This window comes from Parashewanella sp. 2210YD4-3, assembly GCF_056591735.1.
In genome coordinates this window covers 1-57,671 of sequence record NZ_JBWQOG010000015.1, presented here as the reverse complement: position 1 = coordinate 57,671, position 57,671 = coordinate 1, and the positions used below count along the sequence as shown (strand labels likewise).

Below are 57,671 nucleotides of genomic sequence, written 5' to 3'. Positions count from 1 at the left end.
GTCAAACACAGTGCTGGGAAGTTGATTTACCCATGAAGATAGTTCTATCCGTTCGCTGCAGGGTTTCTGCTTATACAATGCCTGAAAATGAGCAGCGTTTTCCCTGACATTTGGATGGTTGATAATCCATTCGAATTGTTTGCATGTTTTATAGGCTGTGGATCGTTCAGCGTTTTCATCCCAGTTCGATAAACCCCCAGTAGGCATATCATCCTGAGGACTAGATTCAGCCCGAATACTTTCAATAAATACTGCAAAGTGTTTATGATTTGAATCTGATATACTCGCTGATTTGATACGAAACGTAACTCCAGAAAATTCAATAGCAGCATGTGTTTTTCTAATACCTTTGAAAATAATACTGGAATAATACCTACGCTCTAAAAACGCATTTTCGTGCTTTATAGGGAAATACGATGCCTGTACTGCCATGACTAAATAAATTATTGTATTTGATGGCTATTTTAGCAGTCAATATCGGCATATCTAATTAAAGATGCTACATAACAGGTTGATGATTGCTCTTCTAAATACCAAAAAAAGCCCGCAGCAATGCAGGCTTTTTAACACAAAGCAGAGAGTGCTACTTGAGTACGTCAGCTAATTGAGAACTCACATCTGATACTGATTGTGTACCATCAAACTTGTGGTATTCAGTTTTAGTTGTTTCAGCAACTTTGGTGTAGTAGTCAACCAAAGGCTTAGTTTGATCATGATAAATGGTCAAACGCTTACGAACAGTTGCTTCTTCGTCATCAGGACGGATTGCAAGCTCTTCGCCAGTGACGTCATCTTTACCTTCTTGCTTCGGCGGATTATAAACTACGTGATAAACACGGCCCGAGCCTGGATGAACACGACGGCCACTCATACGCTTAACGATTTCTTCATCAGGCACATCAATTTCAATCACATAATCAACATCAATACCATTTTCTTTCATAGCATCTGCTTGTGGAATAGTACGCGGGAAACCATCAAGCAAGAAACCTTTTGCACAGTCATCTTGAGCAATACGTTCTTTTACTAAACCAATGATTAAATCATCAGAAACCAGCTGACCAGCATCCATCACTTTTTTTGCTTCTAAGCCGAGCTCTGTTCCAGCTTTAATCGCAGCACGTAGCATATCCCCTGTAGAAATCTGAGGGATACCATATTTTTCCATGATGAATTGAGCTTGTGTTCCCTTACCAGCACCTGGAGCGCCTAATAGAATAATGCGCATTGCAAGAATCCTCTTTCGCATTTATACCTGAAATGCAGGTATTTATTCAAAAATGAAGCCGCGATCTTCGCACATCTGACTTCATATGAGAAGAGCTTCGATTTATTCGTTTTATTTTAATCACGAAGTTGTCGTACACGAGTGTATACAAACATTTTCATGAGGATTAACTTGGTAAATATACCTTGCCCAAACAGTTAAAATAATGAACAAACATTAATTAATTACAGTGAGTTAATTATGATACTTTTCTGTCATAAGGCTTTATCACTCGGGTCCAACACTCATGGTCGCCACCGCCGTATTTCTTCCCAATCACAACCAAACATTTTCAGATCAAGAGTTAACCACAAAGAATATATCTAAGGTTGCTAAACAATCCTTAACATCAGTTTCTCAAAAATTTAGTGACACTTCATATACAGTAACGCACAAGCAATCTGGAAAGTTCGTGCTATGCATGCAGGATTTTCATTATGGAGACAGCAAAGTTTCATACGTACCAGAGAGGCGCTGTAAGCCATCTATGCAGCAAAGATTTAAACTCTTTGTCATTCGATATGCACCTTTTCCTGCCGTAAGAATGTTTTTTAATTCCCACGATAGAGATCCTCTGATAGCTGCCAGAGTTCACATGAGAGAACTTGAACACAGACTGAATGCAGATAGACAAAAAGTAATGAATGCTTGTTTAAGAGGTGATCGAGACTGTGTTTCTCGCTTGATTTCTCAAGGGGTGAATTTAAACTTTACTACCGCAAATGGTTGTTCACCTCTTTCTTGCGCCTTAAGCAGTCGTATGTTTACCCTTGCCGACAACTTAATGAAACATGGGGCATGTCTTACTACGTCTGAACAACAATTATCCCTAGGAAGAAAGCTGTTTGAAGCAGAGGATGGCAACAATTCAAATATAATCCAACTTTACATCGATACTGGTGCAAATATTAATGTAAAAAATGACAAAGGAAACACTCCTATTGGAATTGCAGCATCTAAAGGACGCTCACAAATCGTAAAAGTCTTGCTTGAAAATGGCGCTTATACTCATGGGAAAGATGATCGTGGAATGACACCATTGCATCATGCTGCCTCCAATGGTCGTGTAGAGGTCGTTAAACAATTAATTGCAGCTAAAGTAAAAATGAACGTTCAAGATAATGACGGTAATACACCACTCCATATTGCCGTGAAAAATGGATACTCAGAAATTGTTACTGAGCTACTAAAAGCCGAAGCAGGTACTGACATCCAAAACGATCAAGGCGCAACGCCACTAATGGTTTCTGCAAGATACGGCTACTCTCATATCACGGGACAACTATTGATCGCCGGTGCTAACCCTAATATTCAAAATAATGAAGGCTGGACTCCTATAAAGCGTGCAGCAAGAAATGGCTATTCAGGTATCGTCAAACGACTGCTAGATCATAAAGCAAATCCTGATATTGAAGATAAAGAACAACACACACCATTGCACAATGCTGCTCGAGAGGGACACACCGATATTGTTACGATGTTACTGGAAGCTAAAGCTAACCCTAACTGTAAAAATAATAATGATTGGACACCTTTAAAATTGGCTGCTAAATATGGAAATCTAGAGATGGTTGAACAACTAATAGCCAATGGTGCAAACCCGAACATCAAAAATAACAAAGGGGGAACGCCATTACACAATGCAACTTGTGACGGCCATACAGATACTACTGCACTGTTACTAGACGCTAAAGCAAACCCTAATCATAAAGATGATGAAGGCTGGACACCATTACACAACGCTGCGACTCAAGGCTACACAGATATTGCCATTATGCTGCTTAAGGCTGAAGCGAACCCTAATTGTAAAGATAGCAAAGGCTGGACTCCTTTAAAACGTGCTGCAAACAAAGGGCATTCAGAGATTGTCAAGCAACTGTTAGCCAATGGTGCAAACCCTAACATCGAAGATAACGAGAATTGGACACCATTACACAACGCTGCATATTGGGGACACCCCGATATTGTCGATACGCTGCTGAAAGCTAAAGCTAAACCGAATTATAAAAACGGTAAAGGGCAAACGCCGTTAGCACTTGCACGAGAACGTGGACACGCAAAAATTGTGAAATTATTGCAGCCTCATAGCTAGAGAATACATCAAGGAAACAAGCTCCAGCTAATTTCCTTGAATAGTGCTTTAATACCAATTACAGGGATTAAATGCTCAACTCAGAGCTGTGTATGCGGTTAAAGTGCAATCTTCGAAACGACAGTAGTCGTATGTCGGTAATCGAAATTGATGTAGGAATAGTCATTACCGACATACAAAACTGTCGTTATTTCATTGCTACGTCAAATCAATTTTGAGCAGGAATTTAACCGCATACAAGCTCCCAAAGGGCAAGGCTAAAGGTATTAATACAAAAGCGTGTACAGTTGGCGGCGATATTGGTTACCCAGTGCGTTACCTTGACCAATCGCGGTTAGAATTTCCATAAACACATGCTTAACATCACCATTTTGAGCCGACATGTCTTTCTTGAGCACTGCAAACAGTAAATCCAGTGCTTCTTCATTACGATTTACTTGATGTAATGCCTTGGCTAAATTCATCAAAACAACCAAATCAGAAGGGTTAGACTCAAAAGCCTGTTGAAGCTCTCTGATCTCAGGCGTGTCTGCGGCATCTTTGGCTAAATCTAATTTCGCCATTAGGCTTTGATAGTAACTGTCTTGATCGGCTAAACCGATACTGCCCAGCAAAGTTTCAGCTTGAGCAACTTCACCCACAAGCAATGAGGCATCAGCAAAAGCCAAAGTCACTTCAGCAACTTGCGAATCTTGATAAGCAACTTTTAACAATTCTACCGCTTGAGTCAGTTCATCAGTACTACGAGATTCATTTGCCAGAATCTGCTTAGCTTGAGCCAAGTTCAATTGCCACTGGGCTGGTAAATGCTTTTCGAGTACTCCAAGAATTTCTGGGCGAGACTTAACACCAGCAAAACCATCGATTGGCTGACCTTTGCTTAACAGCAAGGTTGTTGGTAATGATTGAATTTGAAAGTACTGCGCAATCTCAACCTGAGTATCGCAATCCACTGTAGCCAAAATAAAACGGCTGCTATTCTCAGTAGCAATGGTTTGCATTTCTTGTTGAAACCCTAAGGTTTCTTGTTGCTGTTGTGAGGTAAATACCATCACAACCAAATGCTCTTTAGAAGCATCGACAACTTGTTGAATGTTTTCTTTAGTTAGGGCAATGATATTTGACATAGGGCTTCCATATAAACACTGCGAAATTTCTAAGACTGTAAAAAATAAGGCGGGAAGAACCCGCCTTATTTATTCGCAAACTATTTTAAGCTAGCAACCAACATCTGGTTCATCAATTTAATGAAGTGAGATGGATCGGCAAGGCTGCCTTTTTCTGAAAGCTGCGCTTGTTGCAGTAGTAAGTTAGCCCAATCAGCAAACGCTTGTTCGTCTTGCTCTTGATCCAAACGCTCCATTAATGGGTGTTGCGGATTGATCTCAAATAGTGGCTTAACTGCTGGCACTTCTTGACCAGCCGCTTCCATTAATTTGATCATTTGTGAGGACATTTCACCTTCACCTGTAACGACACAAGCTGGAGTATCTGTTAAACGACTCGTTACTTTTACATCGCTCACTTTATCAGCAAGCACGTCTTTAACACGCTTAACTAGAGCTTCAGAGTCAGCCGCCAGTTTTTCAGCCGCTTCTTTTTCTTCTTTATCTTCTAAGTCACCAAGCTCTAGATCACCTTGAGTTACAGAGTGTAGCTTCTTCTCTTTAAACTCATTTAAGTGATTTACTAACCACTCATCAATGCGATCGTGCATTAAGATAACTTCAATGCCCTTCTTGCGAAGTAGCTCAAGATGCGGGCTGTGAGCCGCAGCTTCGTAGCTATCAGCAACGATGTAGTAAATCTTATCTTGACCTTCCTTCATGCGATCGATGTACTGCTCAAGCGATGTTGTCGGTGCTGAAGACTCTTCGTTGGTTGACGAGAAACGCAATAAACCAGCAATGCGCTCTTTGTTAGCAAAATCTTCAGCTGGACCTTCTTTCAACACTTGACCAAATTCAGCGTAGAATTGTTGATACTTATCAGCGTCACTTTTCGCCAGCTTTTCTAGCATACCCAATACACGCTTAGTGATACCACTACGCATAGATTGAGTAACTTTGTTGTCTTGTAAGATTTCACGAGATACGTTCAAAGGTAGATCGTTTGAGTCAATCAAGCCTTTAACGAAACGCAGGTAAGATGGCATGAATGACTCTGCATCATCCATAATAAACACACGTTGTACGAACAGTTTTAGACCTTGCTTAGCATCGCGGTTCCATAAATCCCAAGGCGCTTTTGATGGAATATAAAGCAAGCTAGTGTATTCATGTTTACCTTCTACACGATTGTGCGCCCATAAAAGCGAATCGCTGTAATCATGTGAAACGTGTTTATAAAACTCTTGGTATTCTTCATCGGTAATATCTGATTTGTTACGAGTCCAAAGCGCAGTGGCTTTGTTCATACCTTTCCACTCGCCTGCTGTTGCAGCAATCTTTTCACCATCAGGGCCTTCAGATTCAGGCTGCCCTTCCTCCCACATTTCAACAGGGATTGAAATATGATCCGAATACTTAGTAATGATAGATTTCAAACGAAAATCATCAGCAAATTCAGTTTCTTCATCACGTAGGAAAAGAGTGATTTTGGTGCCGCGGCTTTCTTTAGAGATGCTCTCTACAGAAAACTCACCTTCACCTTCAGATTCCCACTTAACACCTTCATTGGCACCATGACCAGCAGCACGCGTTTCAACGGTTACTTTTTTTGCAACAATGAACGCCGAGTAAAAACCAACACCAAATTGACCGATAAGTTGTGAATCTTTGGCTGAATCGCCAGATAAGTTTGAGAAGAATTCAGCAGTACCCGACTTAGCAATTGTACCTAGGTGCTCAATCACACCATCACGAGTCATACCAATGCCGTTATCTTCAATGGTAACCGTACCTGCTTCTTTATTTGCACTAACACGAACACGTAGTTCGCCGTCACCTTCGTATAACGCATCGTCAGTTAAAGCGTTATAGCGTAATTTATCTGCTGCATCTGCTGCATTTGAAACGAGCTCACGTAAAAAGATTTCTTTGTTGGAATACAAAGAATGGATCATCAATTGGAGTAACTGCTTAACTTCGGTTTGAAAACCATGAGTTTCTTGCTGTGCCATGAATAAAACCTTTATTAACTATTAATGGCGACTAATGTCGCGTAAAACACTTCAATAATAAATAAATGGGGCATGGATTTTCGATTTCAAGGGAAAAATACAAAAACCACAGATATTTCTTAAAATATGGAATCATACTTCACGGAAACAGCAATAAAAATTTAGCAATACATAGATATATCAATACATTAAAAAAAAGTAACTTGATAAAAATTTACTATGGTTGAGAATAATAACTATGAGCTGGCTTCAGTGAGGTTCTAGTAATGAGCGTGAGTGGCAGTAAAAATTATGTTCCTCTTTTAACTTTTCAAAAAGAGCTCGCAACTCAAGATAAACCATGGAAACAACAAAAATGGGTTGGTTCAGTCAATAGTGCTTGCTCATCAACCTTCACAGTTCTCTATGCTGTTGAGTTCTATGGCAGTACAAATAGTCAATTTAAAGCCTTTGCTGTACAGCCTCCACACAATCTCAAATACACTCTAAAAGATGGTCAATACTCGTTATTGGATTACAAATTAAACTGCTTCAAGTTATCTAGCTGCAGCGAAGAAGTTATTAGTGAGCAAGATGCAAAGCAAGTCATAGAAAAATTCATGCTCGAAAATTCGAATTTACTCTTTACAAGCTTTTCATCTGGCCAATAGAAAATAACATTGCTATTACCATCTTCTATATAGATGCATTCTTTATAATTGCTTTCTTCCTGTAAACGACAAAGCCAGCGTCGTGCTGTCGACATATTCAAGCTCACCACCAACTGGAACACCATGAGCAATTCGGCTCACTTTTACTTCATATCTTGCAGCTATGTCACCAATAAAATGAGCTGTAGCATCACCTTCTACCGTTGGGTTGGTTGCCAAAATCAGCTCTTGAACATCACCTAAAGCTAAATGTTGCTCTAGTAAATCTAACCCTAATTCATCAGGCCCGACACCATCAAGTGGCGATAAATGCCCAAGCAACACAAAGTAACGACCCGAAAAATGCCCGCCTGATTCTACCGCTAACACATCTGCAGGTGTTTCTACCACACAAATGGTTTCTGAGTTACCACGTTTGTTACTTGCACAAATGGAACATTTTTCTTCTTCCGTAAATGTACGACAAGACTGACAATGCCCTACTTCACGCATCGCTTTTGCCAAAGTATCGGCCAAATGCGCACCAGATGAACGTTCACGTTCTAATAGTTGGAAAGCCATACGCTGTGCCGACTTAGGTCCGACACCCGGCAAACATCGTAAAGACTGGATTAATTCATCAACAAGGGGGCTAAATTTCATTGGCTTACCTAAATTACAGTACCCCATACCTAGGGCTTTTATCATGAAATTCTAACATTAAATTTCAATCATAATGGTTCATTTTTAAAATGTTTAACCATTAGAATACCCTTACGTCCTTAAAATACATCCTTATCATGGCTAATGTATCTATATATACCAAGACAAATGACACACAAACCCAAGCCAGTTTGGTTGAGGAACATACCTTGGGATATGCTTGTTTTAAACATAAATATCGAGTAACCATAACAGAAACTGAAGGCATAACACTTGTAGAGCGGTTCAGGTTTTTACAACAAAATGAAACTGCGTCCCCTGCAAACTTTCTTGATTCTCAAACTTCCGCGAAAAGGTTCTTTCTAACATATTTAACAACAATGTCTTCAACTGAAGTACGATTAAATACATTCTTACAAATACCAGTCGTTCGAAGAAGAGAAGCATTGAACAGTTTTCAATCTCAATTTACTGATGAGTTAGTGCCACAACTTGTTGATAAAATGTTAGGACAGCAGCAGTTAGAAGAGTTTAAAGAACTCCTTCCTTTGTTGAATCAGCAGCAACTACTCAATTGCTGGACAAGAGGAAATACTGAAGAAGTTCAAGAGCTCATATTAGGCGCTCTAGCACAAATAGCAATTAACAAAGACTACATTGTTAGTGGTAATGGAGGGAGGGTAATATTTGTTGATTGTTCTGATGAACCAATGTCAACAAACATACATTCTCTGGAGCTTAAAAGGTTGTTAGCTGTTCGCCTTTATAACGAAAATCAAGCCGGTATAGCCCGCACTCTTTTTATAGATCATGATGAAATGTACCTTTCAGAGCTCCCTCCTGAAGTCCTATATATACTAATAAATGTACAAAAACCTAGCGACTATTATCGTTTCTTCAATTCACTTAATGGCCAAGACAGACCTAAAATGATTTCAAAGCTAACCGCGAAAAATCAAACTTGGTTAATACAAGATATTTGCGAAAGCCAACAGCCTGATGAAAATAAAGAGCTGTTCGACCTACTCCTACAAAACTGCAGCTTTACGTCATTGCTTGAAAGAATAAGCCGTTTTGAATTATTAAGCATAGTCAGACTATTATCAGCGATTAACAGCCAAGAACAACGTGCAAAACTTATTATTGCTCTCGATTCTAGGTTACCTGTATTTTTGGAGTTAAAATCATCAGGCAAACTGCTCACAGAGTTTAAAGAGCATATACAAAACAACGAGCAATTAGCTGATCAATGGCAAAGCTTATGTTCAAGATATCCAACTTTGAAAACGGTATAGTTAAAACTCCTACTTTCATAAATAGCTCAATCAAGAACTACCTAAATGACTATTTAAATATTCCCGAGCCTGATCTCTCCCCATATATTTACCTAGAGTGCGGACAGGTACAGTCGTCAAATCAACCACAATTAAACCATCTAAAGCAAAATTAAATGCAGGGTCAACGTTAAAGCAAACCAACTTTCCATTCATGCCTAAATATTGCCTCAACAACACAGGCAGCCCTAAACCTTGTTCAAGGCGACTCAATACTTTTGACAAAAGTGGCAATTTAGAGATTGAACTTAACATATCTGAACGCCAAAACTCTTGACCACTCGTTTCAAGCGGCGTTGTTGGTTTAACCAACTTAGCTTTTTCATCATCATAATAACTAACAGACATGACAGAAGCGATAAGCTGCCTTGCAACAGGACTATAGTCGTTGCTAATGCTTACAGGGCCAAACAAATGCGTGTATTTGGGGTTTTGCTCCACAAAACTCGCAATGCCTTTCCACAATAGGAGTAACGAATGCATGTTACGCTGATACTGTTTTGCCACCACTGAACGCCCTAATTCAATTGATTGACCTAAACTTTCGATAAACGCTTCACCGTATTGGAATAAACTCGCAGAATAAAGAGCGTCGATTCCTCCTTTAGCGATAAGCTGATCAACCAAACCTAACCGATAACAGCCAACCAAATCTCGATTGCCTTTATGCCAAACAAAAAGCTGATGATAGTGCTGATCAAATCGATCTATATCGCAACTTAAACCACTCCCTTCACCTACTTCCCTAAAGCTTTCTTCACGTATGCGGCCAATTTCATGCATCATGTTTGGGATCTCAAGTGAAGGTGCACAATAGACCTCGAATTCCCCTTGAGATAACAGTTTGTAATGTTTAATTGTTAATAGCTCATTTTCTAACTTATCAACTGATACCGGTGTAATAATCTGCTCTGTATCATTCCCTTGAGGTACTGAGGATTGCTTATTTGCCACGCTTCCCATCAAATAAGTATTTAAACGAAAGTATTGAGTTATATCTTCTTCTTTATCGAAGTCTTTGATTTCGCTATAAACAATTGGGTTACCAATTGAAACAGAAATAGTCTCGCCAGACTTGTTAAGCAGTTCTCGTCCAAGCAGTGCCGTTCTAAGCAACGGGTGAATCCTCCCTATTTGATAAAACAGTTTGCTATTCAAACCATTGATATAAATAGGAACCGTTGTTGCCTCTGCGTGTTTAACAAATTTAGCGACTGACTTACTCCATTCTTTATCTGTAATTTTATTTTCACTTTCTTGCCACGAAGACACTTCCCCTGCAGGAAAGAGAATCAACACTCCACCACCCTTTAAATGTTGGTTTGCCTCTTTTATGGCTCTGCGGTTGGTGTGCCTTGCTTGCTCTCCACTGAAAACATTTACACCTATGAATAATTCATCCAGCTCCGGAATACGCTTAAGCAATTCATTAGCGAGAACTTTGACATCTTTTCGTACTTTAGAAATTAACGAAGCAAGAATAATTCCTTCTATTCCACCAAACGGATGATTAGCAACAATTAAAACCGAACCTTCATTAGGAATATTATCAAGCGAGCCATGCTCTACTGTATATTGAGTCCCAATTCTTGCTAATGCTTCATGCATAAACTCAAAGCTGTCTTTTTGTAGAGCAACTTGTTTATACAATGACTCCAGTGTTGAAAGGCCTGTCGCCCACTCAACAACCGATTCAGCGATCCCAAAGGGCGTTCTTCTTGGAAGCCTAAACGGACTATCGAACATAGTAAGTTCCTTTTGTTATTTTTAATATTTTCAATAAATTAAACAACAAAAAATAAAGACTTTTATAGGTACTTTAAAATCAAATAATTGGGTTGGATTAGGTAAATAGAATACCTAGTGATTTTAGACCACAGATACACACAACTTTCTTAGATTAGCTATGTGTCCGTGGCCTAATACCAATTGCAGTAATTAAATGCTCAACTCAGAGCTATGTATGCGCACAAAGTACAAACCAAATTGGTGAAGACATAGTTGTTCTACGTTAAGACAATTTTGTGCAGTAATTTTTGCGCATACAAGCTCCCGAAGGGCAAGGCTAAAGGCTTCCATTACTGTGTTGCATGTTCTCGAATTAACCCGTTAGTACTTCGAACATGCGCCTTGTACTGAAAGCCTTTAGCTCTTGCTGAGTGAGAGATTAATTACTGTAATTGGTATAATATATAGAGTTTTAATGCTATGAATGCAAAAAATTATTGGTGAAAGTGCCTTCCGTTTTAATATCTCGTACAAACAGAAACACGCTACAACACCATACAATACAAGCCATGCCAAATAGTAGTCCACCATCACTGCCAATAACTTCTCCCATGCTATTAAACTCTGGCATCACCACGCCTAACGGTGTAAACAAATGGAAGAAAATGGCTCCAGTCATAATACCAACGCCCATCGCCGCCCCCACACCATGTAAACGAGTGAAAAGCAAAATAGAAGCAACCAATTCAGCAAAACCAATTAAATATCCGCCATAAACGCCGAACCAATCAAAGCCCGACCACTTAGCTAAAGTTCCGAAAATATGTTCAGTTTCGTAAGAACCTGTAAATTTAAAAAACAGAGATTGAATAAACACAAATGCGATAAACGCAGATGGTATATGTTTCAATGGAGTAAACTTCATAAGATGAATCCTTATTTGTTTATAAGTTTTGGCCAATTTTTATCTGCTTCAGCAATGTGACCAGCACGATCTTTATCCCACTTGCGCTTTATTTCCGCGTCATAATTAAGATAAAGTTTGCCATTAACAATAGCCCACTGCTTAGGATCTCCTGAAGCAAAGTCATTATGAACTGCAACTGCCCACGCACAATAACCACCGTATTGTGGTGCATAGGCTTGTGGGGTTGCTTTAAATTTTTCTAGGTTAGCCTTTGAAGAAAAATACCAGTTAGCACCTTTGTATTTGGTTTGCCACTTGCTGTTTCCTTTCACTGGCTTACCTTCAGTAAAATAAGCAACGGTGTCGTAACCACTCACTGCTTTGTTACTGAAAATTCCGGTATAAATTTCATCAGCGGCAAAAGTAGAACTGCTGAACAATATGATGATCAGGGCAAATAACTTTTTCATTTGAAAACTCCTGGTTCGACAAAGTCGTTTTTAAGACAACTTAGGCTGGTACTAAGATCTACATTGCGATGATTATCGATAGATTGATAAATCATCTCTTGCTTAGTAGAAGATGCAACAACCTGAGTGAAACTTACTGTACTCGCATCATTTCTTGCCATCAATGGCGAAAGGTGCGGGTTAATTTCGTCATAATTGTGATGAAATAATCGTCCAACTTCATGTCTCGGCTTAGTGGTTACCAATTCATTAAACAGCTTAAGTCGATATTTACTTGCTTCCTCAAAATGCTTAGCCGCAGAGACAATTGGCGCAAACGCGCTAGATTGGGTCAACTTAAAACCATCCCACCGCCAAAGTACGGCCTCATCAGCAGTATGCTTAGTATCAAAAGCAACCACGGTAAATGGTGAAAAAAAGCTCAAGTCCATTTCAGATAAACGGCTACCTGCTCTCTGACTAGAGCTACTGCTTGCTAAATGTTTTATTATTAGGCCTCTACTTCTCAAATCGCCGGAAGGCTCTTTACCTTGATAAAAGTTTAGTAAACAGACGGTAACACCGTATTCGTTAGTTGAAATCCAACTCCCACCACCAACAGGGTCAATGGGCATTAAACAATTAACACCATCAATCATCACGCTTTGAGGTTCGAGTGCTGGCAAGCGAGAACGTTGCTCATCTCGGTTAAAGAACACTTCATAGGTATTATTGCTGTGGTAGACCCAAGATAACGTGCACATAAGCTATTGAGCCCTCTGATATGTGGCCGTGGTAGGTGCAACTCCAAAATTACTATCAGAGTCAACACCGCATAAAGATGCGGCAACTTTAGCCATAGCAAAATGATGTGTCGCATGAAGCGCAGCAAAAGTTAGCTCTCGAACAAAGCTAGAAGATACTTCCTCAACATGGGTTTGCGATAACATGACCTCAGTTTCAACACTGACTTTTTGAATTAAATCGTCATCTGTTAACTGAAATACCCATTCTGTGAGTTCAGTAATTTCCTGTTTCGCAACGTCTAAACTTCGCTCTACTAAGTGTCCACGCCGACGAACGTTGTAATTAATCTTTACAGGATCACGTTTAATTGCATGGAATAAATCCAGCCAATGGCGAAAGTGCTCTCCAATCGAACTACTGAAATGGGGTTGAGGGATAAAGACATAGTCTTCCTGAGTTAGCGACCCTAAAAATTCACGCCCTTGATTCAGCGTTTCAATACACCCTATAACAGCTTGAGAAGGGCTTGTCTGATCATTTGAAGCTAAGCGTATCCTTACGTCTTTCATCATTTTCGTCCTAAATAAAGCAATCAGTCAGTCATTGGATAGAGATGCGTTAACAGCTTTTCTTCCCTCCAAGCTTGAAGTAATGTTGTAAGGTTCGGCGTTTTATGACCTTGCTTTTTATATTTCGAACCAATCTGATAAAGTAATCGATATTGCTTTAAAAGCGTCCTAAAAATATCACTCAAAGCAGTGTCACTATCCCAAATATGTGCAGCCTCACTGCTTGCACCATTGATTTCCAAAATATCAAAGCACTCACCATTCATCAGAGCTCGAATGTCTTGGAACTTAATATCAAGACGACCAAAATTAAAACCGTCAAAATCTGCCAAAACATCATTTAACTTTTGCTCTAATGCTCGGGTAATAAACTGATTACCATCACGAAAGATTGCACCAAAGGTATGGCTACCCGCAAATGCCAGCTGAAACTCCTCACGTTCAGGAACAATAAAATCGAGCTGTTCTTTATGCCGTGGTAAATATAGATGCTTCAACTTACCTGCTCTCGGGCACTTTCCAATCAACTCTTTCAAAGTAGATACTCCATCGCCAACCACCCTTGGAGAATACTTTAAGGTCATCGAAATAATTTTTCCGTGTGACTCTCCTGGCTGTTTGACATAAAACACACCAGCTTCCGCACTGTATTGAGACTTTTGCTGCAATAAAAAACGTCCTGAAACAGGGAAACTATCAATATAATTCCGCAACTGCACATCAGACTGAATAAGCTTCACACCAACCCCACGACAACCTAAATCAGGCTTAGCCACAAGAGGATAGCTTAGCTCTGCCCTATCAAGCTGGTTCTTAGCTTCATTAAATAAATCTTCAATCTGGCTTTGAGTTTTGGTTAAGGTAATAAAAGGAAGAACCCATGCTTTCGTCTGTTTACCCGCAGAATTAAAAATATCATGTTTTGACTCCCCCACCATGCCACTCAATTTAATAGCAGGGTTCGCAATCAAAGGTAATGCCCAATCGAAGTGAACAAGGCTAAGTACGGCACTTTGCAGTACAACAGGAGTATAAAAAAACCATGTTGGAAAAAATTCAAACGGAGAGATAGCTCGCCTTGGTTGATGAAGAACAGGCATTCCCGCGTTCACCATCCCTGCAGGGATCATTTCGACGTTAGAAAGTTGTTTCATCTGCGTCCCTTAAAAATTGCTTTAGTAACCAATTTATTGAGCAAGAGCATCAAGCATAGGCCTAGAGGAATAAGTAACCAACTGGTTTGGTGGTCTTGAAACAGTTGCGCATTGCCAAGCTGAAAGAAGGAGCCGAAAACAAGTATAGTCCAAAGAGCCGTTGCCGTTAATACAACGATAAAAAACTTCATTTTTGGAACATCAAGAAAACCACTTAATGTAAACCCTGCAGCTCTCAACCCCGGAATAAAACGTATTAAAAATAAAGTAAAAAATGCTTGTTTATGTAGTCTTCGCCTCATGCTTCTAGCACGATGATACCGAAATAATCGGTATCTAAGAAAACGAACTTTCTTTGCGGCCTTACCAATGAGATAAAGCCCCAAGTCACCTGTGCTGATCCCAACAAAAATCGCAAATAGTGCAATATGAGTAGGCATAATTTGTTCTACAGCTAACGTTGCCGCGGTCACTATTGCAAGATCTTCTAATAGATACGAGAGTAAAACAACACCAAGAAATAGCGTTGCCATGGACATGTTATCTTGAAACAGCCAAGTCTCAATCGTTGTCGCTAAATCTAATATAACGGCCCCCAAACTGCACATACCCAAAAAATGAGAAATGACGTATATTTTTATGCTACTACACTATGAGATAAGGTGAGTTTACTTATCAATTTCGTTCTCTACATTGATAAAGATAGAATAGTTCGAAAAATTTTCACTATGAATAGTTTAAAAAATTCGTTCGAATGGCCCACAAACAAAAACAGCGACCGAAGTCGCTGTTTTTATTTTGGCTAAAAGCTTAAAACGGCATTTTCATGCCAGGAGGCATCTGCATTCCGCCTGTCACTTCTGCCATTTTATCTTTTTGATTTTCTTCAACTCGACGAGCCGCATCGTTACATGCTGCTGCAATCAAATCTTCTAGCATTTCTTTGTCGTCATCTTCAAGCAGGCTTGGGTCGATTTCGACTTTACGAACATTGTGGTTACCTGTCATGGTTACTTTTACAAGACCAGCCCCGGCTTCACCCGTCATTTCCATGCGGGCGATTTCTTCCTGCATTTTGGCCATTTTGTCTTGCATCATTTGGGCTTGCTTCATTAAGTTGCCCATTCCACCTTTTCCAAACATACAATTCTTCTCTAAGGTCTGTTTACATATTGTCGCCAATGTTACTTAATTTTTGGCACTATTAAAATCTAATTTGGCTATGCTTGCGGTTTTTGCCAGCATTTTTTCTCGCGGAAAACCTAAACTATCGATGTTTAAGCTTGCTCCCATATGCTGTTTTAGCCAAGAAACATGTTGATCATCATTCAGTAGCTGCTCTGTTTCACCTAACAATGAACGATGAAAGCGCTTTCGGATTTCCAATGGTGTTTCTCTGGTATCATCAACACCAATTTGAACATCTAATGAAATACTTTGATCTAAATATTTTTCTAACTCTGTCTTCAGTTGCTCAATGGCTCCTGGGGCTGCTAAGTGTTTTTGATCTGGTTTAAGCAATAACTGTAGTTGATCAGCAAATTGAACACAGACAGAGTTCACTGCTAGCTGCCTGATTCGTCCACCCAATTCTAGTAGCGACATTAGTTTGTACCAATATAAATCGGTTGAATCTCCTTCTACCTCTTTTTGTGGTAACTGTGATTTTTCTACAACCTCAGTAGCTTCGAGATTAGTTTGCTGTATTTGTTCAGCTTCATCAGGTTTTGATGCTGCTTCAGCCGTTTCAATAGAAGGCTTTTCTACCACTGTCGAATCAACAGTTGGCTCTTCCCAAGGAGGCGTATCTTTTGGCGCTTCTGCTTTTATTGCATCAACTTCTTCGGAGCTATTATTTGGTTTTTCTTTAGTATCACTTACAGGTTTCCTCTCCACAGACAAACTGCGTTTGCTTCGAGGTTCAGCCTTTTTTGCAGGAGCGTCCTCTTCACCTTGTTCAGACTCTAAATCAAACAGTAAAGCATCACGAGACTGTAAAATTTGATCTAGTGGATCATCGCTTGAAGATTCTACAGCACTCTCTATTGGAGTTTGATCAGGTGTTGATACCATTTCAGCTTGCGCCTGTTCAGCAACAACGGGCGGCTCTGGCATTTGCGTAACACTATCATTTGGCTGAGTCTCAGCATTTAGTATGTCACCGTTATTAGTTCCAATATCACCCGCTGGAGTTTCAACCACTTGAGTCTGATAACCTTGGCTCTCAGCTTGACTCATTAACAAAGCTTGTTCAGCTTCTAGCTCATCAACTTCAGTGTTAGCTTTCACTTCAGCTTGTGACGGTTGAGGAGCAACAGCTTGCTCTGTTTGTGATTGTACGGGTTCAGCTAAAACTTCTGGAACATCTATCTTAACAGGTTCTGATACTGGAGCTTGTTCTGATGGTTTTGATTCCCACTTGGTTACAGGCGCTTGAGGCACAAAGGCAATAGCTCTAAGCAGTGCCATTTCCAATCCAGATTTGGGATCAGGCGCATACGGCAGTTCTTTGCGCCCTGAAAGTAAGATTTGATAATAAAGCTGAACTTGCTCTGGCGACAATTGCTCGGCAAAAGCTTTGATTTGCTCAGCGTATATGGACAGCAGCGAAGCGGCTAGAGCAAATTGAGTCAGCGTGATTTGATGCAGCAGCTCTAGTAAACTTCTCAGGACCTCTTCTGGCTCTGCGCCAAAGCTGATCACTTTCGCAGTTTCAGTCATCAATTCATTTACGTCGGCATGACATAGGGCTTGAAGTAAACCTATAACATGACGTTCATCTATGCTTCCCAGCATAGTTTGAACTTGTTTAAGCATGACTTCACCACCACCGAAAGCAATGGCTTGATCGGTTAAACTCAATGCATCACGCATACTGCCATTCGCAGCTTTAGATAACTGAGTTAACGCTTCTTCTTGATGAGGAATTTGCTCTTGAGTCAGTACATGTTGAAGTTGTTTACCGATATCTTCTTGGGTCAAACTTTTCAGGTTAAACTGCAAACAACGAGATAAAACCGTAATCGGTAGTTTTTGAGGGTCAGTGGTCGCCAGTAAGAACTTTACATGCTCTGGTGGTTCTTCCAGTGTTTTAAGCAGAGCATTAAAGCTACTGCGGGAAAGCATGTGAACTTCATCAATGAGATAAACTTTATAACGACCTCGTGTTGGTCGATATTGGACATTATCTAAGATCTCACGGGTATCATCGACTTTGGTTCTTGAAGCGGCATCCACTTCAATTAAATCAACAAAGCGTCCTTGAGCGATTTCAATACAGCTGTCGCACTGTCCACATGGCGTTGCCGTTACACCTGTTTCACAGTTTAAGCCTTTAGCAAATAAGCGAGCTAAACTGGTTTTACCTACACCGCGAGTTCCAGTAAATAAATAGGCATGGTGAAGACGTTGTTGGGTAAGCGCATTAACTAAAGCATGTAGCACATGAGCTTGGCCCACGACTTGCTCGAATGTGGCAGGGCGCCATTTTCTGGCTAACACCTGATATGACATGTATCTCCCTACTTGTCCCCATTTTGGGACAAATCCTCTGGTTTACGGTTTGTAGCAAGATAACATGCTATTAATACGTAAACCAGAGCCCTTCAGTCCTTTGAACGTTTTTCGATGATTTACTCGCCGTCGAAATCACACAATTTGTATATATCTAAATCTAGTGCTTCTAAACGTTGCTCGCCACCAAGATCTGGTAGTGAGATAACAAACGCAGCGTGTTTAGCTTCGCCACCTAATTCACGAATAAGTTTAACAGTAGCTTCAATTGTGCCACCTGTCGCTAATAAGTCATCGATCACCAATACTTTGTCACCTTCAACAATTGCATCAGTGTGAATTTCTAACGTATCAGTACCATACTCAAGCTCGTAATCTTGAGAGATTGTCGTTCTAGGCAATTTACCTGGTTTACGAACTGGTACAAAACCAATGCCAAGCTCTAAAGCCAATGGCGCACCAAATAAGAAGCCACGAGCCTCTGTACCCACAACCTTGGTAAAGCCCATTGATTTGTATTTCTCTACCAATAAGGCAATGGTAGCCTGATACGCTTTTGCGTCTTCAAGTAGACTGGTTACATCACGGAACATGATGCCTGCTTTAGGGTAATCAGGAATGGTTTTAATGCTTTGCTTTATGTAGGCTAGGGTTTCAGTAGTCATAGCAAACTTCACTTAAATTCTCTTTTTGGTTGTTTCTAAGAAACAAAATAAAAAAGCCCTATGCAATTATCTTATTATTTAAGCTATTCGCAGAATAAGATTTTGAACAGGGCCTCAATTGCCGACAAATGTTAGTGTGGATCGATTGTTATTGCAACTCACTGAGAAAAATATTGCATGGGATTGCTCACAAAATGAGTGATATTCACCTACTTATAGATCTGGTTCATTAGGTAACGTCGGCAAACGCCATAAATAGGTTAATAATACACTAGCCATAATAAACAACAGGCCTTTTACCCAAACAATAGGAACAATGATAATACTCACCATAAAACTGATAGCCGATAACACCATCGCTCGCTTTTTTAAGCTTCTTCTTAAGCCCTTATGTCGTTGCCAATCAGCAATAGCCTCTCTAAACCAAGGATGATTCAGCAACCAGCCATGTAATCTCTGACTTGAACGAGCAAAGCAATATAAAGCAAGTAAAATAAATGGCACTGTGGGCAGCAAGGGTAAAAAAATCCCTAAAATGCCTAATCCCACAGACAACAGCCCTACTGCTGCGTATAGTCCACGTTTTATCACTGTACTTCCTTTTCTAGTAAATCGACCAACCTATGTGCTTAGTCATTGATTCTAGTGCTGCGCCACCAGCTAACGAGTTTCCTGCATCATTTAAGGCGGGCGACCAAACGCAAATAGAGAACTGCCCCGGAACAATAGCAATAATGCCACCACCTACACCACTTTTACCTGGTAATCCCACTTTATAGGCAAAACTACCTGCTTCGTCATACATGCCACTTGTTGCTAAAAGAGAGTTGACCTGTCGTGTTTGGTTTTTGGTAAGCACCTGTTGCTTCTTAATGTTACAGTACCCACGATTGGCTAAAAAGTTGATCGCCTTTGCCAAATCAACACATGACATAGTAATCGCACAGTTACAAAAATAACTGTAAAGCACACTTTCAACATCGTTGTTAAAATTCCCGTATGACTGCATAAGGTAGGCCATAGACGCATTTCTGGCTTTATGTTTAAACTCTGAATCTGCAACTACTTTATCAATTTGAATATTTGGGTTCCCTGAAAGCTTTTTTACAAACTCTCTAACCGCAATACGAGGTGAGGCAAAGTGAGATTGATTGACATCAGACACCACTAGCGCGCCAGCATTGATAAACGGATTTTTCGGTATTCCATGCTCGTATTCAAGCTGCACTATTGAGTTAAAAGGTAATCCCGATGGCTCACGCCCAATTCTTGTCCATAACTCCTCCCCTTTCAATTCAAGGGCAAGAATCAGATTAAAAACTTTAGAGATACTTTGGATTGAAAATGGCTTATGAGCATCGCCTAAAGTGTATATCTCTCCATCATTGCTACAAATTGCTATCCCAAACTGATTGGGATCAACTGCGCCAAGTGCAGGAATATAATCAGCCACCCTACCTTGGCCAATCAAAGGCGAAATATCTTTATAAATTTTTTGGAGTAAAGAATCCATATACGAGTAATACTAGCTCTCGACCTAACTACATATTTTAAAGTCTATTGTATTTACGTTTATACGGCTAGAAATGATGGTAACAGACGTTCAAAATACGAAATTGACTTGGTGAAAGACTTTTAATTTTCCCATAAAAAAACTCATGCCATAGACATGAGTTTCTTGTAACTTACAGAGCGCTTATAATACGCCTGATAGCTTCAACCAAGTGAGTGATGCTGGCAATGTAGGTAACAACAACACACATAAAAAACCGATGAAATGAAAAACGGTAAATGGGTCTTTAAACGGCTCGTTACTGCTCATAATACTTCCTAGAATTACTTTTATTTTTTGATCTAGATCAAATTTTTCAGCATTCTACCTTCTAAAACCCAGACTAAAAACCCACAATTTATAAGGTTATCTACAAAAATGTCATTTAGAGCGTTAACTCACAAATTTTATTGAGTCATAACAATTTCTTTTTCAACCATTTGCGTTAAAAGCTGCAAGCATCCTTGTTGGATATTTTCTTTTTCCATTTGCGGATAAACTCCAGCTAACCAAGCTACAAGCTCAGCAAAATTAGTCGTTTCAGCTTGCTCTATATATGACAACACTTGAGCAGTTAGCGGCGTTAAGCTTAAAAACCTTACTTCTTCTTGCTTATCGCGAAATACACAAAAGAATGCAGGAACTTCTAATGGTTCAGACGGTTGATAATCTTCATCTATATGCTGCACATCATAAGAATATTGAGCAATTCGAGCAAAATCTGACAAACTCAATGGCTTTTCAGTGATATTTTCTACTGACAGAGGCTTAAGGTTGCGTCTACTTTGAGCGATAGAGACAACCAATTCCAACCATTCATAGTGTGCTAGCTCGAGCATAAAAGCAGGATCAGTATCTTTTGTTTGATAACGCGTCTGCAAAAAAACTAAAAACTCTTCCGCGATTTCAGCAAAGATTGGCGTATGACAGTCGTGATTAATGAAAAAGTCACGGACAATTTCATTCCAATCGGCTTCTTCGTATAGCGATTTTAAAACTGGGAATCCACTGCTGACGAAGTTATGAACATTATTAAAAAACAGTTCGCTATATACCTTCATCCGTTTTTCTGTCATGCCAGCAGGTAAAGGGCGAGAAGGGTCACGAATGAATGCCATAAACTCATTTTGCACATCAATAAACTGCATTATGCACTCCTTTTTTGCTCTGCAGTTAACTGCTGTATTGTGTGGATCTGATCTAACTCTTTAAGCAATGTCTCTGTGGAAGGGATATTAAAATCACGTTCTAATAATGTTGGGTGAATACCATGAATTTCGTAGCATTCTTTGAGTAATTGCCACACTGGTTGAATAACGTCAGCACCATGTGTATCAACAATAAGATCGACATCTTCAACATAATGACCAGCCACGTGCAAATAGGCAATACGTTCGGTTGGCATATTCTTTAAAAATGTTTTCGCATCATAACCATGGTTTATAGAGTTGACGTATATGTTATTCACATCAAGCAGCAACTTACAATCTGCTTCATGCAACACAGCATTAACAAATTCAAGCTCTGACATTTCTGAGCCAGGGGCAGCATAATAAGAAACATTCTCTAAGATAAACGGGCGCTCAGTAATATCTTCAACTTGCTTAATGCGTGATGCAACATGTTTTACTGCTTCTTCAGTAAAGGGAATTGGCATTAAGTCGTACATATGCCCTGTTCCAGAGCAATAGCTTAGGTGCTCTGAGTAGACATCAATATTATGAAGATCTAAAAATTGTTTTATGTTTTGAACAAACTGGGTATCCAAAGGTGCCGGACTGCCAATAGATAACGATAAGCCATGACAATAAAAAGTATGCTTTTCTGTTAACTCACGGAATTGACGGCCAAACATGCCTCCCATCGTCATCCAGTTTTCAGGTGCAACTTCAAAAAAATTAATTTGCTCTGGGACAGCTTCACAAAACTCGTCGAGCATTTCTCGTCGAAGTCCTAATCCCACTAAATTCTGATTTTGTATAGACATCATCTTTTCCTTAGCACTATTTTGAATAGCTCGCATTCAGAATAATACTGACTGAGAAAAATAAGGCCAGCAAATGCCGGCCTTAGGTAAAATAAGCAGAAGTAAATAGATTACTTAGAACCGCACTTGCCTTCGCCACATTTACCTTCGTGGTTTTTCTTTTCAGCTTTACCGCCGCACTTGCCTTCACCACACTTACCTTCGTGTGCTTTCTTAGCTTTGCCACCGCACTTGCCTTCACCACATTTACCTTCGTGTGCTTTCTTAGCTTTGCCGCCACACTTGCCTTCACCACATTTACCTTCGTGTGATTTCTTAGCTTTGCCACCGCACTTGCCTTCACCACATTTACCTTCATGGCTTTTCTTTTCAGCTTTGCCGCCGCACTTGCCTTCACCACACTTACCTTCGTGGTTTTTCTTTTCAGCTTTGCCACCGCATTTACCTTCACCACATTTGCCTTCATCAGGAGCAACTAGTTGATAACCTTGTTGAAGCTCTTCAAAACCGAAAGTTCCAGCTTGTCCAGCTTGAACAGCAAAAGCAGAACTCATTACAACAGTACCTAGCGCAGCTGCAACTGCAGTCTTTTTAACTGAACTCATATATCTTCCCTCTCTTAATGAAATTTTAAATTGTCGATACCAAGCGGTAACATTGTTAACTTGCCTTATATGACCCGCAGACTATCAATAGTATTTCATTTTAATTACTAAATTTTTTCAAGCGGCCATTTTTTAGCCTAAATGACATACGAAAAATTTCAATAATTTATGATTGTAATTACGGCTTCATGTGTTTGGCGGATCACTACTTCAATTAAAACCTCTACCTCAAAACATAAACAAAAGGTACAATTCTGACCCTTTCCGCTTGTAGTAAATGTTTAAGGCAACCTAGTGAGAGTTATTTTGGCCCCGATGGAAGGGGTGGTAGACGATTTGATGCGAGACATTTTGTCTGCGATAAATCCCTACGACCTCATGGTAACTGAATTTGTTCGTGTTGTAGATCAATTATTACCCGAAAAAGTGTTCACAAAGTTATGCCCAGAGCTATTAAATGATGGGTACACCACCTCTGGCACTCCTGTAAAAATACAGCTACTTGGACAAAACCCTGAAGCTCTAGCAAAAAATGCATTAAGAGCCATTGAGTTAGGCTCCCATGGAGTTGACATCAACTTCGGTTGCCCAGCAAAAATAGTCAACCGCAATAAAGGTGGTGCTGTTTTATTAAATGAACCAAATTTGGTCCATGATATTGTCAAAGCAGTAAGGCAAACCGTACCAAAACAACACCCTGTCACAGCAAAAATTCGTTTAGGCTTTGCAGATAAAAGCCAGTACATGGAGAACTCACTTGCGATTTATGAAGCTGGTGCCAACGAGCTTGCCGTTCATGCCAGAAGTAAAGTGGATGGCTACAAGCCACCTGCTTATTGGGAGTATATTGCTGACATCAACCAAAAGCTGCCAATACCTGTAATTGCCAATGGCGAAATTTGGAACAAACAAGATGCATTACGCTGTATGGAACAAACTGGATGCAGCGATGTGATGGTAGGACGAGGAGCAATATCTTTACCCAATCTGGCAGAAGAAATTAAAACCGATAACCCTGCTTATTCTTGGCCGCAAGCACTAGAGTTAATGTTGAAATACAGTGAAAAGGAGCTTGAAGGTCGCAAGTCCTGCTATTATCCTTCTCGTATCAAACAGTGGTTCAGTTACTTAAATCGTCAGTATCCTGAAGCCAAAGAGCTTTTCCGTACTTTACGAATATTTAAAACCACTGAAGAAATTATCCAAGCATTGGAACACGCAAAGCATGAACAAACGTCAAAAAATCAATAAAAAAATCGCCAAGCGCGCAAAAGCCAAATTAAATAAGGTTAAGTGCGGTGGCGACAATAATACAATAAAGCCTCGTTACATTTCTAAGGCTGAACGAGCTAAACTCGAAGCTGAACAACAAGCTGAAACTGCGGTCGCTAGCGACGACAATCCGGTTGAGTAGGAGGCGTAACGCCTTCTTCTTCATTTAGCTGCCCCATTTGAGTACAAGTAGACGATAATGGGTTGTTTGCTGAACTCGTCATTACTTCAGTGTCATCTTCTTCCACGGCTTCTTTTCTTTCGACAGTATTAATATGTCGGTAAGCTACCCAGACGGCAATCAGAGCAAAGATGGCACCACCAATAACTTGCCCGATAAGTACACCACCAATTCCCCAAAGTTTCGCGCCAACATAAACAAATGGAATTGTGCCTAGCGTTGCTTTACCAATATTGAAAAAGGTGGAATATTTAGGTTTTCCTAAGTTGTTAAAAGAAGCATTTGCGACAAATAAAGCGCCATTAAATACAAAACCGACAGCAATAAAAGTACAGAAAAAACTAACTAATTCAGCACTATTACCACCAAGTCTAAAGCCAACTATCACATAATCTTGTAATAAAAACACCAATACCGATACAGCAAGGATATACAGAAAGCTAAACTGCAATGCATTGGTCAATGCTTGCCTTACTCGATCAAATTGTTTTGCGCCATAATTTTGCCCGACAATTGGCCCAATAGCACCTGATAGGGCAAAGATCATTCCAAATGCTACTGGCACAATTCGCCCAACTACCGCCCAGCCAGCAACATAAGCATCACCAAATTCTGCTACCGCTTTAGTCACATAGCCATTTCCAATTGGGGTAGCCACATTCGTCAGCATAGCAGGCCCCGCAATAGCAAAAATGGGTGAAAAGTCAGTTTTTAGCTCTGGTAAAGTGAGCTTAGTACCTAGCTTGTGCTTAACAAAAACCCCACGAAAGGAAATTACTAGCACAGCGATTCTCGCCAAAACAGAAGCGATGGCAGCACCTTCAATACCCATTCCTAGCCCAAAAATAAAAATAGGATCGAATACAGCGTTAACCAAGCCACCAGCAATAGTGGACATCATAGAAAGCTTGGCATCGCCAACCGCACGAAGTGCTGCACCCAGCGACATAGCTAAACAGATAATTGGCATTGAGGGTATTAAAATATATAAATAGCTTTCAGCAAGCTCTGCCGTACGGCCTTTAGCACCTATTAGAGAGACTAAATCAGGGATCAAAAGAGTAACAATCACTGTTAGAATCAAACTGGTAACAACAGTAATGGCTGATGCACTCATCATTAGCCGCTTTGCATCATCTTTGCGTTTTGCCCCCAAAGCTTTTGAAACCGTTGCCCCCATAGCTATCGCCAAGCCAATACCAATAGAGGTTGTAAAAAAAGTTATGGTACCAGCGTAACCTACAGCCGCGGCTAGCTCTTGCTCTCCTAATAAGCTTAAAAAATAAATATCAAGCAAATCGACTAAAAAAAGCGTCGAAATACCAATTGTGGCTGTGGACGTCATCACCCAGATATGGCGCATGATGGAGCCTTCCACAAACTTTGCTTGTGACATTTTTTGCCCTCTAAATGTTATATAGCTATATCTCTTGCAGTTCAGCACCACAGTGATAACAGTAATGCGCTTTGGTTTCATGACCCGTCGTAGAGCAGTTACTACAACTTCGTAAATCTCTATGCTTGCCTATTTCTTGAGAAATTTCAGCCGTCAAAATACCAGTAGGAATCGCAATAATGGAATACCCCAGCAACATAGTAAATGCTGCAATAGTTTTTCCTAAATAAGTATGTGGCGTAATATCACCATAACCCACTGTAGTAATGGTCACGACCGTCCAATAGATTGATGTAGGAATTGAGGTAAAGCCATTTTCAGGCCCCTCTACTTCATACATAATTGCACCCAACACCAAAATAATCAGACTTACTGAAAAGAAAAATACAAAGATTTTACGAGAAGACTGCATCATCGCTCGGAGCAACAGATTACCTTCACTCAAATATCGTATAAGCTTTAAAACTCGAAACACACGGAATAACCTTAATACCCTAATCACTAAGGTAAAATTGGCTCCTGGGAAAATCAGCATCAAATAGCTAGGTAAAATAGAAAGTAGGTCGACTATTCCGTAAAAGCTCCTGAAATATGACCATCGATTGGAACTACAATAGATGCGCACCCCATATTCAATGGTAAACGCAACAGTAAAGACCCACTCTAAAATATGAAGAAAATCACCATAACGCTTATTCACAGAATCTATAGTATCAAGCAGGAGCAATGATACGCTGGCAATGATACAAACGATCAAACTAATATCAAATGCTCTACCTGAAAAGGTATCAGTTCCAAATATGACTCTTCGCAAGGTTAATTGCAGCGGTGAACTTTCCAGCTGTTTATTTTCCATAATCTAATGAGTATTCGAATGAATTAAGTGATAATACCACTAATATTTTACCATTGAGTAGTTGCTTATGCTCTCCACATTGATGACACAAGACTGGGATAGCTTTCACCAAAATATTCTTCGCTTTAAAGAAGATTTAGGAATAGCAAATTTAAACTTAGAATGCGATCACGCGGCAATCAGGGTCAATACCCTAACCAATGCCAAAATACTACAAGAGTTCTTTTCTAAAAGAGGGACAACCATTTCAGAGAACGTCATTAATAGCCGCCCTATTTTGATCATTAAACTCGATGTTCCTTTACAGCTTGGCACATTGTCAGTTCCTTGCATTGAGCTACCTTATCCCAGCAATAAAACTTACCCACAAGAGGGATGGGAACATGTCGAATTTATCGTACCTAGCCAAGCTAAAGATTGTGAGCAATTGATCAAGGATGTCATCTCGTTAGCACCTCAGCTAGAACCAATCATCAGCCAAAAAACGGATATCAAAGTAAAGCTAAGTAGTCCCAATGGTGAACACGAGCGTTTGCCTAATCCGACCATCGCATTTAAAAAAGACAATATTTGTATTAAGTTGCATCCTCATTCGATTCAAGACATTATTGAGAGTGAACAACACGATAACTGATGTTTTCCACATATCTAACTTAAAAGCAATCTGAACTAGATGTGATGAACAATTCGAGCTTTAGGTTTAATTTTCAATTGTTGAGAGGGTGACGATGAAGCACAAAAAGCATGAAGCACAGCTCCTTAAAATGGCATTAGAAATCGGTGAAGGCTACGCAGCTAAGCGCGGCTTCAAACCATTAGATTCCAGCATTTCAGATAAATATAAAGTTGAATGTATTTATCGGCTCTTAGTTGATGATAAGCTCATTCAAGCTTTAGCTAAAGATAAAGAAGATGGCCCAAACATGAAGCACAAGTTAGTGCTTTGGATCAGCCGTCAACTCCCTGATGATCACCCATTATTAAATTAAATGTAGGAATTCAGACTTTATATCTCCCAGCCCAACCAACGCAAAGGACTATCCTCAGATAGTCCATTTTTCTAAAAAATTGAGAACCAAACAACTTAACAAGGGTTATTGAACTTAAACTTTTCTTAATAATGTTTAACCTACAAACGCTTGATTTAATCATTTTAACTCAATATGTTGTTAGTAATTTTCATCTTAATATTTGTGAGATATGGCCTCATTACATTGTGATGTTCAATACCCCTCTTCCCTCAATTTTATCTCAACAACTAATCGAGAAGATGTTAGTTGTAAACAGCCATTTATGTTTGAAGGAAGACAGTACAGAATACAACAATCGAAAAGTGGCAAAATAGAAGTATTTGAAGCAGAAGAACATAGAGGTAAACTCAACGAACCTGAATTTAGCCGCTATCGTTGCCTTTGCACCCATAAAGCCCAATTTCAACGCATTCAAAAAGTCAGAGGATTTTTAGGGCTAAAGGCGACGACTAATCCTGTTGATTTTATAGCATCTCAGCTTTATAAGTTTGCTGAAGATGTCCATCATCACTTTAAGGATAAAGCCGTTCATTCTCCTCAAGCCGTTTGGGAACCACAAACCGAAAGGTTGCTAAATTTATCACCTCATGAATATCAACAAATCCTCCAAGAATGGAGTCAACCTCTAGCCTTAACTCATTACGATGATTTTATTTACCCACCATACCAAGAATGCCCTCCTCCTTATTCAGAAGTCGATCATCACTTAAGTGCGACAGAGTTGCCTGTAACGACTGAAGCTTGCCTAAGTGAACAAAAAGAAGCTCATTTGACAACACCTAACGTTTCCCTAGGCGCAAAGTACTCTAAATCGACTGAAGCGAGTAAAGATGAAGAACCATTTTTTATGGGGGAAAACTCATTTCACTACAAGGAACAAGGTGAATTAGGGAATTATCGAAACGTTTCGGTAGAAAATTATCTTAAGCACGTGAGAACGTCAAATCGCCCAGTAAAGTATGAAATAACTACAGCCTATAATGCGCTATCTCAAATAAGTAATGCTGGTTCTAATCAATATAAAACAACAATCCCATGGAAACAAATGGTTTTAGAACTCGATAAAGCAATGGATTTACTTTCAAGAAAAAGGCCTCATGTATTTGTTGTCGTCTGTCTAGAGCTATTTAGACAAAGAAATTTGTACTTTCAAACCGACCATGTTTTCCGCCCCTATCTCGATAAAGCTCGTGCGTTACTCAAAACTGATTTGAAGCGAGTAGTAGGCATCTGCTCTAGCAAAGCCACTGGAAATGACAAAACACTTTGCGCGATAACTCATCAACCTCTAATGGGACAAGAGCAATTAGCAATAAAAACAGAAAAATGGTTCACAGACTCGTCCTTGAAAGTGGAATTAACTAGCCAAGAACGCTATGACCAGTCTAGTGAGGAACACTATGCTCACCTAGAAAAGCTTGTACTTTTAGAAGGTAAAATGGGTAGACTCAATAGAAAAGAGCTAGAAGCTGAATTTAAACGACTACAACAAATGGATGAAGCTCGTAAGCCTACGGGGGTTCAAGTGGTCACCTGGGTTCCTGTAAGCAAATCGGCTATGATCAAAAGACTAGAAGCAGATAATTTTGAGCATCCACTCATGCCCGATAGACTGTTACATGTAAAAGAATTTAAAATGTGTAAAAAGACTAGACTTGTTCGAATTTCCTGAAAATTATGAAACTAACCCAATAGCTGTACTTCACTCTAGTTGCATTTCCAATCAACACTTTTGCTGAAAGTAACGCTCAAATTGATTCCATAACAAAGTCTAGGTTCAGTTTTTACCATGATGTTGCTAGTTACAAAATCCACAAAAATATTGTGATAGAAAACCTAAAACAGCAGCACAAGTTAGAGCTTTGGATCAGCAAAAAGCAGCTATGGATTACAATAAACTTCAAATCGAGAAAAAAATAACTAAAATGAAAATAGGTGTTTGAATTTAAGAGCTAACAATGAGAATAAAGCATTTTTTTTACCTAGTATTAATAACATTTCCATTCAGTTTATATGCCGACAATAACGCGCCCATTTATTCGATAATAAACTCTAGGCTTAGTCTTTGTCATGAAGTTGCACAGTACAAACTCGACCACAAGATAGCCATTGAGAATAAAAAACAGGAACGTAGAGTCCTTGCAAAAGCGGCTCAATCTGCCCAGCAATTTGCTTTGCAATCCAAACCCGTTATTAAATTTACGGAATCTTTAATGGAATCTTGTAAACAAATTCAACACGTTGACTTTGCACAAGCTAAATCAAGCTCTGTACAAAATGCCTCTCTTAATGATATCAGAGCCAAACTCGCTACTCTCAACCAGAAATTATTTACTCTTTTATCTCTAAAATTAAACACAAAATCTGGATTAACAGATCTAAATTACACTGCTTTTGCTACAACGCTTTCTTCGTTGCCCCTTTCATCTCAACAAAAGAAACAACTCTTTAAACGACTAACATTAATATCTCAGATGCCAGCGCAGCAACCAAAATCTAAGGCTAATATTCAAATAAAAGATTTGATGTAAAATACATCAAAATGGATCGGTGTTAGCTTTTGGTTTCATTAGATATAAAAATGTTAATAATCAGTGTGTATTTATGGTTGCCTATTTTAAGGAAGAATAACTCACTAAGGATATTGGCATTGGCTTGATTAGCCTTCTTTTATATGTATGGATACCAATTTTCACATTACTCATCGACTTGTTAGCATGGAAGAAAACCGAATCCCCTGTCATCGTTACTATCATCGGTTTCTTACTATCTTTTATGCCTCTCTTTAGTCTAATTTTTATGGCTGTACTTGCGCTTAAAACCGAATCTCAAACTGCTTGATTCACTTTTCTAACAATGAGCGTTAAAAAACAGCGCCCTTCATCCACGTTAACAAAAACACACTTTGTAACAAAACTGCCTTAGGGTTTGTGGTGTTATGTTCCCAATTTGTGATAATTAGAATGATCATGTATAAACCTCATCCTTAAAGAGCTTTATATTCACGAGACTCAGTGTTAATCGCTTTACAGCGTTTACGCAAATTGAGCAATACACTAACATTCTGGGGATACCAAAATGCAAGGAACTATCAAACCACTTGTTGGTGCTATTACCTTAGCGCTAGCATTAACAGCTTGTCACAGCACAGAGCCACAAACCTCTGCAGCTTCTGCCACTCAAACAGCAGAACAAATCATCAAGCAAAACGCCTCAAATCCGTTCTTCAAGTCTTATGATACGATTCACGGCATACCTGACTTTGACGCAATTAAAGTTGAACATTATCTACCAGCATTTAAAGCAGGTATCGCTCAACAGCGTGCTGAAATGCAAGCGATCATTGATAACCCAGAAAAGCCAACCTTTGCTAACACCATTGAAGCGATGGAGTTTTCTGGCAACTTGGTAACTAAAGTTGCTAACGTTTTTTACAACTTAACAGGTGCCGACACGACTCCTGAACTACAAAAAATCAGCAAGCAAGTGTCTCCGATGTTATCTTCATTAAGCGATGACATCTTCCTGAACGACAAGCTATTTCAAAAAGTTAAAGCGGTTTATGAGCAACGTGAAGCATTAAACCTAAATACTGCTGAAAAAATTCTGCTTGAAAACACTTATAAGTCATTCTCTCGTGGCGGCGCTAACCTAAACGATGCAGACAAAGCTAAGCTTCGTGACTTGAATGCAAAAATTGGCAAGTTAAATCTTCAGTTTGGTGACAACCTACTTGCAGAAACAAACAGCTTTGAACTTGTTATTGATAACGAGAAAGATCTAGCTGGTCTTCCAAAAGACGTTATCGCTAGCGCTGCAGGTGTAGCAACAAAACGTGGACATGAAGGTAAGTGGGTATTCACTACTGCCCGCCCATCTATTACGCCATTTTTAACTTATGCAGACAATCGTGAGCTACGTGAAAAAATCTACAAAGGTTATATCGAACGTGGTAACAACAATAACGCTAACGACAATAAAAAAGTGTTAGCTAAAGTTGCAGCCCTTCGTGCTGAGCGTGCAAAATTAATGGGCTATGAAACTCATGCTCATTTCGTCCTTGAAGAACGTACTGCGAAAACACCTGAAAATGTTTACAAGCTACTAAACCGCGTATGGCCTGCAGCTCTTTCTCGTGCAGAAGCAGAAGCTGCAGACATGCAAGCGATGATCGACAAAGATGGTGGTAAGTTTAAATTAGCAGCATGGGACTGGTGGTACTACGCTGATAAAATCCGTGTTGCTAAGTACAGCTTCAACGAGCAACAAACTCGTCCATATTTCTCATTAGAAAACACTATCGAAGGTGTGTTCTACACTGCAAACCGCTTATTTGGCATTACTGCCAAAGAACGTACTGATTTACCAAAATACAACGAAGAAGTTCGTACATGGGAAATCTATGACAAGAACAATGAGTTGATTGCGATCTTTATGGGTGATTACTTCGTCCGCGATAGTAAGCGTGGCGGTGCATGGATGAACTCATACCGTAAGCAGTACAACATGAATGGTGTAAAATCTGTACCAATCATTGTTAACGTACTTAACTACCCTCGTCCAGCTCAAGGTGAGCCAGCACTACTTACCTTTGATGAAGCGAGTACTTTATTCCACGAATTTGGTCACGCTCTGCACGGAATTCTTTCTAACGTGAAGTATCGCTCTCAAGCAGGTACTGCTGTACCACGTGATTACGTTGAGTTCCCATCTCAAGTAATGGAAAACTGGATGACTCAGCCTGAAGTTCTTGCTCAATTTGCTAAGCACTACAAAACGGGCAAAGTTATTCCACAAGAGCTAGTGAATAAAATCCGCGCAGCAAGTCAGTTCAACCAAGGTTTTGCTACTGTTGAATACATGGCGGCAACTCTACTTGATTTAGACTGGCACACTCTGAAAGACTCAAAGGTTCGTGATGCTGCAAAATTTGAAGCAGAATCTGTTAAGAAAATGGGCTTAATGAAAGAAATCGCACCGCGTTATCGCAGTACTTATTTCTCTCACATTTTCGCTGGCGGATACAGTGCGGGCTACTACAGCTACATTTGGTCTGACATTTTAGGTGCTGATGCATTTGAAGCCTTTAAAGAAAACGGAATTTTCGATAAAGCAACTGCTGATGCATTCCAAAACAATGTTCTATCACAAGGTGGTAGCGAAGACCCGATGAAGCTTTATAAGAACTTCCGTGGTAAAGAAGCAGGGATCGAGCCTCTACTTCGCAGCCGTGGTTTGTTGAAAGATTAAAACCTGTTGATTATTACCTCATGCATTAATTGCATGAGGTAATTACTTTACTAAATAACGATAGAAAACCGTTCGTTTACACTTCATCTTTTGGAAAAAAGTTTCCGGTTCTCGGCTTTGGGCTGTGTTTCAATAGGCACTGGTTTGAATAGCCTCTCAAAGTGAACACTCGGTCTCGTTTGTTGGCAGCATTGATAACAACCACAAGTAGATATATCCAAACATCGTTCTACTTTAGTCACTTCTTCAAGTCCATCTTGGTAACCTCCACCTATCAAGAAACAAGAGGCACAACAAGTCATAATAAGGACTCCTTAAAATAAGCTTTATGGCATCCTAAACCTCGATAACTTAACCTTAACTTACTATCCCAACATAAAATAACTTATACAGGCGATTAAAATAGCCATCATAAAGCTAAGTACAGCACCTTCTCTCACCATTTGTTTTATATCTATTTCTCCAGTTCCATAAACAATGGCGTTTGGAGCGGTTGCAACTGGTAACATATAGGCACAGCTAGCGACCATAGCAGCTGGGATCATCAAGACTTCAGGCTTAACCCCAACACCAACAGCAGCTACCGCTAGAATCGGCATAAGTAACGTAGCAGTCGCGGTATTACTGGTAATTTCGGTTAAGTACACCACTACTAAACAAATCAATACGACCAAGGCTAATACTGAAATATGAGACATAGAAGACAGCCAATCACCCAGCATTTGGCTCAAACCAGACTCGGACATTCCTTTTGCTAAGGCAATACCACCAGCAAACAACAGTAACATCCCCCAAGGAATCGTTTTCGCCGTATCCCAATCTAGAACTTTTTCATCTTTTCCATTGCCGTTTGGCATCATAAACATTGCAACAACAGCCGCTAATGCTACTGTGCTGTCACCCGCCAAAGGAATATCTAAGTAATTCGCCCAGCCACCAAACGGAGCGTGACGAGTTATCCAAGCTAAGACTGTTATTCCAAAGATAATTAAGGTACGTTTTTCTTCACTACGCCAAGTGCCTTGATCTGGCAGCTCGATACTTTGTTCCAGTTTAATACCACGAGTTAGCCACAACGCCATTAAAGGAATCGCTAAAATTACAATAGGAAGACCTACTTTCATCCACTCAACAAACTCAAAGTTTTTGCCAGTAAACTCTTCGTAAATTCCCATGAAGATAACATTTGGTGGTGTACCTATTGGGGTTGCTATACCGCCTGTGCTGGCAGCATAGGCAATACCTAAAATTAACGCTACCGTGAGCTTAGGATTGTCTACTCTAGCTAAAATGGCTAACGCGATAGGGAGCATGATTAAAGTTGAAGCGGTATTAGATATCCACATACTTAAAAAAGCAGTAGCGAGCATAAAGCCAAAAACTAACCTTAACCCTGAGCTCACACCAATAAAGTTAACCATATAAACGGCAAGCCTACGATGTACACCACTTTTTTCGAGTGCTTTCGAAAGCATAAACGCCGCCATTAATAGCAAGATCACATGACTTCCTAAAGCCGATGCAACGCCTTTATGACTAACAATATCGAACAGAGGTAACAGTGCAAATGGTACTAGCGAAGTTGCTGGAATAGGCAATGCTTCTGTAACCCACCAAATGACTGTGAGTAAAGTAATACCCGCCGCAGCTGCGGGTAAATAATCCATCCCTGACAAAGTTAAGAACCAATAAAAAGCCCAAGCTAAAATTGGGCCAATAAGGATAAAGTGAGATCTTTTAATGTTCATATTATTATTCTTATTTCCATTGTTTATTATTTTGAATTGATATACTCGTGATACTTGAAGATGCAACTTTCAGGGCTTTTTCAGCATTGCATTATTCGCGGCGTGAAAGTGCAAAACTAGCAGGCTAATTTAAACTTTCACAACAAAGAAGAATCAATGCTGAAAAGCCCACGCAGTGCGAGTTTAATTGCCATTTATACTGCGTTACTTACCCTTGAAATAGAAACGAAGTAACGACAGTATTGTATGTCGGTAATAACTATTACTACGGGCAAGTGCCTTGCCTAAATGGCAATTAATTCTCGCTGATATCCTGCATCTTCAGGTATCACGAGTATATTAGCGTCCATCTACCATACGACCAATACTGCCTAGTACAGAACCTTCTCCTTTGTCACTTCCCCCTGATGATGGAGCGTTAGCAATAATGCGATCAGCCATGCGAGAAAACGGCAAGCTTTGTAACCAAACACTACCGTGACCTGATAGCGTGGCTAAAAAGATGCCTTCACCACCAAATAACATAGATTTCATTGAGCCTGAACGTTCAATATCGTAATCAATCCCTTTTGAAAAAGCCGCAATACATCCAGTATCTACTCTCAACGTTTCGCCATTTAACTCTTTTCTAACTAAAGTGCCACCAGCATGAACAAAGACCTTTCCATCACCTTGTAAGCTTTGCAAAATAAAGCCCTCGCCACCAAAGAAGCCAGCCCCTAGCTTGCGGTTAAATCTCTGACTGACTTTAGTACCGAGTGCAGCTGCTAAAAAACTGTCTTTTTGGCAAATCAGCTCACCGCCGATTTCTTGTAAATCAATGGCTAAAATGCTGCCGGGGTATGGTGCGGCAAACGCTACACGACGCTTTTGATGCCCTTGGTTAGTAAAGTGAGTCATAAACAAGCCTTCGCCTGTAAGTACTCGCTTACCCGCACTAAAAAGCTTTCCAAAAAAACCTTCATCAGGGTTTGAACCATCACCCATTTTGGCTTCGAACTGAATATCTTGCTCCATATAGGTCATGGCTCCAGCTTCCGCAATAACGGTCTCTTGTGGATCAAGTTCCACTTCAACCAGTTGCATATCATGACCAATAATTTCGTAATCTATCTCGTGACTGTTTTGCATTGTGATGTCCTAGTTTTTACTGTTTATTATCCGTTCGATTCTAAAGAAAACTCTTCAAGAATCAACTCAGTAAATAATTGCCCTGCTTTTCCTAAAGGACGGTGATGAGTAGTAACAAGCTGTGGAGTAAACAAGTACTGACTTCCACCAACAAATTTCACTTCTTTTAACTTACCTTGCAGTAAATCATCTTTAGCTAAAAAGTCAGGTAACCAACCAAAACCTAACCCCTCAAGTAAAGCATCGCGCTTCATAATAAAACCTGAAAGATAAAACACTTTATCTCCACCAAACTGCATTTCATCTCTCAAATGAGCATTGGTGGATGAGTCCTCGATGGTCAGCTCGACGTATTCTTGTAGCTCACTGAGTTCAACGCTGAATTTATTGGCTAGCGGATGCTCTGAAGATGCCACTAATATGTTGGTAATGGACGGTAAAGGCGTTGAATTAAGATCGGGGGCGTTCTTATAGTCCTTTACCAGCATTAAATCGGCCTTGTCCCTTTCAAAGCGACTTTGGACACCACCTAAAAATTCTATATTCAGCTGTACCTTAGTAGGAATATTGTACTCGGTCATCCTTTTAAGTGCATTCATGATAGGCTTCATAGGCAAAGCGCCATCAATCACCAATTCTAAATTAGGCTCCCAATCATCGCTAAATCTATGGGCAAGTCGCTCAATATTAGATAGTTGCTGTAGCAATCTTTGCCCTTCTTTCAATATCACCTTTCCTTCCGGTGTCAGCTGAGCACGATATTGCTCTCGATTAAACAACTGGACGTTTAGATGCGTTTCCAGTTTTTTTATTTGATAGCTCACTGCAGACTGGGCTTTATGTAAGCGATCTGCAGCCTTAGCAAAACTGCCTTCTTCTACCAATACCTGCATTACTCGGAACGCATCAATATCAATTTTCATAACACCATCTAATATTTAGATTATCTATAGCGAAATATTATTCTTTTTTTTGTTTAACTATGCAATTAGATTGCTTACAAATAATTAAATCAATGAGTAAGGTAGAAACATGCCATTTTATGTAAAGCAAGGTGAGATACCTTCAAAGCGACACATTACCTTCGAAAAAGAGAACGGTGAGCTGTATCGTGAAGAACTTTTTTCAACTCATGGTTTTTCCAACATTTATTCCAATAAGTATCATCACAATATGCCAACTAAGGCATTAGCTGTGGCACCTTATCATGTTGATCATGGTTTAGGCTGGGAAGATGCATTAATTCAAAATTACAAACTTGATTCAACTTCTGCAGATAAAGACGGTAACTTTTTCAGCGCTCGCAATAAAATTTTCTACAACGCTGATGTGGCTATGTACACTGCAAAGGTTACTTCTGATACTAATGAGTTTTATCGTAATTCTTATGCTGACGAAGTAGTGTTTGTTCATGAAGGAACAGGAACGCTTTACAGTGAATATGGTACGCTAGAAATCAAAAAGTGGGACTATCTAGTTATACCTCGTGGTACAACATACCAATTAAAATTTGATAATTACGAAAATGTTCGTCTGTTTGTAGTTGAATCATTTTCTATGGTTGAGATCCCTAAGCATTTCCGTAATGACTATGGTCAATTGCTTGAATCAGCACCTTACTGTGAGCGAGATATTCGTACTCCAGAACTGCAAGATGCGATTGTCGAACAAGGCGATTTCCCTTTAGTTTGTAAATTCGGTGATAAGTACCAAGTCACTAATCTAGAGTGGCATCCATACGATCTTGTTGGTTGGGATGGCTTTGTTTACCCGTGGGCATTTAATATCACCGAATATGCGCCTAAAGTTGGTAAAATCCACTTACCCCCTTCAGATCATTTGGTCTTTACTGCTCATAATTTTGTGATTTGTAATTTTGTGCCTCGTTTATACGATTTCCATGAAAAAGCGATTCCGGCACCTTACTATCACAGCAACATTGATAGTGACGAAGTACTTTATTACGTTGATGGTGACTTTATGAGCCGTACAGGAATTGGCCCAGGCTACTTAACGCTTCACCAAAAAGGTTTACCGCATGGACCTCAGCCGGGTAAGACGGAAGCTTCGGTTGGTAAAAAAGAAACCTATGAATACGCGGTAATGGTGGATACGTTTGCCCCATTAAAACTGACAGACAATGTTCAACAGTGCATGAGCCAAGAATACAACCGTTCTTGGATAGAAGAATAAATAGTAAATATTTAGAATTATAGACTGAATTAGAATTAACCCTACACATTAAGTTGAGGAAGAAACAATGGCAACTGAACTAAACCCATTAGGCCTACAAGGCATCGAGTTCACTGAATATGCAACGCCTGATACTGACTTTATGCATAAAGCATTTTTAGATTTCGGCTTCTCTAAAATCAAAAAACACAAAGAGAAAGAAATCTACTACTACAAGCAAAACAACATCCATTTTCTGTTGAATCATGAGCGCCAAGGCTTCTCATCTGAATTTGCAAAGTCTCACGGACCTGCAATCACTTCTATGGGCTGGCGTGTAGAAGATGCAGAATTTGCATTTAAAACCGCTGTTGAGCGTGGTGCAAAAGCAGCTGATGATAGTGTTAAGGATCTACCATACCCAGCAATCTATGGTATTGGTGACAGCTTAATTTACTTCATTGATGTATACGGTGATGAAAACAACATCTACAAGCAAGACTTTGTAGATCTTGAAAACCCAGATATTGTTCAAGAAAAAGGCTTTATGGAAGTCGACCACCTAACTAATAATGTCTACAAGGGCACTATGGATAAGTGGGCTGAGTTTTATAAGAGCATCTTTGGTTTTACCGAAGTTCGTTATTTTGACATCAATGGCGCACAGACAGGCCTAACTTCATTTGCATTACGTTCACCTGATGGAAGCTTCTGTATTCCTATTAACGAAGGTAAAAATGATGACAAGAACCAAATTGACGAGTACTTAAAAGAGTATAATGGCCCAGGTGTTCAACATCTAGCTTTCACTTCTCGTGACATCGTTGCCTCGCTAGATGCAATGGAAGGCTCGTCAATTAAAACTCTGGATATTATTCCTGAATACTATGACACTATTTTCGACAAACTCCCTCAAATCACTGAAAACCGTGAGCGCATTAAGCATCACCAAATTTTATGTGACGGTGATGAAAATGGTTACTTGCTGCAAATCTTTACTAAGAACCTATTTGGTCCGATCTTCATTGAAATTATTCAACGTAAGAACAACCTAGGTTTTGGTGAGGGTAACTTCACGGCATTATTCGAATCTATCGAGCGTGATCAAATGCGCCGTGGTGTGCTGTAAATAAAATGAGTTCAAATTAAGGCGCTTAAATAGCGCCTTTTTAATTTAACCTCGGCTCTGTATAACGAAATCAATAACATTCTAATTAACAAAATAAACCGTAAATCTTTATCTACAGTGCTGCTAATTTTGTGTAGTTCAAGGCAGAACTGTTCGGAATAGCTGGTCTATTTCGGTCTGTTCTAACGCAGAAATACTCAGAAGGAGCTGTGCTGTAGAGGTTGGCTTATGCAGAGCTGAGGTTAATTTACAAATCACTGCGAACAAAGTTTAAATGTAAAAGGTTCGAGCTAACATCTTTAACGGTAAACGTTTCTCGTCCAATTTCTAGATGTCCTTCGCCAAACTGCCAACAAAATTTACTGCCCTGTAGAAGCATATACAGAGATGTCATCCACTTTTTGCTTTCCTGTTCCAAATCTTCGATAAGCAACCCAAATATCTCAGTTCTGCCTTTAGATGCTGCTAAATAACTAGGCGATTTTATGTCGAATCCTCTGCATAATGGTACATCAGCATGACGAATGAGTAATTTAATCATCTCTATATCATCATTTTCTACGGCTAAATACCATGCTGACTCTCCATCTGCATTTAACAGTCCAGCATTAGCTTGATGCTTTAGTAGCATTTCTGCACAAGCTAAATGTCTATGTTTTACTGCAAAATGAAGCGCTGTATAGCCTTTAAAATCTACAGCATCAATATCAATATCCGATTTTTTCTGCAATAAAAATGCTAAGCAATTTTGGTGTCCCTTGCTTGCTGATAACATTAATGCATTTATCCCTTCTGTTGTTAATTGGGAAAAATTAGCTGATTTGGAATGCAAATAATTTAAAACATCAACATGCCCCGAAAAACAAGCGATCAGCATTGGAGTCAGAGCTGATATTTTAGTCTTAGCTTCTATATTTGCGCCATGCTCCACAAGAAGTTGCACACTTGACAAATGTCCAGATTCAGCGGCTAAGTGTAACGGCGTATGGTTTCCTTTTTTCGCTTTAATTTCCGTTAAGGCACCATGTTGCAATAAAACTTCTACACATTGTGTCTTACCAAAGCAAGATGCATGATGTAATGCTGTCCAGCCAGATAACTCCTCTGGATAAATCAGGTTTAAATTTATTCCTTTGACTATTAATTTATTTAAGCCAACATAATCATTTTGATTACAACATTGAATCAGTTCAGCAATTCCTCCCCTTAAAGAAGAACATAACTGGCGACTAAAATCTTTATAGCCAACTTTCAATAATCGACTCTCTATTTTGTCTTTAAGATAAGTGAACCGACCTAACACACGAGTTATACCGGATTTTTTAGTTTGTAGAATTGGTGGAATGTTATGAAACACCGATATGCTTTGTTGATCTCTATCTAATATTCCACTTATTTGATATTGGCAGGAGACTGTCCCTAACCTGGTTATAAAATTAACTTGTACTACGCCGTTATCAAATTTAGCTAATTTTGAAAAAGCGTCCGTCGAAAGCTGGGGAGTAAGATGCCTATCTAATCTGACATCAACCTCTCCCACACAAGGAGGTCGTGTAGCCATAAGATTGATGAACCAGTTGATTCAACACCTTGTGAGGATAACGAACCTGCTAAGCAAATAGAAGTGAAATTATATAACCAGCAAAGTTAAGTTATTCCACTTTGAAATAACCGAGAATTACAATTAAAAAGCACCTAACCAAGTTAAAACAGCTTACGTCAACGTAATAAACATTCAAACAAAAGCAATCAAAGCGAATAAAAATCAACAAAATCAGCATATCCAGCCATTTTCGTATTGACGAAAACCTCAAAAACCTGTATCAATTTCAAACAGATGTTAATAAATATGACGATTTGTAAAAGTGGTTAAAATGGAAGTGAACAAATACAGCAAGCGCTTAACTCAAGATGAGACTCAGCCAGCCTCGCAAGCCATGTTATATGGTGCGGGCTTCAGTGATGAAGACATGCAAAAAGCACAGGTTGGCATTGTTAGTACAGGGTATGAGGGCAACCCCTGCAATATGCACTTAAATGAAATCGCTGTATCCATAAAAAGTGAAATTAAAAGCTATAGCGACATGCTAGGACTCATTTTTAACACGATTGGTGTTTCCGATGGTATCTCTATGGGCACATCGGGTATGAATTACTCTCTTCCATCTCGCGACATCATTGCAGATTCTATTGAAACTGTTGTACAAGCACAAAGTCACGATGCGGTATTAACTGTAGTTGGCTGCGATAAAAATATGCCTGGTGCAGTAATGGCAATGCTTAGGCTAAATCGACCTGCCATTATGGTGTATGGCGGAACTATAGCATCAGGCTCTCATAAGGAAAGGAAGCTAAATATAGTCTCAGCCTTTGAAGCACTCGGTGAAAAAGTGGCGGGGGTGATTGATAACGACGAATACAAACAAATCATCAAAAAAGCGATTCCAGGAGCAGGAGCTTGTGGTGGCATGTATACCGCCAACACAATGGCATCAGCCATTGAAGCCCTCGGGTTAGCTTTGCCTTGCAACGCTTCAATTCCTGCTGAAAATGAGCAAAAGAAATCAGAGTGTAGTCAAACGGCTGACGCCATACACAATTTATTGATTAACGATATAAAACCTCTTGATATCGTCTGTAAAAAATCATTAGAAAATGCCATCACAGTAGTGAATGCTCTCGGTGGTTCAACGAATGCAGTATTGCACTTTTTAGCAATTGCACATGCAGCCGATATTGATTTTGGATTAGAGGATATCCAGCGTATTTCTGACCGAACGCCATTACTTGCCGATTTGAAGCCTAGTGGTCAGTTTTTGATGGAAGATGTACATGGCATCGGTGGCACCCCTGCCGTTCTTAAGTATTTGCTTGAAATCGGTTTGCTTCATGGTGATTGCCTTACGGTTACAGGCAAGACCATGGCGGAAAACCTTGCCAATGTGCAAGCTTTAACCTTTGAGCAAAAAGTGATATTTCCAAAAGAAAAAGCCCTTAAACCTAGTGGCAATATTCAAATTTTATTTGGCAACCTTGCTTATGAGGGAGCCGTTGCAAAAATTTCTGGCAAAGAAGGCTTGATATTTGAGGGCCCCGCCAAAGTATTTGATAGCGAATCTGAAGCCAATCAAGGCATCCAAGCCGGACAAGTCATCGCTGGTGATGTAGTTATCATTCGATACGTAGGGCCAAAAGGTGGTCCAGGAATGCCTGAAATGCTCAAACCAACTTCGATGATTATGGGAGCTGGTTTAGGTAAATCCGTAGCCCTCATAACCGATGGTCGATTTTCTGGTGGTACACATGGCTTTGTTGTCGGTCATATCACCCCAGAGGCTCAAACAGGAGGTCTAATTGCTTTAGTTGAGAATGGCGATGTTATTGAGATCAATGCCGAAACCAACACCATCGAACTCAAAGTATCAGAAACGGAAATAAACAATCGCAGATTGGCATGGAAAGCGCCCGCTCTAAAACACTCAAAAGGAATTTTGCGCAAATACGCTTCGAGTGTTGCTTCTGCATCAGAAGGTTGTGTTACGGATAAGTACTAGACTTATGGCAATGATTCAAAAAATAAACAAAGAGACAATAATGCCAGAAACTGAAACAGTTACAGGTTCAGAAGCGGTAATGAAAACGCTAATCGCTGAAGGAGTAGATTTGATCTACGGCTACCCTGGTGGAGCCATCATGCCGATTTATGATGCATTACATAGCTACCAGTCCCAGCTTAAACACATTCTGACTCGTCATGAGCAAGGTGCAACTCATGCAGCCCAAGGCTACGCTAGAGTAACCGGCAATGTCGGTGTTGTGTTCGCCACTTCAGGCCCCGGTGCTACTAACTTAGTAACAGGGCTAGCTGACGCACAAATTGACTCTACACCGATGGTTTGTATTACAGGACAAGTATCGTCGCATTTATTAGGTACTGATGCTTTTCAAGAAACTGACATTATTAGTATTTCAACGCCTGTTACTAAATGGAATTACCAAGTAACAAAAGCTTCTGAAATACCAGAAATTTTATCCAAAGCATTCTACATTGCCCGTTCAGGCCGTCCAGGACCAGTGCTAATAGACATAACTAAAGATGCCCAGTTCGAGACATCTAAATTTATTTACCAAGCATGCACTGCGATTCGTAGCTACAAGCCTGTCCCAACTTTGCAAATGTCTCAGGTAGAACAAGCGGCTGAGCTTATTAACGCTTCCCAAAAACCTCTGATCGTTTGGGGGCAAGGAGTCATATTGGGAGAAGCTGAACAAGAGTTGCAAACCTTAATAGAAAAAGCAGGTATTCCGAGTGCCAGCACCTTACTCGGTTTATCAGCTATAGCGTCTGATCACCCTTTGCATCAAGGTATGGTGGGCATGCATGGCCACTTAGCTCCCAATAAACTCACTAATGAATGTGATGTCTTTATTGCCATTGGAATGCGCTTTGACGATAGAGTAACGGGTGATCTAAACCGTTACGCTAAACAAGCCAAAATCATTCATTTTGAGATTGATCCCTCAGAAATAAACAAAAACGTCCATGTGGAATACCCTGTTTTGGCTGACGTTAAGCAGTCATTACAAGCTTTACTCCCTTTGATTGAAGAAAACAGTCACCCTAACTGGGTTGATGAGTTTAAACAGTTAAGACAAATCGAAGATGAGAAGGTGATCCAAGCTCAACTTTTCCCTGCCAAAGAAGGCTTAACCATGGGAGAAGCCATTGAGTGCATTAATAAGGCGACGAACAACGATGCCATCATTGTCTCTGACGTTGGACAGCATCAAATGATGGCAGCTCGTTATTCTAAATTTGTACAAACACGCTCTAAGGTCGACTCTGGTGGTTTAGGCACTATGGGCTTTGCTCTTCCCGCTGCTATTGGGGCCAAAATGGGTGCCCTCGATCGTGAAGTGGTTGCCATTATTGGTGATGGTGCATACCAAATGACCATTCAAGAGTTAGGCACCATTATGCAAACGCAAACGGCTGTAAAAATTGTTGTGTTAAACAACGAATTTTTAGGCATGGTTCGCCAATGGCAAGAACTGTTTTTTGATAAGCGATACGCTTCAACGGAAATGACTAACCCTAACTTTGTAAAAATTGCAGAAGGTTATGGTATTCCGGCTAAGAGTGTCAGTAAAAGAAAAGAACTGGCTGCCGCAGTAGATGAAATGATTGCTTGCGAAACCGCTTATTTCCTTGAAGTCATGGTAGAAAAGGAAGCGAACGTATTTCCTATGTTGCCTACGGGTGCTTCTGTGTCTGACGTTCGTTTATCTTAAAGGAAGTGACCTGTTATGGATAACCCACAAATTTTTACTTTCTCAATTTATACCGAAAACAATTTGGGCTTATTGAATCGAATTTCGCAGATATTTTTAAAAAGACATATCAATGTCGAAAGCATAAATGCATCTGAGTCTGAAATTGAAAACGTCCATAGGCTTACCATCGTGGTTGAAATCACTGAAGCACAAGCGATAAAAGTTGCTAAGCAAATTGATAAGCAAATCGAGGTGATCAAAGCCTTTTATCACCGAGAAGATGAAACTATTTACCGCGAAACGGCACTTTACAAAATGCCAATTAATTGTCTATACGATGGCAGCAGAGTACAGGAACTAATTTCGGATACTTACGCCAGTATTGTTAACGTTTCAAAAGACTATTTCGTGATTGAAAAGACGGGAAATAAAGCTGAGACAACCCGTTTATACAATGAATTACGCCCATTTGGCTTAATGCAATTTTTACGTTCAGGAAGAATATCAGTAACCAAAGAAGTAATGGATATTTCTTCTGAGCTAACAAAATTAGTTTCCTAATCGCCCCTACAAACGGATTAAAAGAATATGAGCAATTACTTTAATACTCTAACCCTAAGGCAACAGCTACAGCAATTAGGTGTATGCCAATTTTTAAATGCTTCTGAGTTTTCAAATGGCATTGAAAAACTAAACAGAAAAAAAATCGTTATTGTAGGTTGTGGTGCTCAAGGTCTTAACCAAGGCCTAAACATGAAAGATTCTGGCCTAGATGTCAGCTATGCCCTGCGTCCTGAAGCTATAGCGCAAAAACGTGCATCGTATTTAAACGCAACTGAAAACGGTTTTGTTGTCGGAACCTATGAAGAACTGATCCCTCAAGCTGATGTAGTTATCAACCTTACACCGGATAAACAGCACACTAATGCTGTGACAGCCGTAATGCCATTAATGAAACAAGGTGCAACTTTATCGTACTCTCACGGCTTCAATATTGTTGAAGAAGGCATGCAAATTCGTGAAGACATTACCGTGATAATGGTTGCCCCTAAATCCCCAGGTTCTGAGGTTCGAGAAGAATACAAACGAGGCTTCGGCGTACCGACACTGATTGCTATTCATCCAGAAAATGATCCGCAAGGTGAAGGTCTTGCATTGGCAAAAGCTTATGCTGTAGCCATCGGTTCAGATAAAGCTGGTGTATTACTGTCATCATTTGTCGCTGAAGTAAAATCAGATCTAATGGGTGAACAAACCATTCTTTGTGGGCTGCTGCAAACAGGAAGTGTTTTAGCTTTCAACAAGATGATAGAGCAAGGCATAAACACAGGCTTTGCGTCCAGGCTCATACAGCATGGTTGGGAAGTGATCACTGAAGCATTAAAGCACGGTGGTATAACTCATATGATGGATCGTCTATCGAATCCTGCAAAAATTGAAGCGTTCCGTCTCTCAGAAGAATTAAAGCAAATCATGCGTCCTCTATTTGAAAAACACATGGATGACATCATGTCTGGTGCATTCTCAACAGGTATGATGGCGGACTGGAAAGAAAACGATCAAAAATTGCTAACATGGCGTGCAGCCACTGCTAAAACTGCGTTCGAGCAATCTGTTGCAACCGAAGACTTCATAGAAGAACAAGACTACTTTGACCATGCGCTGTTACTGGTTGCCTTTGTAAAATCTGGAGTAGAACTTGCCTATGAAACTATGGTGGATGCAGGAATAAAAGAGGAATCGGCATATTATGAATCCCTGCATGAGCTTCCACTTATAGCAAACACGGTAGCTCGCAAAAAGCTATACGAAATGAATCGAATCATTTCCGATACTGCAGAATACGGTTGCTACTTATTTGATAATGCTTGTCGTCCTCTGTTGGAAAACTTTATGTCGGGCGTTAATACACAAGTTATAGGTCAAAATTATAATGACACTGTTGGAAAGCAAATTGACAACAAAGAGTTAATCGAAATTAACGAAGCCATTAGAAGCCATTCTATCGAAGCCGTTGGAAAAGAATTGAGGGCTTCAATGACCGCCATGGCAGCCTTAGTTTGAAACTTGATAAATTAATAGCTGCCAATAGGCAGCTTTTTTTAGCTCTAATGATAAGAGAGTACTATGTTAGCCGTTGACAAAAACATCGTTCCAATAGAGAAAATCTATCGAGCAAAGGAAGTCATAAAAGAAGTAGTTCAAGAAACGCCTTTGCAATACATGGAAAATTTTTCCAAAAAGTATCAAGCTGAAATTTATTTTAAACGAGAAGACCTGCAAGTGGTACGATCATATAAAATTCGAGGCGCTTACCATAAAATTTGCCAACTTCCAGCAGAGTCGTTATCCAGAGGAATAGTGTGTGCCAGTGCAGGCAACCATGCCCAAGGTGTTGCTTTAGCTTGCCAAAAGTTAAACGTCACTGGCACCATATTTATGCCCGTTACAACACCTCAGCAAAAGGTGGATCAAGTAAGAATGTTTGGCAGAGAATATGCTGACATCCAATTGATTGGTGACACTTTTGATGAAAGTTACCAAGCTGCTGCACTGTTTTGCGAGCGGCAACAAGCGACCTTTGTCCACCCCTTTGATGATATTGATGTAATTGCAGGGCAAGGAACCGTTGGACTTGAAATCATCAATCAACTATCAGGTATTGATACTATTATTTTGCCGGTCGGTGGAGGTGGTTTAGCTTCTGGTGTAGCAAGTGTTTGCAAACAATGTAACCCAAACATCAAAGTGATTGGTGTCGAACCAGAGGGGGCACCTTCTTTATCTCAGTCTTTAAAAAACAATAGCAATACTAATTTAGAGTTCATAGATAAATTTGTGGATGGCGCGGCAGTGCAACGCATGGGCGACCTTACTTTCGGTTTTTGTCGAGATTTATTAGACGAAACCTACACCATCCCGGAAGGCGCAATTTGTTGCAATATGCTGACTCTATATAACGAGAACGCTATTGTCGTTGAACCCGCTGGCGCGTTATCCATATCCGCACTTGAATCAGTTAAAGATCAAATAAAAGGCAAGCGAGTGGTTTGCGTTGTCAGTGGCGGTAATAACGATATTACTCGTATGGAAGAGATCAAAGAAAGAGCAATGTTTTATCAAGGACTCAAACATTATTTTATGATTCGATTTCCTCAACGTGCAGGGGCATTAAGAGAGTTTGTCGTTGAAGTGCTTGGGCCAGAAGATAATATTTCCCATTTTGAATATTCTAAAAAGCATAACCGCTCTAAAGGACCAGCTGTAGTTGGTATAGAACTCTCAAAAAAAGAAGACTTTGAACCATTATTGGAAAGAATGAAAGCGAAAGGTTTTCTTGGTGAATACCTCAATCAGAAACCAGAATTATTTCAATATATTGTCTGAATCTATACCCGTGATACTTCAAGATGCATCTTGAAGTATCACGGGTATATAAAGGGTAGATACGCTACCTACCCTTTTTAAAGTTTGCTGTTAATCGTTTCCGTGAAAATGAACTTCTGACATCAAATGTCCTAACACAGTCGACTTAGTTTTCAGATAAAATTCGTTGTGTTTATTTTTTCCAACTTGTAGTGGTACACGCTCCACCACCTCAACACCAACAGCCTTTAATGCATTAACTTTTCGAGGGTTATTTGTCATCAACTTAACTTGGTTAATTCCAATTTTTTCTAGCATTGGTGCAATCATATCGTACTTACGCAAATCCGCAGCAAAGCCTAGTTGCTCATTAGCCTCAACCGTATTAGCACCTTTATCTTGAAGTTCATAAGCACGAATTTTATTAATCAAACCAATGCCACGACCTTCTTGTCTCAGATAAAGCAAAAAGCCATGCCCCGCTTCTGCAATGTCTTGCATCGCAGTTTGTAATTGAAATCCGCAATCGCATCTCAAGCTGAAAAGCGCATCCCCTGTTAGGCACTCAGAATGAATACGACCTAATACAGGCTCTCCTTCTTCCCATTCACCAAACGTAAGCGCTACATGCTCTTTTCCGGTTTGTGGGTCTTCAAACCCATGCATATCGAAAGTGCCCCAAGGAGTTGGTAATTTAGAAGAAGCAACATATTTTACTGACATGAAACAACCTTATTTAACCTTCTACATCTGTAGAAATAAGCTGAAAAAAATACAGCTATATCCATTAAAATAGATGAATTCTTTAGAATTCTTTTGGTGCAAAACCGGTTATGCTATTGATCCCCATTTCTCTACCTAATGCTGTCATAGGGTGAACAACAACCAAACCTTTAACTGACTTTTTTAACTTACCAAGATCAGCTTGTTCTGCTTTGGTTAAACTACGTTGAAAGGTTAGTTTTTGGATCTCACTGCCTTTATTATTTAACAGGCGTTGCTGCTGAGATTTTACGGCAGTAATACGTTTGGTTAATGCAGCAACTTCTTGTTTAAACTGCAATACGACTTTTTCATCACCGCGTTCTTGAGCGGCTGATAATTTACGGCGTGATTTATCTAATTTATTGTTTAACGTTTGCAGCTCTTGCTTTAAATTCATTTTACAACCTTATGCCCCTACTTAAGCATATGAATATGTTACTCACCTCACACCAATGGGCGTTTGCGAGAAATGTGCAGCATTATACCAGTAATCTCTAACATTTCGTAAAGTAATGAATAATTTGGTTAGAACTTCCTTTGAAACGTAAACTAGGATCGGCTAAAGACTGTTCAAATTTTCCATCGATCATAACATCCACAAGCTCAATAATTTGCTGTTGCTCTGAGGATAATTCATCTATGGTGTAACCAGACCAAAGCCAGATATCTTTATCAGGACATTCTGATTTTACTCGCTTAACCAAAGATAAAACCCCATGGTGATTTGCGGGGTGTAGTGGATCCCCTCCAGATAGGCTAAGGCCTCGTCGCTTTATTCGAGTATCGTTTAAATCATCAATGACCTGCTGTTCCATCGTTTCATCAAATTTAGAACCAGAGCTGGGACTCCAAGTACTTTGGTTATAGCAACCTCGACATTGATGAATGCAACCTGAAACAAACAAGGTTGCACGTGTACCCGGCCCGTTGACAACATCAACGGGGAAATATTGAGAGAAGTGCATCATGAACCTAAAGGTGTTTTACTCGCCGTTTAACTTCTTCTTGCTTACCCGAGTTAAACGGACGGGCGTCGGGGCTTCCTAAATAACCACAGACTCGGCGAGTTACTGATACTCGACTCGGATTGTGGTTACCACATTTAGGGCAAGTAAAACCTTTACTGGTACATTCAAACTCACCGAGATAACCACATTCGTAGCATTCATCTATCGGTGTGTTCGTTCCGTAATATGGTACTCGGGTATAGCTGTAATCCCAGACATTCTCTAGTGCTTCCACATTGTGCTGCATATTTGGGTATTCGCCATAGCAAATAAAACCACCGTTAGCGACTTCAGGATAAGGTTGCTCAAAGTCAATTTTGTCGTATGGATTTACTTTCTTTTCAACATCTAAATGAAAGCTATTTGTGTAATAACCTTTATCAGTTACCCCCTCAATTAACCCAAACTCTTTGGCATCTATTGAATGAAAACGACTACATAAGTTTTCACTGGGAGTGCTATATAAACTAAAGCCATATCCTGTTTCTTGCTTCCAAGTTTCAGTTGCCGCTTTAAGATGCTTTACGATATTAAGGGCTTTCTTTCGTAGAAAGTCACTGTCATATACATGTATATCTGAGCCATAAATTGCGTTTATTGTTTCATGAAGCCCAATATAACCAAGTGAAATCGAAGCTCGACCATTTTTGAAAATATTACAAATGTCATCTTCGGCTTGTAACCTAACTCCACAAGCGCCTTCCATATACAAAATAGGTGCAACTTTGGCTTTTACGCCTTGAAGACGCTCAATGCGGGTATCTAATGCAAGACGTGCCACTTTGAGTCTTTTATTAAGTAGCTGATAAAATGATTTCTCATCACCTTTTGCTTCGATTGCAATACGAGGTAAGTTAAGACTAACAACACCAATGTTATTCCGTCCCTCATGTAAATGCTTACCGTCTTCATGGTATTCACTTAAGAAACTTCGACAACCCATCGGGGTTTTAAATGAACCTGTAACTTTAACCACTTGATCATAATTCAAGATATCGGGATACATTCGACTTGCAGCGCATTGTAGAGCTTGCTGTTTAATGTCGTAATTAACATCGCCTTGTTTGTGATTTACACCATCTTTAATCGCAAACACTAATTTAGGAAATACGGCTGTTTTATGGTTTTTTCCTAATCCAGCTATTCTTACCTTCAAAATAGACTCTTGGATCAATCGTGATTCCCAGCTTGTACCTAAACCAAAACCAAAGGTGACAAAAGGTGTTTGGCCATTTGCGGTATGCAAGGTATTGACTTCGTATTCCAAGGACTGAAATGCATCATGGCACTCTTTTATCGTTTGCGCTCTGGCATAGGCATCAGCATCAGAGATATTCCACTGCTCACCCACAACTAAATGCTTATCATAGCTTTTGCGCACAAAAGGAGCTAATACTTCATCGATTCGATTAATGGTAGTTCCACCATAGATATGGCTGGCAACCTGAGCAATAATTTGAGCCGTTACTGCTGTTGCTGTTGAAATTGACTTTGGAGTTTCAATTTCGGCATTTCCCATCTTAAAACCATGAGTAAGCATGCCTTCTAAGTCTATTAACATACAGTTGAACATAGGAAAAAAAGGCGCGTAGTCTAGGTCATGATAATGGAGTTCACCTCTGTCATGAGCTTGAACAACCTCCTTTGGCAACATATGCTTTTTGGCATAATTTTTAGCTACAATACCCGCTAAGAGATCTCTTTGGGTAGGAATAACTTTCGCATCTTTATTGGCATTTTCATTAAGTAAATCTGCATTACTTTGATCAACTAGTCCACGAATTTCTTTATTCAGATTGCTGCCTGACTCACGAACAACATCGCGATCATGCCGATATTCAATGTAATGTCTGGCCATTGCTTTATATGGGCCAACCATAAGCTCATTTTCTACTGCATCTTGTAATTGTTGAATGGCAACTTCTTGCTGAGCGGCAAATTTTTTATGAACCCTATCAGCGACCAATTGAGCATACGCTTGATCAGATACTCCAGCAGCCTGTGCCGCTGCATTCACCGCTAAATAAATACGCTTTGGATCAAATACTGTTTTGAGTCCGTCTCGCTTTATCACTAATGGCATGCCATTCTCCAATTTACATTGCTTGCAATAGATACTCTATGTAGTGTTATTTTAGACAAACAGCACTAGATGATGTGTATTAAGCAATATAAAATCGAATATAACTATGATCTCGATCACCTTTGAAGCGAACAAAAAAATGGGCTAATCATTTCTGCTGACCAGCCCACTAAACCAAAATGTCAATCTTGCATTTTATTTTTAACTTAAATCATTCACTATCTTTAAACATTGATCTTTTAACAATGCCAGCTCACCTTGAGGAATATCTACTTTTTCAAGCAAGGTTTGCTTAAGTGATAATGCTTCTAAACGTATACCTTTACCTTGCTCTGTTAAAACCAACACTTTTTTTCTTTCATCAGCTTGGTTCTTGGCTTTTGTCAGAAGAGATTTACTTTCTAATCGTTTAACTATCGGAGTTAATGTTCCTAAATCAAGCATGGTTGCTTGGGAAAGTTCAGTTAAACTTATTCCGTCTTCACACCACAGCGCTTGCATTACCAAATACTGAGGAAAAGTCAGTTGATACTGCTCTAGCAGCGGTCGATATGCTCGAATAATCGCATTATTTGCAGAGTAAACGGCAAAACACACGTTATCGGTTAATTGCTGTTTATCTGTCATAGCTCTTCCTTAAAAAATAGTTTGCGCACAAAGTAATTGTTTTTCATTTTCTTCAGGTGTATAGTCTACCACAATTAGTTAGCGCGCAAAGCAATGTCCTCTCCTTAATGATTTTAGGTAACAGTTATGATCACACAAAATATCCATCTTCATTCTCGTCCAGAAGGTTTACCTTCAGCTGAAAACTTTAAACTTGTTGAAGTTACACTCCCAGAACTTAAAGAAGGAGAAGTTTTGATTGAAAACTTATGGATGTCTGTTGATCCATACATGCGTGGAAGAATGATCGACCGCAAAAGCTACATTCCACCATTCCAAATCGGTGATGTACTTGAGGGCGGCGCAATTGGTAAAGTTATCGAGTCTAAAAATGATAATTTAGCAGTGGGCACTCTTGTCACTCATATGATGGGATGGCGCAAGCATTTTGTTTCATCAGCTGAACCACTTACTGCCTTACCACAGACACCATTCGATCCTTCTTACTTCTTAGGCGTCATGGGTATGCCAGGAATGACTGCATGGACGGGGTTAAACCGCATTGCTAACTTAAAAGCTGGCGAGACTTTATTCGTTTCTGCTGCATCAGGAGCTGTTGGCAGTGTAGCATGCCAACTGGGCAAGTTAATGGGCGCCAAAGTGGTTGGCTCGGTAGGCAGTGATGAAAAAGCAGATGCTTTAAGAGCTCTTGGCGTTGATGAAGTGATCAACTATAAGACTACAGATGATTTAAATGCAGCCCTCGCCCAAGCAGCACCAGAAGGGATAGATGTCTACTTTGAAAATGTCGGTGGTGAGCATTTAGAAGCTGCGCTAAACAATATGAAGGATTATGGCCGAATTGCCGTATGTGGCATGATTGCTCAATATAACGACACCAAACCAACTCCTGGACCTGCAAACCTTGCTCAAATTATCATTAAAAAGCTAAATATTGAAGGCTTTATCGTATTTGACCATTGGGAACATTATGGTGAATTTACCCAGCAAATGGGGCAATGGTTAGCTGAAGAAAAAATCAAAGTTGAGCAGACGGTTTTCGAAGGACTAGAGAATGCACCTGATGCATTTATTGGACTATTTGAAGGCAAAAACAAAGGAAAAATGTTAGTGAAACTATAAGTTATCGCTAAAATAGGTTTGGTAGCAAATAATGCCGCCAAACCTACTTTCCTATACTTTTAGCTTATTGGTCAACTGTCCAAATTGTCCATTTATACGCAGTAGAAGTACCTTCTACTGCTGATTCAGCTGTAACTCGGCGATTACGAGCATGGGCATAAGAATCATCACCTTCTGCTACTGGACGATCATAGCTAAATCCAACAGCATTTAGCCTAGCCGGCTCAATTTGGAATTCCTCAGCAAGCGCTTTAATCACTGCTTCGGCACGTTTCTGTGAAAGTTCTTGATTATATTCGTAGCTTCCTGTTTTACTGGTATGCCCCTCGATGGTCACATTTAGATCAGGATGACTCTTTAAAAAAGAAGCAACCTCCTCTAATTGATTAAAATACTTGGGAGCTAAAAAAGCTGAGTTATTGGCAAATTGAATATTCAACTCCTTCCGTTGCAAGTGCTTACTTACCGTACCGCAACCATAGTTATCAACCTCCGAACCAGCCTCAGTTTTTAGGCATTTTTCTCTGGCAATAACGACACCATCGTTATCCTTATCATTTAGATCATAAACTTGTGCCGTTGAACCACTCATGGGCTTTATGTCTCTCGTTGCACATCCGGTAGCAACAAGGGCTATTACTATAAAAATTAACGTTCTCATTAGTTTTCCTCCTTGAAAGTATGAGTCATCATTTTCCTTGCCACTCAGGGGGACGAGTAACTCGCAATGAATCGAGTAATCGCCCAGTTGAATTTAGCACTCGGTACTTAGCCACAATTTCATCCAGTTCAGCACGCAGATATGCCTTCCTAGATTCAAAGAGTTCATTTTCTGTATCAAGTAAATCCAACAATGTTCTTTGGCCTAAACGGAATTGTTGCACATAAGCTTTTTGAGTTTCTTTTGCTGCCTCAACGTGTTGTCTTATGTATTGTTTTTGAGGAGTAAGTAAATTCAAAGCATTCCATGAAAGATTGACTCCTTCTACCACTTCTCTGTGAGCCCGTTCTCGTATTTCTTTAGCTTCACTTATACGGTATGCACTTTCTTTTTCTTTGGCTAAGTCTTTTCCACCTGCATATAGGTTATAACGGAGTCTCAACATGGCAGAGTAGTTTTTACTATGGCCACCTACATCAGTTCTGAAGGGAGGATTATTGGTTATACCATCTTCTCCATTAGTATCATTGTTAGCAGTGCCGTTTAACTCTAACGTTATTTTGGGGTAATAATTTGACTTTGAAGTTTCTTGAGCTGACTTAGCTGCACTAATATCGCTCTTTGCGGCCTTTAAAATAGGGTGATTTTCACTTGCCAGCAGCATGGTCTCAGACAAATTTTTAGGTAACATATCAGCATCTGGTACAGGCGCAACAATATCTTTTGGTTGCTGAGCGACCACTCTGTAAAACTGAGATTGAGCATCTAACAGGTTATTTTTAGCTGCAACCACATTGGCATTTGCTCTTGCTAAACGGCCTGTGATTTGGGATAAATCCGCTGTAGAACCCAAGCCGGAATTTGTTTTTTGCTTAATTTGATCAAAGATTTCTTGGTGAGTAGATAAGTTCTTTTCAGCCAATGTCAGTATTTCCTGAGCATGAAGAACATCTATGTAAACTTTCACAACATCTAGTGCGACATCTTCGGCTTTCGAAAACAAACTCCATTGAGCAGCACTAGCTTCAAAATCAGTTCTTTCTGATTCACTGCTAGTATAAAAACCATCGAAAACCAACTGCCTGATGCTGATCCCTAATTCACCGCGATTAAGACGTTCATCACGATCATCAATATTTGCCCCTAATGAACTATCACGCCTTGTAGAAGGGGAATCAGTATATTCAATTCCATACCCAGCCGTTAGATCAACGCTAGGAAGATAACCCGACCAAGCCTGATTATGAATCTCTTGACTGGCCTTGAATCGATTATACGAAATACGCACTTCTGGATTGGTATCAAGAGCATTAGCAACTGCTTGCTCTAATGACTGCGCAGTTGCTAATGAGGGTAGCCCCCATAACCCAACAGCTAATGCGATGGGTGTAAGTTGCCTAATTCCTTTTAGGTCCATTTTCATCTCTCCGTATGTTTAATCTAGCGCAACGAGCGCGAATTATTAATTAATTACTTATTTAAGATAAAAGCTCACCTCGTATATCGTGATCATCACGATATTGATTGGCTGCCTCTATAATATTACTTTGGTAACCCTCACGTTCAATTGATTCATTTGAACGAATAGAAGAACTATATGACAACCCATCTGAGCTATATTCAATACCTAAAAGCTCAACACTTTCTTCAAGAAGAATTGACTGGGATTCCATATTAAAGCCAGTGTCTGTATCGCTTTCCTCTGAAGCAAACCCTCCCGTCAGTAGGTTTTCAAGATCCGAACCTTTATTTGTAGCTGAATCAAAAATATCAAACGAGCTTAGAGATTCAGATAAATCAGAATTAGCTTGAACTGCATTATCCACACCCTGATTACTCAGATTTAAATTAATAATTAAATCTGCTTCCGCAATATCACCATCAGCATCTTGTACGATATAAGTAAAGCTTTCAGAGTAATCATCAGGTATGACATCAGCACTAACGGATAATGTATAGGTATAATTTCCCTCACCATCAATGAGTAAATCACCATACTGACCAGAAATAGTTACTGTTTCACCATTAACAGCTTTCTCTGTATTTCCAAATTCAATACCAATGATTTCGAAACCTTGATCTGCTCCATTAACACTCGTTGCAATAACATTGCCGTCAATGCTTGGTGGTGTAAACTCTTCACCTTCCACAATTCGTATAGCCAACTGATAGCTGGTATCTGCATTTTCAGGTGTTCTAATGACTGGGTTAATAACATCATTGCCATCTTCATCTTGGCTTACAAAACCAACCACTTGGATAGAGTATCTATTTCCCTCATACTCAAAGGTCACTGTTGATTCACCAACAGTGATAATATCCTCTGGTGAATCACTATTATTAGGCGTCTCATTATGGTCAAACTCAATTGCCATGTTTACAGGAGTGATAGAACCATTTGAATTAGTAAGAGAAAAAGAAAGATTTAACAAAGCTTCTGATATAGACGATCCTGAACCAATGACACGATTAAAATGTGTAAAAGTACCCAAGATGATGTTTTGGTTTAAAGGAAAAGAATTATTTAGGCTAGGATCATTATCAACGAATCCATAGCCTGATTGGCTACCAGAAGTTGCTCCCCAGCGAACTTCGTCTACATCTCCTTCATTACCTTCTTCATCAGAAATAATTACAGTGTTGTTATAATTGGGGGTATTCGGAACATCATATAAATTAGCCCAAACAGCTTCAATATCACTAGTGGTAAAGGTTTCTAGAGAAATATCCAGTGTTTGAGTATGTTCATTCGCTGTAACACCATCATCTTCCACAGTTACAGTAAAATCGGTTGTGGCTAAGTTATTACCTTGATTATCTTCTATATTAACAACTAAATCGAAGTCAATATCATCGACTGTTGCATCTTCGTGATCAATTCCTTTTAAGAGGTTTAAGTCATAATCCCAAATATTAGTACCCTCTCGTTGGGTCAAAATTACCTCTATAACAGGAAGTTCAGTATTTTGTTCGGTATCGATAATACCTGTTAATGTATTTGTGGTTTCATTCCATGCCCAAGTGATAGGTTTACCTCCTGAAGTTAACCCTTCAGGACCATCGAGCACTACCTTGTATGCTGTTCCATCAGGATTACTGACATGTATAGTCTCTTCAGCTATAGCGTTGTCAGTAGTGTCATCTTGACCATCATCATCAATAAACCCTATATCTGGTATTCCTTCTTCAGAAACAACAACTCCATTTGCAGTAACAGTAATTGGGTCGTAGGCCGGCTCGACCGTCAGTGTCAAGGTTGAGCTATCTTCAACGCCCTCGCTATCCGTCAACAAGTAGGTGATAACCGGCACTGCACCAAAGTAATTCAGCGCTGGCTTAAAGCTGTATTGACCTGTGCTATTGAGACTGAACTCTCCCACATTTGGGATGGGAATCAGATTATTCGAAGCGAGATGAACCGTATTGTCCCCAGCAACGGTAAAGCTTTTCACCGTAACAGGGCCGTCAACACTGATGCCATCAATGACGTTGCCGGTAATAGGGTCACTGTCTTCATCTAGGCTGCGCGTTTCATTGTCATCGGTGTAACCACTGATGAGTGGGTTGACCGTGATGTGACCAGTACTGCCATCTCCATCTCTGTCGGTGATGCTGACA

53 protein-coding genes (1 of these 53 running past the window's edge) are annotated in these 57,671 nt (G+C 39.8%); 18 read left to right on the top strand and 35 right to left on the bottom strand.

Annotation, left to right across the window (positions count from 1 at the left end):
• Window positions 1-432 carry the 5' portion of a hypothetical protein gene (locus AC1EU0_RS18015; RefSeq protein WP_480304015.1) on the bottom strand. Its footprint begins 321 nt before the window's first position, so the window shows 432 of its 753 coding nt (coding positions 1-432); its start codon is at window positions 430-432; its stop codon lies beyond the left edge, outside the window.
• 151 nt (window positions 433-583) lie between these two features.
• Window positions 584-1,228 carry an adenylate kinase gene (gene adk, locus AC1EU0_RS18010; RefSeq protein ID WP_480304013.1) on the bottom strand — a complete coding sequence of 215 codons (645 nt, stop codon included), beginning with the start codon at window positions 1,226-1,228 and terminating at the stop codon, window positions 584-586.
• A 286-nt stretch (window positions 1,229-1,514) separates the two neighbouring features.
• Here adk and AC1EU0_RS18005 point away from each other — a divergent pair, with 286 nt between their 5' ends.
• Window positions 1,515-3,359 (top strand): ankyrin repeat domain-containing protein, encoded by a 1,845-nt coding sequence (locus AC1EU0_RS18005; RefSeq protein WP_480304012.1) that lies wholly within the window; start codon window positions 1,515-1,517, stop codon window positions 3,357-3,359.
• A 266-nt stretch (window positions 3,360-3,625) separates the two neighbouring features.
• Here the strand turns inward: AC1EU0_RS18005 and AC1EU0_RS18000 are convergent, their stop codons facing one another.
• Together AC1EU0_RS18000 and htpG are read right to left on the bottom strand one after the other, a co-directional pair.
• Window positions 3,626-4,486 (bottom strand): tetratricopeptide repeat protein, encoded by an 861-nt coding sequence (locus AC1EU0_RS18000; RefSeq protein ID WP_480304010.1) that lies wholly within the window; start codon window positions 4,484-4,486, stop codon window positions 3,626-3,628.
• Between the two features lie 80 nt (window positions 4,487-4,566).
• Window positions 4,567-6,480: a molecular chaperone HtpG gene (gene htpG, locus AC1EU0_RS17995; protein WP_480304008.1), complete on the bottom strand. Its 1,914-nt coding sequence runs from the start codon at window positions 6,478-6,480 to the stop codon at window positions 4,567-4,569.
• A gap of 266 nt (window positions 6,481-6,746) precedes the next feature.
• Here htpG and AC1EU0_RS17990 point away from each other — a divergent pair, with 266 nt between their 5' ends.
• Window positions 6,747-7,130 (top strand): hypothetical protein, encoded by a 384-nt coding sequence (locus AC1EU0_RS17990; protein ID WP_480304006.1) that lies wholly within the window; start codon window positions 6,747-6,749, stop codon window positions 7,128-7,130.
• 42 nt (window positions 7,131-7,172) lie between these two features.
• Here AC1EU0_RS17990 and recR read toward each other — a convergent pair whose 3' ends face one another.
• A complete protein-coding gene (recR, locus tag AC1EU0_RS17985; RefSeq protein ID WP_480304005.1) occupies window positions 7,173-7,772 on the bottom strand; it encodes a recombination mediator RecR in 600 nt (199 codons plus the stop codon).
• Window positions 7,773-7,909: 137 nt separating this feature from the next.
• Between recR and AC1EU0_RS17980 the strand changes: the two genes are divergently transcribed.
• Window positions 7,910-9,067, top strand: a complete 1,158-nt coding sequence (locus AC1EU0_RS17980) for a hypothetical protein (RefSeq protein WP_480304003.1) — start codon at window positions 7,910-7,912, stop codon at window positions 9,065-9,067.
• Between the two features lie 30 nt (window positions 9,068-9,097).
• Here AC1EU0_RS17980 and AC1EU0_RS17975 read toward each other — a convergent pair whose 3' ends face one another.
• The 16 genes from AC1EU0_RS17975 to AC1EU0_RS17900 all read right to left on the bottom strand — a co-directional run bounded on the left by AC1EU0_RS17975 (window position 9,098) and on the right by AC1EU0_RS17900 (window position 22,982).
• The gene (locus tag AC1EU0_RS17975; RefSeq protein ID WP_480304001.1) at window positions 9,098-10,852 is read right to left on the bottom strand and encodes a lysophospholipid acyltransferase family protein; all 1,755 of its coding nucleotides are present in this window, start codon (window positions 10,850-10,852) and stop codon (window positions 9,098-9,100) included.
• 460 nt (window positions 10,853-11,312) lie between these two features.
• Window positions 11,313-11,759, bottom strand: coding sequence for a hypothetical protein (locus tag AC1EU0_RS17970; protein WP_480304000.1), 447 nt, complete (start codon window positions 11,757-11,759; stop codon window positions 11,313-11,315).
• Between the two features lie 11 nt (window positions 11,760-11,770).
• Window positions 11,771-12,211, bottom strand: a complete 441-nt coding sequence (locus AC1EU0_RS17965; RefSeq protein WP_480303998.1) for a YHS domain-containing (seleno)protein — start codon at window positions 12,209-12,211, stop codon at window positions 11,771-11,773.
• On the bottom strand, window positions 12,208-12,954 hold the full coding sequence (locus AC1EU0_RS17960) for an NRDE family protein (protein ID WP_480303997.1): 747 nt from the start codon (window positions 12,952-12,954) through the stop codon (window positions 12,208-12,210). The genes AC1EU0_RS17965 and AC1EU0_RS17960 overlap by 4 nt, the downstream gene beginning before the upstream one ends.
• 3 nt (window positions 12,955-12,957) lie before the next feature.
• Window positions 12,958-13,509, bottom strand: a complete 552-nt coding sequence (locus AC1EU0_RS17955) for a hypothetical protein (protein WP_480303995.1) — start codon at window positions 13,507-13,509, stop codon at window positions 12,958-12,960.
• 20 nt (window positions 13,510-13,529) lie between these two features.
• Complete coding sequence (locus AC1EU0_RS17950) at window positions 13,530-14,660, bottom strand: D-alanine--D-alanine ligase (RefSeq protein ID WP_480303994.1); 1,131 nt, start codon at window positions 14,658-14,660, stop codon at window positions 13,530-13,532.
• Window positions 14,657-15,259, bottom strand: coding sequence for a DedA family protein (locus tag AC1EU0_RS17945; RefSeq protein WP_480303992.1), 603 nt, complete (start codon window positions 15,257-15,259; stop codon window positions 14,657-14,659). Before AC1EU0_RS17945 ends, AC1EU0_RS17950 begins: the two co-directional genes overlap by 4 nt.
• A gap of 211 nt (window positions 15,260-15,470) precedes the next feature.
• On the bottom strand, window positions 15,471-15,803 hold the full coding sequence (locus tag AC1EU0_RS17940) for a YbaB/EbfC family nucleoid-associated protein (protein ID WP_480303991.1): 333 nt from the start codon (window positions 15,801-15,803) through the stop codon (window positions 15,471-15,473).
• Between the two features lie 45 nt (window positions 15,804-15,848).
• Window positions 15,849-18,173: a DNA polymerase III subunit gamma/tau gene (gene dnaX / locus AC1EU0_RS17935; protein ID WP_480303989.1), complete on the bottom strand. Its 2,325-nt coding sequence runs from the start codon at window positions 18,171-18,173 to the stop codon at window positions 15,849-15,851.
• Window positions 18,174-18,292: 119 nt separating this feature from the next.
• Window positions 18,293-18,838 (bottom strand): adenine phosphoribosyltransferase, encoded by a 546-nt coding sequence (gene apt / locus AC1EU0_RS17930; protein ID WP_480304066.1) that lies wholly within the window; start codon window positions 18,836-18,838, stop codon window positions 18,293-18,295.
• 213 nt (window positions 18,839-19,051) lie between these two features.
• Entirely contained in the window at window positions 19,052-19,429 is a 378-nt protein-coding gene (locus AC1EU0_RS17925) for a YbaN family protein (RefSeq protein ID WP_480303987.1), read from the bottom strand.
• A 13-nt stretch (window positions 19,430-19,442) separates the two neighbouring features.
• Complete coding sequence (gene glsB / locus AC1EU0_RS17920; protein WP_480303986.1) at window positions 19,443-20,351, bottom strand: glutaminase B; 909 nt, start codon at window positions 20,349-20,351, stop codon at window positions 19,443-19,445.
• A 183-nt stretch (window positions 20,352-20,534) separates the two neighbouring features.
• The gene (locus AC1EU0_RS17915; protein WP_480303984.1) at window positions 20,535-20,660 is read right to left on the bottom strand and encodes a hypothetical protein; all 126 of its coding nucleotides are present in this window, start codon (window positions 20,658-20,660) and stop codon (window positions 20,535-20,537) included.
• Window positions 20,661-20,797: 137 nt separating this feature from the next.
• Window positions 20,798-21,538 carry an HvfC family RiPP maturation protein gene (locus tag AC1EU0_RS17910; protein WP_480303983.1) on the bottom strand — a complete coding sequence of 247 codons (741 nt, stop codon included), beginning with the start codon at window positions 21,536-21,538 and terminating at the stop codon, window positions 20,798-20,800.
• Window positions 21,538-22,377 carry an HvfB family MNIO-type RiPP peptide maturase gene (locus AC1EU0_RS17905; protein ID WP_480304064.1) on the bottom strand — a complete coding sequence of 280 codons (840 nt, stop codon included), beginning with the start codon at window positions 22,375-22,377 and terminating at the stop codon, window positions 21,538-21,540. Before AC1EU0_RS17905 ends, AC1EU0_RS17910 begins: the two co-directional genes overlap by 1 nt.
• A gap of 110 nt (window positions 22,378-22,487) precedes the next feature.
• Entirely contained in the window at window positions 22,488-22,982 is a 495-nt protein-coding gene (locus AC1EU0_RS17900; protein ID WP_480303982.1) for an HvfA family oxazolone/thioamide-modified RiPP metallophore, read from the bottom strand.
• Between the two features lie 294 nt (window positions 22,983-23,276).
• Between AC1EU0_RS17900 and AC1EU0_RS17895 the strand changes: the two genes are divergently transcribed.
• Window positions 23,277-24,233 (top strand): tRNA-dihydrouridine synthase, encoded by a 957-nt coding sequence (locus AC1EU0_RS17895; protein WP_480303980.1) that lies wholly within the window; start codon window positions 23,277-23,279, stop codon window positions 24,231-24,233.
• Window positions 24,208-24,396 carry a DUF2986 domain-containing protein gene (locus AC1EU0_RS17890; RefSeq protein WP_480303978.1) on the top strand — a complete coding sequence of 63 codons (189 nt, stop codon included), beginning with the start codon at window positions 24,208-24,210 and terminating at the stop codon, window positions 24,394-24,396. Before AC1EU0_RS17895 ends, AC1EU0_RS17890 begins: the two co-directional genes overlap by 26 nt.
• Here AC1EU0_RS17890 and AC1EU0_RS17885 read toward each other — a convergent pair.
• Together AC1EU0_RS17885 and AC1EU0_RS17880 are read right to left on the bottom strand one after the other, a co-directional pair.
• On the bottom strand, window positions 24,371-25,831 hold the full coding sequence (locus AC1EU0_RS17885; RefSeq protein ID WP_480303977.1) for an MATE family efflux transporter: 1,461 nt from the start codon (window positions 25,829-25,831) through the stop codon (window positions 24,371-24,373). The genes AC1EU0_RS17890 and AC1EU0_RS17885 overlap by 26 nt on opposite strands.
• Window positions 25,832-25,856: 25 nt before the next feature.
• Window positions 25,857-26,687 carry an ion transporter gene (locus tag AC1EU0_RS17880; RefSeq protein ID WP_480303975.1) on the bottom strand — a complete coding sequence of 277 codons (831 nt, stop codon included), beginning with the start codon at window positions 26,685-26,687 and terminating at the stop codon, window positions 25,857-25,859.
• A gap of 67 nt (window positions 26,688-26,754) precedes the next feature.
• On the opposite strand from AC1EU0_RS17880, the gene AC1EU0_RS17875 reads away from it, so the two are divergent.
• The 5 genes from AC1EU0_RS17875 to AC1EU0_RS17855 all read left to right on the top strand — a co-directional run bounded on the left by AC1EU0_RS17875 (window position 26,755) and on the right by AC1EU0_RS17855 (window position 32,968).
• Window positions 26,755-27,321: a VOC family protein gene (locus AC1EU0_RS17875; RefSeq protein ID WP_480303973.1), complete on the top strand. Its 567-nt coding sequence runs from the start codon at window positions 26,755-26,757 to the stop codon at window positions 27,319-27,321.
• A gap of 94 nt (window positions 27,322-27,415) precedes the next feature.
• Window positions 27,416-27,676 (top strand): DUF5062 family protein, encoded by a 261-nt coding sequence (locus AC1EU0_RS17870; RefSeq protein ID WP_480303971.1) that lies wholly within the window; start codon window positions 27,416-27,418, stop codon window positions 27,674-27,676.
• Between the two features lie 304 nt (window positions 27,677-27,980).
• Window positions 27,981-29,390 (top strand): hypothetical protein, encoded by a 1,410-nt coding sequence (locus AC1EU0_RS17865; RefSeq protein ID WP_480303969.1) that lies wholly within the window; start codon window positions 27,981-27,983, stop codon window positions 29,388-29,390.
• A gap of 286 nt (window positions 29,391-29,676) precedes the next feature.
• The gene (locus AC1EU0_RS17860; protein WP_480303967.1) at window positions 29,677-30,249 is read left to right on the top strand and encodes a chorismate mutase; all 573 of its coding nucleotides are present in this window, start codon (window positions 29,677-29,679) and stop codon (window positions 30,247-30,249) included.
• A gap of 547 nt (window positions 30,250-30,796) precedes the next feature.
• A complete protein-coding gene (locus tag AC1EU0_RS17855) occupies window positions 30,797-32,968 on the top strand; it encodes a M3 family metallopeptidase (RefSeq protein WP_480303965.1) in 2,172 nt (723 codons plus the stop codon).
• Between the two features lie 365 nt (window positions 32,969-33,333).
• Here the strand turns inward: AC1EU0_RS17855 and AC1EU0_RS17850 are convergent, their stop codons facing one another.
• The 3 genes from AC1EU0_RS17850 to AC1EU0_RS17840 form a co-directional block, all read right to left on the bottom strand.
• Window positions 33,334-34,716: an SLC13 family permease gene (locus AC1EU0_RS17850; RefSeq protein ID WP_480303963.1), complete on the bottom strand. Its 1,383-nt coding sequence runs from the start codon at window positions 34,714-34,716 to the stop codon at window positions 33,334-33,336.
• A 339-nt stretch (window positions 34,717-35,055) separates the two neighbouring features.
• Window positions 35,056-35,847, bottom strand: coding sequence for a TIGR00266 family protein (locus AC1EU0_RS17845; protein WP_480303961.1), 792 nt, complete (start codon window positions 35,845-35,847; stop codon window positions 35,056-35,058).
• A gap of 26 nt (window positions 35,848-35,873) precedes the next feature.
• The gene (locus tag AC1EU0_RS17840; RefSeq protein ID WP_480303959.1) at window positions 35,874-36,770 is read right to left on the bottom strand and encodes a LysR family transcriptional regulator; all 897 of its coding nucleotides are present in this window, start codon (window positions 36,768-36,770) and stop codon (window positions 35,874-35,876) included.
• A 109-nt stretch (window positions 36,771-36,879) separates the two neighbouring features.
• Between AC1EU0_RS17840 and AC1EU0_RS17835 the strand changes: the two genes are divergently transcribed.
• Window positions 36,880-38,040, top strand: coding sequence for a homogentisate 1,2-dioxygenase (locus tag AC1EU0_RS17835; protein ID WP_480303957.1), 1,161 nt, complete (start codon window positions 36,880-36,882; stop codon window positions 38,038-38,040).
• Window positions 38,041-38,107: 67 nt separating this feature from the next.
• Entirely contained in the window at window positions 38,108-39,148 is a 1,041-nt protein-coding gene (gene hppD / locus AC1EU0_RS17830) for a 4-hydroxyphenylpyruvate dioxygenase (RefSeq protein ID WP_480303955.1), read from the top strand.
• A gap of 247 nt (window positions 39,149-39,395) precedes the next feature.
• Here hppD and AC1EU0_RS17825 read toward each other — a convergent pair whose 3' ends face one another.
• Complete coding sequence (locus AC1EU0_RS17825) at window positions 39,396-40,709, bottom strand: ankyrin repeat domain-containing protein (RefSeq protein ID WP_480303953.1); 1,314 nt, start codon at window positions 40,707-40,709, stop codon at window positions 39,396-39,398.
• Between the two features lie 313 nt (window positions 40,710-41,022).
• On the opposite strand from AC1EU0_RS17825, the gene ilvD reads away from it, so the two are divergent.
• From ilvD to ilvA, 5 genes are all read left to right on the top strand, one after another.
• Window positions 41,023-42,702: a dihydroxy-acid dehydratase gene (gene ilvD / locus AC1EU0_RS17820; RefSeq protein WP_480303952.1), complete on the top strand. Its 1,680-nt coding sequence runs from the start codon at window positions 41,023-41,025 to the stop codon at window positions 42,700-42,702.
• Between the two features lie 40 nt (window positions 42,703-42,742).
• Entirely contained in the window at window positions 42,743-44,440 is a 1,698-nt protein-coding gene (ilvB, locus tag AC1EU0_RS17815; protein WP_480303950.1) for a biosynthetic-type acetolactate synthase large subunit, read from the top strand.
• A gap of 15 nt (window positions 44,441-44,455) precedes the next feature.
• Window positions 44,456-44,983 carry an acetolactate synthase small subunit gene (gene ilvN, locus AC1EU0_RS17810; RefSeq protein WP_480303949.1) on the top strand — a complete coding sequence of 176 codons (528 nt, stop codon included), beginning with the start codon at window positions 44,456-44,458 and terminating at the stop codon, window positions 44,981-44,983.
• 27 nt (window positions 44,984-45,010) lie between these two features.
• The gene (gene ilvC / locus AC1EU0_RS17805; RefSeq protein ID WP_480303947.1) at window positions 45,011-46,486 is read left to right on the top strand and encodes a ketol-acid reductoisomerase; all 1,476 of its coding nucleotides are present in this window, start codon (window positions 45,011-45,013) and stop codon (window positions 46,484-46,486) included.
• A 63-nt stretch (window positions 46,487-46,549) separates the two neighbouring features.
• Window positions 46,550-47,809, top strand: a complete 1,260-nt coding sequence (gene ilvA / locus AC1EU0_RS17800; protein WP_480303945.1) for a threonine ammonia-lyase IlvA — start codon at window positions 46,550-46,552, stop codon at window positions 47,807-47,809.
• A 90-nt stretch (window positions 47,810-47,899) separates the two neighbouring features.
• Here ilvA and ribA read toward each other — a convergent pair whose 3' ends face one another.
• The 5 genes from ribA to AC1EU0_RS17775 form a co-directional block, all read right to left on the bottom strand.
• Entirely contained in the window at window positions 47,900-48,511 is a 612-nt protein-coding gene (ribA, locus tag AC1EU0_RS17795) for a GTP cyclohydrolase II (RefSeq protein WP_480303943.1), read from the bottom strand.
• 82 nt (window positions 48,512-48,593) lie between these two features.
• A complete protein-coding gene (locus AC1EU0_RS17790) occupies window positions 48,594-48,950 on the bottom strand; it encodes a YibL family ribosome-associated protein (protein WP_480303941.1) in 357 nt (118 codons plus the stop codon).
• A 97-nt stretch (window positions 48,951-49,047) separates the two neighbouring features.
• Complete coding sequence (gene nrdG / locus AC1EU0_RS17785; RefSeq protein WP_480304062.1) at window positions 49,048-49,518, bottom strand: anaerobic ribonucleoside-triphosphate reductase-activating protein; 471 nt, start codon at window positions 49,516-49,518, stop codon at window positions 49,048-49,050.
• Between the two features lie 7 nt (window positions 49,519-49,525).
• Window positions 49,526-51,643 (bottom strand): anaerobic ribonucleoside-triphosphate reductase, encoded by a 2,118-nt coding sequence (nrdD, locus tag AC1EU0_RS17780; RefSeq protein WP_480303939.1) that lies wholly within the window; start codon window positions 51,641-51,643, stop codon window positions 49,526-49,528.
• A gap of 201 nt (window positions 51,644-51,844) precedes the next feature.
• Window positions 51,845-52,270 (bottom strand): MarR family winged helix-turn-helix transcriptional regulator, encoded by a 426-nt coding sequence (locus AC1EU0_RS17775; RefSeq protein WP_480303937.1) that lies wholly within the window; start codon window positions 52,268-52,270, stop codon window positions 51,845-51,847.
• A 126-nt stretch (window positions 52,271-52,396) separates the two neighbouring features.
• Between AC1EU0_RS17775 and AC1EU0_RS17770 the strand changes: the two genes are divergently transcribed.
• A complete protein-coding gene (locus AC1EU0_RS17770; protein ID WP_480303936.1) occupies window positions 52,397-53,392 on the top strand; it encodes an NADP-dependent oxidoreductase in 996 nt (331 codons plus the stop codon).
• A 64-nt stretch (window positions 53,393-53,456) separates the two neighbouring features.
• On the opposite strand, the gene AC1EU0_RS17765 is transcribed toward AC1EU0_RS17770, so the two are convergent.
• The 3 genes from AC1EU0_RS17765 to AC1EU0_RS17755 form a co-directional block, all read right to left on the bottom strand.
• Window positions 53,457-54,053, bottom strand: a complete 597-nt coding sequence (locus AC1EU0_RS17765) for an OmpA family protein (protein WP_480303934.1) — start codon at window positions 54,051-54,053, stop codon at window positions 53,457-53,459.
• Window positions 54,054-54,081: 28 nt separating this feature from the next.
• Window positions 54,082-55,476: a TolC family outer membrane protein gene (locus AC1EU0_RS17760; RefSeq protein WP_480303933.1), complete on the bottom strand. Its 1,395-nt coding sequence runs from the start codon at window positions 55,474-55,476 to the stop codon at window positions 54,082-54,084.
• Between the two features lie 55 nt (window positions 55,477-55,531).
• Window positions 55,532-57,671, bottom strand: a 2,140-nt coding sequence (locus AC1EU0_RS17755) for a choice-of-anchor K domain-containing protein (RefSeq protein WP_480303931.1), incomplete at its 5' end; no start/stop codon positions are given.

What these genes read in the sequence shown, in the direction of transcription:
- adk (WP_480304013.1), bottom strand. Translation starts at nt 1,228, where the DNA reads ATGCGCATTATTCTATTAGGCGCTCCAGGTGCTGGTAAGGGAACACAA.
- AC1EU0_RS18005 (WP_480304012.1), top strand. Translation starts at nt 1,515, where the DNA reads ATGGTCGCCACCGCCGTATTTCTTCCCAATCACAACCAAACATTTTCA.
- AC1EU0_RS18000 (WP_480304010.1), bottom strand. Translation starts at nt 4,486, where the DNA reads ATGTCAAATATCATTGCCCTAACTAAAGAAAACATTCAACAAGTTGTC.
- htpG (WP_480304008.1), bottom strand. Translation starts at nt 6,480, where the DNA reads ATGGCACAGCAAGAAACTCATGGTTTTCAAACCGAAGTTAAGCAGTTA.
- AC1EU0_RS17990 (WP_480304006.1), top strand. Translation starts at nt 6,747, where the DNA reads ATGAGCGTGAGTGGCAGTAAAAATTATGTTCCTCTTTTAACTTTTCAA.
- recR (WP_480304005.1), bottom strand. Translation starts at nt 7,772, where the DNA reads ATGAAATTTAGCCCCCTTGTTGATGAATTAATCCAGTCTTTACGATGT.
- AC1EU0_RS17980 (WP_480304003.1), top strand. Translation starts at nt 7,910, where the DNA reads ATGGCTAATGTATCTATATATACCAAGACAAATGACACACAAACCCAA.
- AC1EU0_RS17975 (WP_480304001.1), bottom strand. Translation starts at nt 10,852, where the DNA reads ATGTTCGATAGTCCGTTTAGGCTTCCAAGAAGAACGCCCTTTGGGATC.
- AC1EU0_RS17970 (WP_480304000.1), bottom strand. Translation starts at nt 11,759, where the DNA reads ATGAAGTTTACTCCATTGAAACATATACCATCTGCGTTTATCGCATTT.
- AC1EU0_RS17965 (WP_480303998.1), bottom strand. Translation starts at nt 12,211, where the DNA reads ATGAAAAAGTTATTTGCCCTGATCATCATATTGTTCAGCAGTTCTACT.
- AC1EU0_RS17960 (WP_480303997.1), bottom strand. Translation starts at nt 12,954, where the DNA reads ATGTGCACGTTATCTTGGGTCTACCACAGCAATAATACCTATGAAGTG.
- AC1EU0_RS17955 (WP_480303995.1), bottom strand. Translation starts at nt 13,509, where the DNA reads ATGATGAAAGACGTAAGGATACGCTTAGCTTCAAATGATCAGACAAGC.
- AC1EU0_RS17950 (WP_480303994.1), bottom strand. Translation starts at nt 14,660, where the DNA reads ATGAAACAACTTTCTAACGTCGAAATGATCCCTGCAGGGATGGTGAAC.
- AC1EU0_RS17940 (WP_480303991.1), bottom strand. Translation starts at nt 15,803, where the DNA reads ATGTTTGGAAAAGGTGGAATGGGCAACTTAATGAAGCAAGCCCAAATG.
- dnaX (WP_480303989.1), bottom strand. Translation starts at nt 18,173, where the DNA reads ATGTCATATCAGGTGTTAGCCAGAAAATGGCGCCCTGCCACATTCGAG.
- apt (WP_480304066.1), bottom strand. Translation starts at nt 18,838, where the DNA reads ATGACTACTGAAACCCTAGCCTACATAAAGCAAAGCATTAAAACCATT.
- glsB (WP_480303986.1), bottom strand. Translation starts at nt 20,351, where the DNA reads ATGGATTCTTTACTCCAAAAAATTTATAAAGATATTTCGCCTTTGATT.
- AC1EU0_RS17915 (WP_480303984.1), bottom strand. Translation starts at nt 20,660, where the DNA reads ATGAGCAGTAACGAGCCGTTTAAAGACCCATTTACCGTTTTTCATTTC.
- AC1EU0_RS17910 (WP_480303983.1), bottom strand. Translation starts at nt 21,538, where the DNA reads ATGCAGTTTATTGATGTGCAAAATGAGTTTATGGCATTCATTCGTGAC.
- AC1EU0_RS17905 (WP_480304064.1), bottom strand. Translation starts at nt 22,377, where the DNA reads ATGTCTATACAAAATCAGAATTTAGTGGGATTAGGACTTCGACGAGAA.
- AC1EU0_RS17900 (WP_480303982.1), bottom strand. Translation starts at nt 22,982, where the DNA reads ATGAGTTCAGTTAAAAAGACTGCAGTTGCAGCTGCGCTAGGTACTGTT.
- AC1EU0_RS17890 (WP_480303978.1), top strand. Translation starts at nt 24,208, where the DNA reads ATGAACAAACGTCAAAAAATCAATAAAAAAATCGCCAAGCGCGCAAAA.
- AC1EU0_RS17885 (WP_480303977.1), bottom strand. Translation starts at nt 25,831, where the DNA reads ATGTCACAAGCAAAGTTTGTGGAAGGCTCCATCATGCGCCATATCTGG.
- AC1EU0_RS17880 (WP_480303975.1), bottom strand. Translation starts at nt 26,687, where the DNA reads ATGGAAAATAAACAGCTGGAAAGTTCACCGCTGCAATTAACCTTGCGA.
- AC1EU0_RS17875 (WP_480303973.1), top strand. Translation starts at nt 26,755, where the DNA reads ATGCTCTCCACATTGATGACACAAGACTGGGATAGCTTTCACCAAAAT.
- AC1EU0_RS17870 (WP_480303971.1), top strand. Translation starts at nt 27,416, where the DNA reads ATGAAGCACAAAAAGCATGAAGCACAGCTCCTTAAAATGGCATTAGAA.
- AC1EU0_RS17865 (WP_480303969.1), top strand. Translation starts at nt 27,981, where the DNA reads ATGTTTGAAGGAAGACAGTACAGAATACAACAATCGAAAAGTGGCAAA.
- AC1EU0_RS17860 (WP_480303967.1), top strand. Translation starts at nt 29,677, where the DNA reads ATGAGAATAAAGCATTTTTTTTACCTAGTATTAATAACATTTCCATTC.
- AC1EU0_RS17855 (WP_480303965.1), top strand. Translation starts at nt 30,797, where the DNA reads ATGCAAGGAACTATCAAACCACTTGTTGGTGCTATTACCTTAGCGCTA.
- AC1EU0_RS17850 (WP_480303963.1), bottom strand. Translation starts at nt 34,716, where the DNA reads ATGAACATTAAAAGATCTCACTTTATCCTTATTGGCCCAATTTTAGCT.
- AC1EU0_RS17845 (WP_480303961.1), bottom strand. Translation starts at nt 35,847, where the DNA reads ATGCAAAACAGTCACGAGATAGATTACGAAATTATTGGTCATGATATG.
- AC1EU0_RS17840 (WP_480303959.1), bottom strand. Translation starts at nt 36,770, where the DNA reads ATGAAAATTGATATTGATGCGTTCCGAGTAATGCAGGTATTGGTAGAA.
- AC1EU0_RS17835 (WP_480303957.1), top strand. Translation starts at nt 36,880, where the DNA reads ATGCCATTTTATGTAAAGCAAGGTGAGATACCTTCAAAGCGACACATT.
- hppD (WP_480303955.1), top strand. Translation starts at nt 38,108, where the DNA reads ATGGCAACTGAACTAAACCCATTAGGCCTACAAGGCATCGAGTTCACT.
- AC1EU0_RS17825 (WP_480303953.1), bottom strand. Translation starts at nt 40,709, where the DNA reads ATGGCTACACGACCTCCTTGTGTGGGAGAGGTTGATGTCAGATTAGAT.
- ilvD (WP_480303952.1), top strand. Translation starts at nt 41,023, where the DNA reads ATGGAAGTGAACAAATACAGCAAGCGCTTAACTCAAGATGAGACTCAG.
- ilvB (WP_480303950.1), top strand. Translation starts at nt 42,743, where the DNA reads ATGCCAGAAACTGAAACAGTTACAGGTTCAGAAGCGGTAATGAAAACG.
- ilvN (WP_480303949.1), top strand. Translation starts at nt 44,456, where the DNA reads ATGGATAACCCACAAATTTTTACTTTCTCAATTTATACCGAAAACAAT.
- ilvC (WP_480303947.1), top strand. Translation starts at nt 45,011, where the DNA reads ATGAGCAATTACTTTAATACTCTAACCCTAAGGCAACAGCTACAGCAA.
- ilvA (WP_480303945.1), top strand. Translation starts at nt 46,550, where the DNA reads ATGTTAGCCGTTGACAAAAACATCGTTCCAATAGAGAAAATCTATCGA.
- ribA (WP_480303943.1), bottom strand. Translation starts at nt 48,511, where the DNA reads ATGTCAGTAAAATATGTTGCTTCTTCTAAATTACCAACTCCTTGGGGC.
- AC1EU0_RS17790 (WP_480303941.1), bottom strand. Translation starts at nt 48,950, where the DNA reads ATGAATTTAAAGCAAGAGCTGCAAACGTTAAACAATAAATTAGATAAA.
- nrdG (WP_480304062.1), bottom strand. Translation starts at nt 49,518, where the DNA reads ATGCACTTCTCTCAATATTTCCCCGTTGATGTTGTCAACGGGCCGGGT.
- nrdD (WP_480303939.1), bottom strand. Translation starts at nt 51,643, where the DNA reads ATGCCATTAGTGATAAAGCGAGACGGACTCAAAACAGTATTTGATCCA.
- AC1EU0_RS17775 (WP_480303937.1), bottom strand. Translation starts at nt 52,270, where the DNA reads ATGACAGATAAACAGCAATTAACCGATAACGTGTGTTTTGCCGTTTAC.
- AC1EU0_RS17770 (WP_480303936.1), top strand. Translation starts at nt 52,397, where the DNA reads ATGATCACACAAAATATCCATCTTCATTCTCGTCCAGAAGGTTTACCT.
- AC1EU0_RS17765 (WP_480303934.1), bottom strand. Translation starts at nt 54,053, where the DNA reads ATGAGAACGTTAATTTTTATAGTAATAGCCCTTGTTGCTACCGGATGT.
- AC1EU0_RS17760 (WP_480303933.1), bottom strand. Translation starts at nt 55,476, where the DNA reads ATGAAAATGGACCTAAAAGGAATTAGGCAACTTACACCCATCGCATTA.